Annotated in this window: 53 protein-coding genes and 5 pseudogenes (1 of these 58 only partly in view); 25 read left to right on the top strand and 33 right to left on the bottom strand. The window is 70.1% G+C overall.

Features of this window, described 5'->3' with window-relative positions; all coding sequences use genetic code 11:
* The 4 genes from ACIBZJ_RS28675 to ACIBZJ_RS28690 form a co-directional block, all read right to left on the bottom strand.
* Positions 1 to 829 carry the 5' portion of a replication initiator gene (locus ACIBZJ_RS28675; RefSeq protein WP_395934968.1) on the bottom strand. 575 nt of this gene lie to the left of the window's left edge, so 829 of the gene's 1,404 nt are visible here — the first part of the coding sequence; its start codon is at positions 827 to 829; the stop codon falls past the left edge of the window.
* 96 nt (positions 830 to 925) lie between these two features.
* Positions 926 to 2,185: an FtsK/SpoIIIE domain-containing protein gene (locus ACIBZJ_RS28680; RefSeq protein ID WP_395934969.1), complete on the bottom strand. Its 1,260-nt coding sequence runs from the start codon at positions 2,183 to 2,185 to the stop codon at positions 926 to 928.
* Between the two features lie 115 nt (positions 2,186 to 2,300).
* A complete protein-coding gene (locus ACIBZJ_RS28685) occupies positions 2,301 to 2,567 on the bottom strand; it encodes a hypothetical protein (RefSeq protein WP_395934971.1) in 267 nt (88 codons plus the stop codon).
* A gap of 1,573 nt (positions 2,568 to 4,140) precedes the next feature.
* Positions 4,141 to 5,640: a recombinase family protein gene (locus tag ACIBZJ_RS28690; RefSeq protein WP_395934973.1), complete on the bottom strand. Its 1,500-nt coding sequence runs from the start codon at positions 5,638 to 5,640 to the stop codon at positions 4,141 to 4,143.
* 14 nt (positions 5,641 to 5,654) lie between these two features.
* On the opposite strand from ACIBZJ_RS28690, the pseudogene ACIBZJ_RS28695 reads away from it, so the two are divergent.
* The 4 genes and pseudogenes from ACIBZJ_RS28695 to ACIBZJ_RS28710 form a co-directional block, all read left to right on the top strand.
* Positions 5,655 to 5,792, top strand: a pseudogene (locus ACIBZJ_RS28695) (peptide-methionine (S)-S-oxide reductase MsrA); the annotation flags it as partial.
* A gap of 297 nt (positions 5,793 to 6,089) precedes the next feature.
* Positions 6,090 to 6,401 (top strand): type II toxin-antitoxin system Phd/YefM family antitoxin, encoded by a 312-nt coding sequence (locus ACIBZJ_RS28700; RefSeq protein ID WP_395934975.1) that lies wholly within the window; start codon positions 6,090 to 6,092, stop codon positions 6,399 to 6,401.
* 6 nt (positions 6,402 to 6,407) lie between these two features.
* Complete coding sequence (locus tag ACIBZJ_RS28705; protein ID WP_395934977.1) at positions 6,408 to 6,932, top strand: type II toxin-antitoxin system RelE/ParE family toxin; 525 nt, start codon at positions 6,408 to 6,410, stop codon at positions 6,930 to 6,932.
* A gap of 35 nt (positions 6,933 to 6,967) precedes the next feature.
* Positions 6,968 to 7,105 (top strand): annotated as a pseudogene (locus ACIBZJ_RS28710) (peptide-methionine (S)-S-oxide reductase MsrA); the annotation flags it as partial.
* 56 nt (positions 7,106 to 7,161) lie between these two features.
* Here ACIBZJ_RS28710 and ACIBZJ_RS28715 read toward each other — a convergent pair.
* On the bottom strand, positions 7,162 to 7,593 hold the full coding sequence (locus ACIBZJ_RS28715) for a type II toxin-antitoxin system VapC family toxin (RefSeq protein WP_395934979.1): 432 nt from the start codon (positions 7,591 to 7,593) through the stop codon (positions 7,162 to 7,164).
* Between the two features lie 23 nt (positions 7,594 to 7,616).
* Positions 7,617 to 7,772 (bottom strand): hypothetical protein, encoded by a 156-nt coding sequence (locus ACIBZJ_RS28720; protein ID WP_395934981.1) that lies wholly within the window; start codon positions 7,770 to 7,772, stop codon positions 7,617 to 7,619.
* A gap of 211 nt (positions 7,773 to 7,983) precedes the next feature.
* Between ACIBZJ_RS28720 and ACIBZJ_RS28725 the strand changes: the two are divergent.
* A pseudogene (locus ACIBZJ_RS28725) lies at positions 7,984 to 8,079 on the top strand (peptide-methionine (S)-S-oxide reductase); the annotation flags it as partial.
* Positions 8,080 to 8,175: 96 nt separating this feature from the next.
* Here the strand turns inward: ACIBZJ_RS28725 and ACIBZJ_RS28730 are convergent.
* On the bottom strand, positions 8,176 to 9,078 hold the full coding sequence (locus tag ACIBZJ_RS28730) for an aldo/keto reductase (protein ID WP_395934983.1): 903 nt from the start codon (positions 9,076 to 9,078) through the stop codon (positions 8,176 to 8,178).
* 88 nt (positions 9,079 to 9,166) lie between these two features.
* Here ACIBZJ_RS28730 and ACIBZJ_RS28735 point away from each other — a divergent pair, with 88 nt between their 5' ends.
* Complete coding sequence (locus ACIBZJ_RS28735; RefSeq protein ID WP_395934985.1) at positions 9,167 to 9,868, top strand: TetR/AcrR family transcriptional regulator; 702 nt, start codon at positions 9,167 to 9,169, stop codon at positions 9,866 to 9,868.
* 142 nt (positions 9,869 to 10,010) lie between these two features.
* Here the strand turns inward: ACIBZJ_RS28735 and ACIBZJ_RS28740 are convergent, their stop codons facing one another.
* The 3 genes from ACIBZJ_RS28740 to ACIBZJ_RS28750 all read right to left on the bottom strand — a co-directional run bounded on the left by ACIBZJ_RS28740 (position 10,011) and on the right by ACIBZJ_RS28750 (position 13,117).
* The gene (locus tag ACIBZJ_RS28740; RefSeq protein ID WP_395934987.1) at positions 10,011 to 10,442 is read right to left on the bottom strand and encodes a peptidoglycan-binding protein; all 432 of its coding nucleotides are present in this window, start codon (positions 10,440 to 10,442) and stop codon (positions 10,011 to 10,013) included.
* Positions 10,443 to 10,595: 153 nt separating this feature from the next.
* Entirely contained in the window at positions 10,596 to 11,243 is a 648-nt protein-coding gene (locus tag ACIBZJ_RS28745; protein ID WP_395934990.1) for a response regulator transcription factor, read from the bottom strand.
* On the bottom strand, positions 11,231 to 13,117 hold the full coding sequence (locus ACIBZJ_RS28750; protein WP_395934992.1) for a histidine kinase: 1,887 nt from the start codon (positions 13,115 to 13,117) through the stop codon (positions 11,231 to 11,233). The genes ACIBZJ_RS28745 and ACIBZJ_RS28750 overlap by 13 nt, the downstream gene beginning before the upstream one ends.
* 133 nt (positions 13,118 to 13,250) lie before the next feature.
* On the opposite strand from ACIBZJ_RS28750, the gene ACIBZJ_RS28755 reads away from it, so the two are divergent.
* Positions 13,251 to 13,832, top strand: coding sequence for a hypothetical protein (locus ACIBZJ_RS28755; protein ID WP_395934994.1), 582 nt, complete (start codon positions 13,251 to 13,253; stop codon positions 13,830 to 13,832).
* A gap of 15 nt (positions 13,833 to 13,847) precedes the next feature.
* On the opposite strand, the gene ACIBZJ_RS28760 is transcribed toward ACIBZJ_RS28755, so the two are convergent.
* A complete protein-coding gene (locus ACIBZJ_RS28760; protein WP_395934996.1) occupies positions 13,848 to 14,327 on the bottom strand; it encodes a MarR family winged helix-turn-helix transcriptional regulator in 480 nt (159 codons plus the stop codon).
* 85 nt (positions 14,328 to 14,412) lie between these two features.
* On the opposite strand from ACIBZJ_RS28760, the gene ACIBZJ_RS28765 reads away from it, so the two are divergent.
* Entirely contained in the window at positions 14,413 to 15,528 is a 1,116-nt protein-coding gene (locus ACIBZJ_RS28765; RefSeq protein ID WP_395934998.1) for an NAD(P)/FAD-dependent oxidoreductase, read from the top strand.
* A gap of 50 nt (positions 15,529 to 15,578) precedes the next feature.
* Here ACIBZJ_RS28765 and ACIBZJ_RS28770 read toward each other — a convergent pair whose 3' ends face one another.
* Entirely contained in the window at positions 15,579 to 16,247 is a 669-nt protein-coding gene (locus tag ACIBZJ_RS28770; RefSeq protein ID WP_395935000.1) for an NADPH-dependent F420 reductase, read from the bottom strand.
* On the bottom strand, positions 16,244 to 17,095 hold the full coding sequence (locus ACIBZJ_RS28775) for a helix-turn-helix transcriptional regulator (RefSeq protein ID WP_395935002.1): 852 nt from the start codon (positions 17,093 to 17,095) through the stop codon (positions 16,244 to 16,246). The genes ACIBZJ_RS28770 and ACIBZJ_RS28775 overlap by 4 nt, the downstream gene beginning before the upstream one ends.
* A 150-nt stretch (positions 17,096 to 17,245) precedes the next feature.
* Between ACIBZJ_RS28775 and ACIBZJ_RS28780 the strand changes: the two are divergent.
* A pseudogene (locus ACIBZJ_RS28780) lies at positions 17,246 to 17,383 on the top strand (SDR family NAD(P)-dependent oxidoreductase); the annotation flags it as partial.
* Between the two features lie 65 nt (positions 17,384 to 17,448).
* Positions 17,449 to 18,645: an MFS transporter gene (locus ACIBZJ_RS28785; protein ID WP_395935004.1), complete on the top strand. Its 1,197-nt coding sequence runs from the start codon at positions 17,449 to 17,451 to the stop codon at positions 18,643 to 18,645.
* Between the two features lie 45 nt (positions 18,646 to 18,690).
* Here ACIBZJ_RS28785 and ACIBZJ_RS28790 read toward each other — a convergent pair whose 3' ends face one another.
* Entirely contained in the window at positions 18,691 to 19,557 is an 867-nt protein-coding gene (locus ACIBZJ_RS28790; RefSeq protein WP_395935007.1) for an SDR family NAD(P)-dependent oxidoreductase, read from the bottom strand.
* 51 nt (positions 19,558 to 19,608) lie between these two features.
* On the opposite strand from ACIBZJ_RS28790, the gene ACIBZJ_RS28795 reads away from it, so the two are divergent.
* The 6 genes from ACIBZJ_RS28795 to ACIBZJ_RS28820 all read left to right on the top strand — a co-directional run bounded on the left by ACIBZJ_RS28795 (position 19,609) and on the right by ACIBZJ_RS28820 (position 22,829).
* The gene (locus tag ACIBZJ_RS28795; protein ID WP_395935009.1) at positions 19,609 to 20,196 is read left to right on the top strand and encodes a TetR/AcrR family transcriptional regulator; all 588 of its coding nucleotides are present in this window, start codon (positions 19,609 to 19,611) and stop codon (positions 20,194 to 20,196) included.
* A gap of 63 nt (positions 20,197 to 20,259) precedes the next feature.
* Complete coding sequence (locus tag ACIBZJ_RS28800) at positions 20,260 to 20,676, top strand: hypothetical protein (protein WP_395935012.1); 417 nt, start codon at positions 20,260 to 20,262, stop codon at positions 20,674 to 20,676.
* Positions 20,677 to 20,875: 199 nt separating this feature from the next.
* A complete protein-coding gene (locus ACIBZJ_RS28805) occupies positions 20,876 to 21,658 on the top strand; it encodes an FAD-dependent oxidoreductase (RefSeq protein WP_395935014.1) in 783 nt (260 codons plus the stop codon).
* Complete coding sequence (locus tag ACIBZJ_RS28810; protein ID WP_395935016.1) at positions 21,613 to 21,993, top strand: FAD-dependent oxidoreductase; 381 nt, start codon at positions 21,613 to 21,615, stop codon at positions 21,991 to 21,993. Before ACIBZJ_RS28805 ends, ACIBZJ_RS28810 begins: the two co-directional genes overlap by 46 nt.
* A 76-nt stretch (positions 21,994 to 22,069) precedes the next feature.
* On the top strand, positions 22,070 to 22,408 hold the full coding sequence (locus tag ACIBZJ_RS28815; RefSeq protein WP_395935018.1) for an ArsR/SmtB family transcription factor: 339 nt from the start codon (positions 22,070 to 22,072) through the stop codon (positions 22,406 to 22,408).
* On the top strand, positions 22,401 to 22,829 hold the full coding sequence (locus ACIBZJ_RS28820; RefSeq protein ID WP_395935020.1) for an SRPBCC family protein: 429 nt from the start codon (positions 22,401 to 22,403) through the stop codon (positions 22,827 to 22,829). The genes ACIBZJ_RS28815 and ACIBZJ_RS28820 overlap by 8 nt, the downstream gene beginning before the upstream one ends.
* A 59-nt stretch (positions 22,830 to 22,888) precedes the next feature.
* Here ACIBZJ_RS28820 and ACIBZJ_RS28825 read toward each other — a convergent pair whose 3' ends face one another.
* The gene (locus tag ACIBZJ_RS28825) at positions 22,889 to 23,572 is read right to left on the bottom strand and encodes a hypothetical protein (RefSeq protein WP_395935022.1); all 684 of its coding nucleotides are present in this window, start codon (positions 23,570 to 23,572) and stop codon (positions 22,889 to 22,891) included.
* A gap of 5 nt (positions 23,573 to 23,577) precedes the next feature.
* Positions 23,578 to 24,066 carry a SigE family RNA polymerase sigma factor gene (locus ACIBZJ_RS28830; protein WP_395935024.1) on the bottom strand — a complete coding sequence of 163 codons (489 nt, stop codon included), beginning with the start codon at positions 24,064 to 24,066 and terminating at the stop codon, positions 23,578 to 23,580.
* A gap of 171 nt (positions 24,067 to 24,237) precedes the next feature.
* Here ACIBZJ_RS28830 and sepF point away from each other — a divergent pair, with 171 nt between their 5' ends.
* Positions 24,238 to 24,504, top strand: a complete 267-nt coding sequence (gene sepF / locus ACIBZJ_RS28835; RefSeq protein ID WP_395935026.1) for a cell division protein SepF — start codon at positions 24,238 to 24,240, stop codon at positions 24,502 to 24,504.
* Between the two features lie 104 nt (positions 24,505 to 24,608).
* Positions 24,609 to 25,192: pseudogene (locus ACIBZJ_RS28840) on the top strand (SDR family NAD(P)-dependent oxidoreductase).
* On the opposite strand, the gene ACIBZJ_RS28845 reads toward ACIBZJ_RS28840, so the two are convergent.
* A complete protein-coding gene (locus ACIBZJ_RS28845; protein ID WP_395935028.1) occupies positions 25,189 to 25,908 on the bottom strand; it encodes a TIGR03089 family protein in 720 nt (239 codons plus the stop codon). The pseudogene ACIBZJ_RS28840 and the gene ACIBZJ_RS28845 sit on opposite strands and share 4 nt — an antisense overlap.
* A 9-nt stretch (positions 25,909 to 25,917) precedes the next feature.
* Positions 25,918 to 26,754 carry a LysR family transcriptional regulator gene (locus tag ACIBZJ_RS28850; protein WP_395935030.1) on the bottom strand — a complete coding sequence of 279 codons (837 nt, stop codon included), beginning with the start codon at positions 26,752 to 26,754 and terminating at the stop codon, positions 25,918 to 25,920.
* Between the two features lie 69 nt (positions 26,755 to 26,823).
* Here ACIBZJ_RS28850 and ACIBZJ_RS28855 point away from each other — a divergent pair, with 69 nt between their 5' ends.
* A complete protein-coding gene (locus tag ACIBZJ_RS28855; protein ID WP_395935032.1) occupies positions 26,824 to 27,555 on the top strand; it encodes an SDR family oxidoreductase in 732 nt (243 codons plus the stop codon).
* A gap of 1 nt (position 27,556) precedes the next feature.
* Here ACIBZJ_RS28855 and ACIBZJ_RS28860 read toward each other — a convergent pair whose 3' ends face one another.
* Complete coding sequence (locus ACIBZJ_RS28860) at positions 27,557 to 27,970, bottom strand: MarR family winged helix-turn-helix transcriptional regulator (protein ID WP_395935034.1); 414 nt, start codon at positions 27,968 to 27,970, stop codon at positions 27,557 to 27,559.
* A 51-nt stretch (positions 27,971 to 28,021) separates the two neighbouring features.
* Here ACIBZJ_RS28860 and ACIBZJ_RS28865 point away from each other — a divergent pair, with 51 nt between their 5' ends.
* Positions 28,022 to 28,627, top strand: a complete 606-nt coding sequence (locus ACIBZJ_RS28865; protein ID WP_395935037.1) for a TIGR03086 family metal-binding protein — start codon at positions 28,022 to 28,024, stop codon at positions 28,625 to 28,627.
* On the opposite strand, the gene ACIBZJ_RS28870 is transcribed toward ACIBZJ_RS28865, so the two are convergent.
* Complete coding sequence (locus tag ACIBZJ_RS28870) at positions 28,571 to 29,128, bottom strand: CGNR zinc finger domain-containing protein (RefSeq protein WP_395935039.1); 558 nt, start codon at positions 29,126 to 29,128, stop codon at positions 28,571 to 28,573. The two genes, ACIBZJ_RS28865 and ACIBZJ_RS28870, sit on opposite strands and share 57 nt — an antisense overlap.
* A 118-nt stretch (positions 29,129 to 29,246) precedes the next feature.
* On the bottom strand, positions 29,247 to 30,809 hold the full coding sequence (locus ACIBZJ_RS28875) for a dolichyl-phosphate-mannose--protein mannosyltransferase (protein ID WP_395935570.1): 1,563 nt from the start codon (positions 30,807 to 30,809) through the stop codon (positions 29,247 to 29,249).
* A gap of 158 nt (positions 30,810 to 30,967) precedes the next feature.
* On the opposite strand from ACIBZJ_RS28875, the gene ACIBZJ_RS28880 reads away from it, so the two are divergent.
* Complete coding sequence (locus tag ACIBZJ_RS28880) at positions 30,968 to 31,666, top strand: DUF4142 domain-containing protein (RefSeq protein ID WP_395935041.1); 699 nt, start codon at positions 30,968 to 30,970, stop codon at positions 31,664 to 31,666.
* On the top strand, positions 31,663 to 32,382 hold the full coding sequence (locus tag ACIBZJ_RS28885; RefSeq protein ID WP_395935044.1) for a class F sortase: 720 nt from the start codon (positions 31,663 to 31,665) through the stop codon (positions 32,380 to 32,382). The genes ACIBZJ_RS28880 and ACIBZJ_RS28885 overlap by 4 nt, the downstream gene beginning before the upstream one ends.
* Here ACIBZJ_RS28885 and ACIBZJ_RS28890 read toward each other — a convergent pair.
* From ACIBZJ_RS28890 to ACIBZJ_RS28900, 3 genes are read right to left on the bottom strand one after another with little or no spacing between them, the layout of a single operon-like run.
* Complete coding sequence (locus tag ACIBZJ_RS28890) at positions 32,379 to 33,209, bottom strand: DUF1206 domain-containing protein (RefSeq protein ID WP_395935046.1); 831 nt, start codon at positions 33,207 to 33,209, stop codon at positions 32,379 to 32,381. The two genes, ACIBZJ_RS28885 and ACIBZJ_RS28890, sit on opposite strands and share 4 nt — an antisense overlap.
* Before the next feature lie 28 nt (positions 33,210 to 33,237).
* Positions 33,238 to 34,296: a hemolysin family protein gene (locus ACIBZJ_RS28895; RefSeq protein WP_395935048.1), complete on the bottom strand. Its 1,059-nt coding sequence runs from the start codon at positions 34,294 to 34,296 to the stop codon at positions 33,238 to 33,240.
* A 2-nt stretch (positions 34,297 to 34,298) separates the two neighbouring features.
* A complete protein-coding gene (locus ACIBZJ_RS28900; RefSeq protein ID WP_395935050.1) occupies positions 34,299 to 35,609 on the bottom strand; it encodes a hemolysin family protein in 1,311 nt (436 codons plus the stop codon).
* A 162-nt stretch (positions 35,610 to 35,771) separates the two neighbouring features.
* Between ACIBZJ_RS28900 and ACIBZJ_RS28905 the strand changes: the two genes are divergently transcribed.
* Positions 35,772 to 36,530: a DUF4253 domain-containing protein gene (locus ACIBZJ_RS28905; RefSeq protein WP_395935052.1), complete on the top strand. Its 759-nt coding sequence runs from the start codon at positions 35,772 to 35,774 to the stop codon at positions 36,528 to 36,530.
* A gap of 15 nt (positions 36,531 to 36,545) precedes the next feature.
* Here the strand turns inward: ACIBZJ_RS28905 and ACIBZJ_RS28910 are convergent, their stop codons facing one another.
* The 5 genes from ACIBZJ_RS28910 to ACIBZJ_RS28930 form a co-directional block, all read right to left on the bottom strand.
* Complete coding sequence (locus tag ACIBZJ_RS28910; protein WP_395935054.1) at positions 36,546 to 37,142, bottom strand: cadmium resistance transporter; 597 nt, start codon at positions 37,140 to 37,142, stop codon at positions 36,546 to 36,548.
* Positions 37,143 to 37,185: 43 nt separating this feature from the next.
* On the bottom strand, positions 37,186 to 37,521 hold the full coding sequence (locus ACIBZJ_RS28915; protein WP_395935056.1) for a hypothetical protein: 336 nt from the start codon (positions 37,519 to 37,521) through the stop codon (positions 37,186 to 37,188).
* Between the two features lie 84 nt (positions 37,522 to 37,605).
* Positions 37,606 to 38,910 carry an MGH1-like glycoside hydrolase domain-containing protein gene (locus ACIBZJ_RS28920; protein ID WP_395935572.1) on the bottom strand — a complete coding sequence of 435 codons (1,305 nt, stop codon included), beginning with the start codon at positions 38,908 to 38,910 and terminating at the stop codon, positions 37,606 to 37,608.
* A gap of 532 nt (positions 38,911 to 39,442) precedes the next feature.
* Positions 39,443 to 39,823 (bottom strand): hypothetical protein, encoded by a 381-nt coding sequence (locus tag ACIBZJ_RS28925; RefSeq protein WP_395935058.1) that lies wholly within the window; start codon positions 39,821 to 39,823, stop codon positions 39,443 to 39,445.
* A gap of 29 nt (positions 39,824 to 39,852) precedes the next feature.
* Positions 39,853 to 40,818: a phosphotransferase family protein gene (locus ACIBZJ_RS28930; protein ID WP_395935060.1), complete on the bottom strand. Its 966-nt coding sequence runs from the start codon at positions 40,816 to 40,818 to the stop codon at positions 39,853 to 39,855.
* Positions 40,819 to 40,849: 31 nt separating this feature from the next.
* Between ACIBZJ_RS28930 and ACIBZJ_RS28935 the strand changes: the two genes are divergently transcribed.
* Entirely contained in the window at positions 40,850 to 41,494 is a 645-nt protein-coding gene (locus ACIBZJ_RS28935) for a pentapeptide repeat-containing protein (protein ID WP_395935062.1), read from the top strand.
* 166 nt (positions 41,495 to 41,660) lie between these two features.
* A complete protein-coding gene (locus ACIBZJ_RS28940) occupies positions 41,661 to 42,500 on the top strand; it encodes an RDD family protein (protein WP_395935064.1) in 840 nt (279 codons plus the stop codon).
* Here the strand turns inward: ACIBZJ_RS28940 and efeB are convergent.
* From efeB to ACIBZJ_RS28960, 4 genes are all read right to left on the bottom strand, one after another.
* Positions 42,470 to 43,870 (bottom strand): iron uptake transporter deferrochelatase/peroxidase subunit, encoded by a 1,401-nt coding sequence (gene efeB, locus ACIBZJ_RS28945; RefSeq protein ID WP_395935066.1) that lies wholly within the window; start codon positions 43,868 to 43,870, stop codon positions 42,470 to 42,472. The genes ACIBZJ_RS28940 and efeB overlap by 31 nt on opposite strands.
* Before the next feature lie 60 nt (positions 43,871 to 43,930).
* A complete protein-coding gene (efeO, locus tag ACIBZJ_RS28950; protein WP_395935068.1) occupies positions 43,931 to 45,073 on the bottom strand; it encodes an iron uptake system protein EfeO in 1,143 nt (380 codons plus the stop codon).
* A 62-nt stretch (positions 45,074 to 45,135) separates the two neighbouring features.
* On the bottom strand, positions 45,136 to 45,996 hold the full coding sequence (efeU, locus tag ACIBZJ_RS28955; RefSeq protein WP_395935070.1) for an iron uptake transporter permease EfeU: 861 nt from the start codon (positions 45,994 to 45,996) through the stop codon (positions 45,136 to 45,138).
* A 208-nt stretch (positions 45,997 to 46,204) separates the two neighbouring features.
* Positions 46,205 to 47,461 carry an adenosylhomocysteinase gene (locus ACIBZJ_RS28960; protein WP_395935574.1) on the bottom strand — a complete coding sequence of 419 codons (1,257 nt, stop codon included), beginning with the start codon at positions 47,459 to 47,461 and terminating at the stop codon, positions 46,205 to 46,207.
* Positions 47,462 to 47,573 lie beyond the last annotated feature (112 nt).

A 47,573-nucleotide genomic window follows, 5' to 3' on the forward strand; every position in this document is an offset into this window, starting at 1 on the left:
CTGCGGTGACCCAGTCCGGCGGTGCCAGGTCGGGATCAGTTGCGTCGTCGGCGCGGATGATCGCGTGTAGGTGGATCGCACCGCGGGCTTGGATCTCGGCGACCCGGGTGCAGGCGATCCGCACCGCGTCGGCGACGTCCCGGACGGTCCGTCCCGCGAGCCGGGCGATTTCGCGAGCGAGTTGGATGCGCCAGCGGTGCCAGAGCGCCGTCGCGTGTGCGTTGAAGAGGACGAGGCCGGGCCAGTCGTAGCAGCCGTCACACAGCGGAGCTCCGACGACGGGATCGTCGGCAGGGTGCCGAACCGAGCACCACGCCGGGAGCCCGTGCAGGCAGAGCGGCTTGTCCCGCCGGGGACGGCAGACCGCCGGCCGTCCATCGGGTGAGATGTTCGCGGTGTGGACGGGTCCGAAGCCGGGCGCGGTGAGGGTGACGAACAGCCGCGGGTGCGTCCGCACGGAGGCCGCCCGTCCTTTGCCGCCCGCGAGCCCGGCGTAGATGAGAAACCAGGTGTCCCCGGCGTAGCGACGGGCGCAGGCCGCGCAAAGCACGCCGTGCCGGGAGCCGCACGGCACGAGCAACGTTCCGGTGGTCTCCCGGGTCGAGTACCAGGACGGAACGGCGTCGCCGGACGCCGGATCGACGCGGTATACCGCGCCGGACAGGTGGACCGGCCGGGAGCAGCCGCCCACGGTCCGGAGCTGCCGTTGGAGCTGGCCGAAGTCGCCGGCACCGGCCCAGGCGATGAGCCGAGCGAGCACGTCCGGGGTGAGGCCGGCGGAGTCGAGGAGCGCGGAGAGCGCGTCCTCTGGTGAGTGATCGGTGATCATGGCTGCCCTCCGTAGGTGTGTCCGGTTCGGACGCGGGCGGGCAGCCGGGATTGAGCTACCCGCCCGCGCGGGTTCGACCGGTCGTGTGCTGGCCGGTCATGGGGTGAAGGTGGCGACGGTCCAGGCGATGTCGCGGTCGGAGACGTAGCCGGCCCGGACCCGCCGAGGTGTCGGGTCACCGTCGGTCAGGACGTACGCGATACCGGCGCCACGAGCCTCATCACGCGGGATGAGGTGTGCTGCCGCGCCTCGGTCGGCCGCGCCGTCACCGAGGACCAGGTCGACCTGTGATGGCTCGTCGAGCCGTAGCGCGATCCGGGTAGTGAATAGCTGCCGCAGGGGCACGGTCTCTTTCCGCGGATCTTGCGCCGCGGCCAGGACCGCGACCCCGAGCGCTCGCCCTTGGGTGAGCACCGTGGCCAGTGCGGCGGCGAACCGCTCCTTGAGCTTCCGATCGCTGAGATAGGCGGTCAGGAAGGCCAGCTCATCGATATTCAGCAGCACGAACGGATCACCGCGCCGGGGCGTGTGGGTTCGGGCGTAGCCGGCCAGGCGCCGGGCGCGGTCGGCGACCAGTTGCGCCGCTTGCTCGACCAGCTCGACGATCTCGGCCGGCTCGGCCGCGTATCGGGCGAACAGCCGCCGGCCGGAGGCGAACTCGATCCGTTTCGGGTCGGCGGTCCAGACCTCCGCGACCCCCCAGCGGAGCAACGGGCCGAGTGCCCGGATCACCGACCACTGCACGGAGCCCTTGCCGGCGCCCGTGGCCCCGGCGACCAGGACGTGACGACCGATCAGCCGCTCGGTCCAGGAGAAGCCGTCTTCCCGCCGGCCCAGCACCAGCGCCCGGAGGTCCGGCCGCGGATTCGGTAGCGGCGCCCGGAACGGAACTGCGAGCGGATCGAACCACAGAGCCGTGATCCGCACCCAGCCCCGAGCCGGGGAATCGACCGCGACCCGAGCCACCTGCCAGGACTCGGCCAGCGGCTCAGACGCTCTCGAATAGTCGATGGGAGTCTGACCATCCAGCAGCCGGCCGACCACGACGAAGCCGTTCGGGATCGGTCGCCACCGTCCACCCAGATACTCGATCGCCGCCCCAGCGCCCGTGCCCTGCGGACGGGTCAGCCCCGCACGCCAGGCCAGTTGCGGCCATTGCCAGCGCCGCACCCACACCCAGGCTCGATCGGGGATCACCGCCGCGATCCGATCGCCCTGCCACCGCCAGAGCTGGCCCCACAGCCACGCCCGGAGCCGCCAGACCAGCAGCGCGCACCCGAGCGCGACCAGGAGCAGCAGCGCAGCGTGGGCCGGTTGAGGAATAGCACCAGCCAGGCGATCGACCCGAGCAGCCATGCCCAGGCCTTGAGCAGGAACAGCGCTGCTCGCCACGGCCCGCGTCGAATCAGAATTACCAGCGCGAGAAGAAACATCACCGCTCACCTCCCTCCAGCCGAGGCAGAAGCCCGTGTCAGGCGGTGCCGTTGGAAGGTGAGGCGTGCCGACGCCGGGTCTCCGCATCGACGGGCGCCAGCGAATCGGCCCGGAAGGCGATGCCCCAGTTACCCGAGTCACCGATCCAGGGCCGTCCGGTGAACCGGGCGAGCTGAACGGGGGTCGCCGGAGCGATCCCGTCCGGCCGTCCCGGAACGGTGACGGTGACCAGGCCCGCGGGCTCGTCCGGGTGGAGCAGCGCGATTTGGACCCGGAAGAGCGGCAGCCCGGTTTGTTTGTCCACGACCGGCCGGCCCGCTTGGTCCACCCGCGCCTCAGGGACAGAGAGCGCGAGGAAACCGACCTGAGTGGAATCCAGATGTAGAACGTTCGGAAGACCGTTGACAGCCATAACAACCAGCTCCATCCATGGAGAAAGGCGAGAGGAACAAGACGCGGGTGGGCACCAACAAGACCCGCGTACTTGCGACCGGTCATCCGTAACCAGCCTTTCCTCGGGCCACTTCCGTGCGGCCCGGATTCAGTAAATGGCTCCAGCAAATGCGGCGCAAGTTTTCATTTCAACCCAAATCAAGACAGCGCAACATGGCCAATTCGGCGGCCTCGCAAATGCGACGCATTGGACCCGAAATTGGCACACACTTTCCCTGCCTTGCGTCGAATCCGACACACGGCCCGAAAGTGCTGGACAAAGAATGTTCAAGAATTCTCAAGATCAGCGCCTCTAACCGGCACCCACGCCGACGCGTCACTCACCGCCTCAGGCGGAAACGCATTCGCGACGTCAGCACACACGAAAAAGGCCGCGATCCGGCACCAGACATCCGCCGGACGCGGCCAACCCAAACGCCCCACACCGGGGCGGAAGAACGAGAAGGGCTAGATCGCAGCAGCGAACCCGAAGGCGCCGCGATCCGTACCCGAAGCCCGATAAACGGGCGAGAAGGCACAAGGAGCCACCAAGGACCAAAGAGTGGACAACATATCGGGACGCTCCTCTCGCACTCGACTCGCTCGTCTACTTCGGATCACCAGAGTAGCAACACCAACACAATCTGTGAACCAATCAAGCGCAGCCGTACCACTGATCACGCCGCGCTTGGCGACCCAGGGCAAGCCGAGCAGACCACCGGCGGGGCCGCCATCCTCCGAGGTCGGGCAATTCGATGTGTCGACATGTGGCGGCCCCGCCGCCGGCCTGCTCCCGGAACGGTGGGTCGCCGGGGGTCAGGGGAGGTGGGGCAGGTGGCAACAACGGTCGTGCCAACAGATCGGTCTTGCGATGTGTTCAAACTTTCCTTACATAGATCAAGGGCGGCCTACGGCCGCCGACCGCGCACCCGCGCGGCCGGGGACCCCGGCGCTGACGCGCCACCCCACCGCGCGGGCACGCGGCACCGAGGCCGCGGACTGGACGAACCCCAGCTTCGTATCGTCGTCTAGGCAACGTCTTCAGCGTCGTCCGGCCCGCGAGCCCGGGGCTCTTCTGCGTCTGACTCGCGCAGATCGACGCCGAGCAGCCGACCTACACGTTGCCACTTTTCCTCGGACCAGACAGGAGACGCAGCGGCCTGCCGGCGTCCCCACTCATGCGCATCGTTGTTCGCCATGATGACTTCCTTTCTGCGTTGGACAGAAAGGAAGTTGCGGCAACATGCCGACATGAAATGCCGACAGTCACCCGGGATAAAGAATGAAGTCGAGTCGAGGCCTCGGAAGAGGAGGACTATCAGGAGTCCGCCGAACGGCCGCAGTCAGATAGCGTCGCCTGCCCGGACAACCCGGACTCCCCTAGCAACTTCCAAACTCAGATTACCAGTGCGCACAAGTCGCGAAGGGGTGACGACGGTAGATGTTTATTCGCGCCACACCGGCACTAGAAGGTCGGGATTGAACGGTGCGCGCCCACGGCCGGCCGGAAGGACGATCACGGCGTGCAAGGCCTCACGGATGATCGCGCGTTTCTGCATGACGTCGAGTTCGCCGCTCATCCAGCGCTTCCGAACGTTATCGAGCGCCGCCGAACTACGCCGGACGACGGCGGCATGGCGCGCCTTCTCGTTACGCAGACGCGTGCGCTCCTCCTCCAACGCGCCGACGTTAGCGAAGAAGAACTCATCCGAGAGGCCACCCGCACGCCACTGCCGGCCGAGCGCGTCGAGGCGCCGCTGGACCACCTCCAGGTCCGCTTCACCCGCCCAGGCCTCAACCTCAGCGGCTACCGCCTGCCGCTCTTCCAGTTTCGCCAGCACCGCCTCAGTGACGTACTCGTCGACAAGCGGCCCATGCCGACCGATACCCGCGCAGCCGCCCTGTCCCTTGGGAGGGCAGACATAGATGTAGCGCCCATGGCGCCGATCCATCACCCGGAGATGGGCATTGCAGGGAGTCCCGTCCGGGCGACCCTTGCCACAACGCAGGATGCCGCTCAGCAGGTACCAATGAACGGTCTTGTCGACCGGTAGCGGATCGCCGATGGAGCCGTCGGACCGCACCCGCCGACCCTTGCGAGCATGCATGATCGCGTCCACGGCCAACCAGGTCTCGGTGTCGACGATGGGTTGCCACTGCCCGACGACCGGCTTACCCGCGTCGTCGGCGACCAGTTCGCCGCGCAGCCGTCGCCAGCCGCACAGCCGCGGATTGGCAAGCGTCTTCTTGAGTGCGTCCATCGTCCACGCGTTCCCGCGCGTCGTGAGTACGCCGGCCTCTTGCCACTCGCGTACGAGCGAGTTCAGCGAACGACCCGACGCGAAGTCCCGAGCCGCCTTGGCGAGCAACGGAGCCTCGACCGGGTCGAGCGTCAGTCGGTCCGGCAGCCAGCCGAACGGCCGAGTGCCACCCACCGGCCGACCGTCCTCAGCCCTCGCACGGTGAGAGCGCCGCAGCCGGCGCCGCATCTTGCGAGACTCGATCTTCGAGAAGGCCACGCCGACCAGGCCCATGCCCTCGACTTCCTCGGCGTACAGGTCCTTCGGCCCACGCTCGTCCGCATAGACCCGTCCGTCTTCGGACGTGAGCGCTTCGACGAACCGTTCGTAGTCGCCGGCCCGGCGCGCCAGCCGGTCTTCGTTGAGGAGGACGACACCGCGGACAGCAGCACCGTTCGACAGCCGGCCGAGGCGGAGGATGCGAAGCATCTCCTCGAAGTCTTCACGGACGACGTCCGCCTTGCTCGCGGAGCGGTCGTTGTCGGTCAGCTCTGCCACGATCCGCCAACCGAGCCGCTGAGCGGTCTGCCGGTTGACACGATGTTGATCGCGGACGCCGTGCCCGTCCTTCTCAGTGTCGTCACTGATGCGGGCGTAGGCGACCACCGGAATTCGGTCGTCGTCTGGTGCCTCGACTAATTGCACATTCTCTAGATTACTACCACCAGCAGTACCTTTCGGACGCCAAGAACCCGTACGGGTACTGCAATCACGGCCCGAATGGGCTCAGCTGCCCCATCGGGGTCGGGAACATGCCGGCCCAGACCTCGATCGAGGCTCCGGGCGCCGCGCACTGACGCTCTGACGCACGCTGCACGGTGGTGGGCGGTCCGGTTCCAGCCGGACCGCCCGCTTGACTTATCAGCCACCTGGCCGATCAGGCAGACGTGGACTCCATGTCTGTCGCCGGGTCAGTCCCGAGCACCCAGCCTCGCGCGGTTCGCGTCGCTATCGCCAGGCCTTGGAGAGTCAGCCCGATTCATCTGAATCAATATCCGCTCGCTGAGCGCCGTTCACTGAACCGCGTGATCCTCGAGCGGCAGACGCTGATACCGCCTCCTACAGAGCTATATATTTCTCTGTATAGTTTGGTCATGGCACTGCTCCATGACCCGCATCAGGTATCCGTGACCGAGGCCGCCCAGCGCGGAGTCGCCGGGCTCGTTGCCGAGGCGGAAGCGGGCGCGGACCTCGTCGTGACGCGACGGCATCAACCGGTGGCGGTCCTCGTCAGCTTCCAGCGGCTGGAGCAGATCGACACGGTGATCTCAGATCTACACGACCTGGCACTGGTCCTCGCCCGCTCCGCGACCGATACCGGCCACCGCACGTCAATCGACGACGTGCTCACCGCCTTCGGCCATACCCGCGACTCGCTGGCATCGCTCGAGGACGACGAGCACTGACGACCAATGGCCAGCATCACCTTTACCGACGATGCACTCGACGACCTCCGCCGGATCGGCCCTGATGCCGTCCCAAAGGTGCTCAAGAAGATCCTGCTGCTGGCAGACGACGCCGAAGCCGACTACCCCCTGGGTGGTGACCTGACCGGATTCCGGAAGCTGGTCGTCGGGCGCAACACGTGGCGAGTCGTCTACCGAATCACGGCAGACAAAACGATAGAGATCTGCGAGATCTGGGCGATCGGTGCACGCGCTGATGCGGAGGTGTACCGCGAGGCTACGACTCGACTGCACCGCGCGGCGGAGACGCAGCCTCATCTCGTTGCGTTGGCGCAGGTGATCGACAGACTGGGGAAGCTTGCGGGAGATCTCGTCCAGGAGCAGGCGCCGTCACGGGAGCCCGTACCGGACTGGCTAGCAGAACGCCTGATCCACACGGTTGGGATGGCCCGGGAAGAAGTGGCCGCCGCCGATCTCCAGCAGGCCGTCGACCTCTGGACTGCATATATGTCCCCGCCCCAGGACTCGTGACGACGCTCAGCGAAAATTCACATCGCCGAGACTGCTACCACCAGCAGTACCTGTCGGACGTCAAGAACCCGTATGGGTACTGCAATCACGGCCCGAATGGGCTCTCGTGCCCGATCGGGGTCGGGAACATGCCGGCGCAGACTTCCGTCGAGGTTCCCGGGTCCGCGCACTGACGCAGTAGCACATGCATCACCACGGGCGGTTCGGCGATCAGCCGGGCCGCCCGAGTTCATTCCGGAAGCAGCCGGAGCCGCTGCCCCTTCGGAAGGTGGCGCGGTGTCACCACGCTGAAGTCTCGGCGATCGAGCGCCGCCACTTCTCGAAGGTCCAGCCGCTCGGCGAGCGCTACGACGCAGGCATCCACCACCTGTAAGCGAAGAGACGCATAGGTGCTGAGAAGCTCCGACATTCGTCGGTAGTCGTAGGGCGAGACCTCCACCACGCGCAACTCGTCCTCGGCGATCGCGGCACAGAAATCTGCTGCTAGCCCTTGGCTGCCGCGCCGTCGTGGATCGGCCAACAGGTGACAGATCTCTGTCACCGCGAGGGACGGGACAACTAACCGAGTCCAGTTCTCGACGAGAAACCGAGAGCAGCGCTCGTGATTGTCGTCCGCCCCGTTGAAAGCCGCGACGAGCGGCCCGGTATCGCAGAGAATCACGCCGAGGCTGCTCCGCCAGCCTGCTAATCCTGCGGGAACGACAGATACTTGTCGTGGTTCTGCGCAAGGTCCGCGGGGCCACGCAACGAACCCATCAGCCGGGCGAGGTGCCGAGGCAGGGTCCGCTCGTTCGCAGGCTCTTCGTCGTCTCGCTTCAGCGAGACCGGTTCGTCGGCCATACGTGGAGTGTAAGCGCCCATCATCACTTGCCCAGACCTCGAACACCGGTCTGTCGACAACCCGTCCGCTTGCAGTGCTGCGCTCGCGCCTCCGCATCAATCACGCGACGAGGCTAGATGCACGGGGGCCTGCCTCCCGACGCCAGCGCGTGTACGGCTGAATTCCGCGGTATCAGCGCTGCTACGCCGGGTCACAGGGGCGTGCTGCCACGCCTACGACCATCACCAGCAGTCACCTGTCGGACGCCAAGAACCGTACGGGTACTGCAACCACGGGCCGAATGGGCTGTCGTGCCCGATCGGTGTCGGTGCCCTGCCGGCGCAGGCCGAGGTCGGGCTCCGGGCGCCGCGCACTGACGCGCCAAGTTCGACCACGGGCGGTCCGGACAGGCGGGCAGCTCGTTCACCGGGAACGATGGCCCTCGGTCGCGTGCGAGTCGATCGTCGACTGGTGCGGCTGATCCAGTGTGGCCATCGACTCGTCGACGAGGCGAGACAACTGGGCCACCTTGTCGTCGGTCAACCGCTCGGCAACGGACACCGCGGCGACGTTCGCGCGCAGGTGATCGGGGTTGGACGTACCGGGAATGACGAGCATGGCCGGTGAACGACGCAGCAGCCAGGCGAGTGCGACCTGGGCCGGTGTCGCACCGAGGCGCTCTGCCGGGGCGGTCAGCGCAGCGCAGGCAGTGAGCCGGCCGGCGGCCAGCGGGTAGTACGGCACGAACCAGATGTCCTGGGCCTCGCAGTCGGCGAGGACCTGAACGCCGCTGCGGTCGAGCAGGTTGAAGCGGTTCTGCACGGCCGCGATCGACGTCATCCTCTGCGCCCGGGCCAGCATTTCCGGTGATGCGCCGGAGAGCCCGATGGAACGAATCAGGCCCTGGTCGCGCAGGTCGACGAGCGCACCGAGCGACTCCTCGAGGGGCACTTCGCTGCCGGCTCCAGGCGTGTCTCCTTCGAGCCGGAGGTAAGTCAACCCGCTCGCCTCTACCCGCAGGTCCTCCAGGGCCTCGTAGACCTGCCTGCGGATCGTGTCCGGGTGGTGGGTGAGGATCCACGATTTACCGGGTCCGCGACCGGCACCGACCTTGTTGCCGACGATGACGTCGTCCGGGATCGGGCTCAGCGCTTGTCCGATCAACTGATTCACGGTGCGCGGACCGTACGCGTTCGCGGTGTCGAGGAATGTGACACCCAGCTCGACCGCACGGCGCAGCACCTGCCGCGCCGACTCGGGGTCGGCCGGCGGGCCCCACACGTTCGGGCCCGCGAGCTGCATGGCGCCGTATCCGACTCGATTCATTTCACAGTCCCTTGCGTATCAGTGCAACGACCTTGAACGTAGCAGTGCCACGTCTCAGTGATACACCGGGTCGCGTAGCATCGCCACCGTGAATGACGAGAGGACCCGTACGCGTCGACGGATCGTCGCGATTGCGGCCGAGCTCCTGGAGCAGAACGGCCTTCAGTCGGTCTCGACCCGGTCGGTTGCCGCAGCGGCGGGCGTTCGGGCCGCCTCGCTGTACGGGCTGTTCGGCGATATGGACGGGCTTCTCGATGCCGTAGCCGTCCAGGCTTTTGATCTCTATCTGGCAGAGAAGCAAGAGCTGGCGCCAACCGACGACCCGGTCGACGACGTGCGGCGGGGCTGGGACATGCACGTCGACTTCGGGCTACGGCATCCCGCGCTATACGTGCTGATGTTCGGCACGGGCCGGCCCGGTCGGCGGCCGCCTGCCGCAAATAGGGCGCATCACCAGCTGGTGAGTTTCTTCGATCGGGTCGCTGCCGCGGGCCGACTGCGAGTGCCCTCCGCTACCGCTGCCAGTCTTTCGGTTGCCGCCGGCACTGGCATCACACTCGCACTGATCGCGGCACCTGCCGAGGAGCGCGACTTGGAGCTTTCCGTGAAAATGCGCGAGTCGGTCGTCGCTTCGGTCATCATCGACGCGCTCCCCGGCACGGACCCCGGCCTCGCGTCGCTCGCGGTCGCGCTCGACGCTTCGCTGGGTGCGGCAGTCGGCGAAGACCTGCCCCTCCGCCCCACCGAGACTGCGTTGATGCGCGACTGGCTTCACCAACTCGCGCGCTGATCGCCTGCGGCCGGTCGGGCGCCGAGACGTCACGACGGCCAATAGTCTTGCTGCCGTAGCGGCCAACGCGTTTCCGGCAGCGCGAAACGGGCGGTCCGGCGGTCAGCCGAACCGCCCGTTTGCTCACGCGCGCCGGCGCCGCTCAGCCACCGCGGGGCACACAGGCACCGTCGCTGACCCGCGGGAGTCGGCCGATGGCGTCCTCGGTGTTCGGGCCGTAGACGCCGTCGACTGCCAGGTTCCCGCCGACGGAGTTGATCCACCGCTGGTAACCGATGACAGCGTTCTTGGTGGCCGGGCCGAAGTCGCCGTCGACGCTGAGTGGCGTGCCGGCCTTCCCGTTGCAGTTCAGGACCTGTTGTAAGGCGGTGACCGCCGAGCTGACGCTTCCTTGAGCGAGCCAGCACGAGCTGCTTCCGCCCGAGGAAACGGGGATGATCAGGTAGCCGTAGGCCCCGTACTCCGTTCCGGATCGGGTGCACTGCGGCGTCGCCGCAGCGGCCGGCGAGGCGGTGGCGGCCAGGCCGGCCGCCGCGATGATCGCCACCGCGGCAGTACTGAGCAAGGCGCGCACGCCCCGTGTGGAATTGTGCATTCGAGCCCCCGTACAAGAGTGTCTACGTCCTTCATGGACGCTCGTTCAGTGTGACATTCGGCCCTTTTCGGTGGGGCTCGGTTGACGAGGATGAGCGAGGCTCCGGGCGTCGCGCACTGACGCGGTGATGCCTCAGCGCTCCGGTGAACGGAGCAGCGCGAGCACCGCGAGGACCCGCCGGTGGCCGTCGTCGGAATCCGCCAGCCCGAGCTTGAGCAACACGTGCCGGACATGCCCTTCGACCGTGCGTTCGCTGACGACCAGTCGGCGCGCGATCGCGGGGTTGTTGAGGCCCTCGGCCATCAGTTCCAGCACCTCCCGTTCCCGGGCCGAGAGCGCGGACAGCGGATCGTCCGCGGAGCGTGCCGCCAGCAGCGCGCCGACGACGTACGGATCCAACGCCGACCCGCCGTCGGCCACGCGCTGCGCTGCGGCCAGGAAGTCCTGCACGTCCAGGACGCGGTCCTTGAGGAGGTAGCCGAATCCGCCCAGGCCCACCAGCCTCGTCGCGTGCGTCGTGTCGATGTGCTGCGACAGGACGAGGACCCCGACGTCGGGGTGGGCGTCTTTGAGGTCGCGTGCGGCGCGCGTCCCCTCGTCGGTGAACGTCGGCGGCATCCGGACGTCGACCACGACGAGGTCGGGACGCTCCTCGTCGACGGTTCGCAACAGCGACCCGGCATCGCCGACGGCCGCCACGACGTGGTGGCCCCGGTCTTCGAACAGGCGGACCAGACCCTCGCGGAGCAGCACCTGGTCCTCGGCGATCAGGACGCGCACGGCAACTCGGCGATCACGGTCGTGCCCTGTTCCGGCGGGCTCTCGACGCGCATCCGGCCGCCCTGGGCCGAGATCCGATCGGCCAGGCCGCGCAGCCCGGTGCCTTCGGCCGGACGCGCACCCCCGGTGCCGTCGTCGCTGACGGTCAGCACGAGGTGGCCGTCCTTTCGCTCGGCACGCAACGCGACTCCGGTCGCGCCCGCGTGTTTGACCGTGTTCGCCAGCGCTTCGCAGGCCACGAAGTAGGCGGTCGCCTCGATGTCGGAGGCGTACCGCGCACCGTCGACGTGTACGTCGACGCGGAGGGGCATTCGCTCGGCGAGCTCCCGGAGGGCGATGTCGAGCCCGTCGTCCAGGTACGCGGGCCGGATGCCGTTCGCCAATTCGCGGAGCTCCGAGATCGCGACGCCGAGCTGCTCGACGGCGACGTCGATGGCCGGGCTCCCGCCGAGTTCGAACTGGGCGTGGCGAAGCGTCAGCCCGATGCTGACCAGGCGCTGCTGCGCCCCGTCGTGCAGGTCGCGTTCGAGGCGCCGGCGCTCCTCGTACCCCGCCGCGACGATGCGGGCGCGCGACGCCTCCACCGCGGCGAGCTGGTGCCTGACCTCGGCGCGGAGCCTGGCGATTTCGATGGCCAGACCGGCCCGCGCCACGACTTCGTCGAGCAGCCGGGCCGACCCGCTCATTCCGTCCGCGTGCGCGACCACGGCGAGCGACACGCCGGCACGTTCGACCAGAAGTTCACCGTCGGCCGCCGGGTGCTCCGCGCCGGGCGGGAGGTAGCGCAGTTCCAAATCCGGCCGCGCCATGACATCACGAAGCAGCTGTTCCAGGGCCTCGGGTTCCGCACGGCCCGTTCGAAGAGCGTCCAGAAAAGCATCGACGCGGGCGAGGGCCTCGAAACGGGCTCGCCGGAAACGGCGATCGACCAGGTCTTGCACGCGGCCGCGTAGCGGTCGGAAGGCGACCGCGACCGCGAGCGTCGCACCGGCCGTCGCCCATGAGGAGCCGCGGCCCAGAACGGCGCCGAGGACGAGCACGGTGGCGAGGTAGGCGCCACCCAGCAAGACGGTCAGCACGCCGTAGACGAGCGTGCGATTGATGATCAGGTCGATGTCGAAGAGCCGGTAACGCAGGATCGCGACGCAGATCGCGGCCGGGAGCAGCGGAACCACGAGTGCGATCGCGACCCGCACCAGTGCGCTGTCGTTGTACAGGAACGTGGCGAGCGAGCCGATCACGGCCAGCAGGGCAAGCGCGTAGGCGACCCACTTCAGCTGCTGGTGTTCCACACCGGTCGAACGGCGGAACCGGACGATCACCGAGCCGATGGCGGCCAGCAGGCACCCGAGGAACAGCACCTGGCCGACGAAGTACACCGGTTCCAACCCGTCGATCGCATGGGGGTTGACCCCGGACGCGAAGGCCGGATCCGAAGCGTGGCCGAGGGCCGCGCCCAGCATTTGCAGACCGGTGGCGAGGGATGCCACCCACACGCCGGCGCGGCGGATCCGGCTCAGGTCTCGTCCCGACGGGAACAACAACACGAGTATCGCGGTGCCGCTGATGCCCAGATAGTTCGTCCAGTTCGTCAGCCACTCGCTGGTGGCCGCCGCGGGCCAGGTGGCGTGGTAGCCGTAGCCCTCGGTGAACTCGACGAAGGCAGCAACGAGGCCCATCACGCTCAGCACCCAGCCGGTGGGGTTCGATCGGCGGTAGGTGACGATCAGCGCGCCGGACAGGCCCAGCGCGATGGCGTTCACCGGGTAGAGGAGGACGTCGTACGCCGGTTCGCGGCCCACTGAGATCGGGACCGAAGCCACCGAGACCACGCAGGTGAGCACGAAGCACGCGGCGGCACCGGTTCTTCGCATGCCCGGATCGTGACAGGGCCGCCGGGAGCCGGGCAACCGTGCCAGCACCTGCCTCCGAACGCGTGTCCGCGCGGATGTCCGACGGTCGTGAGCAGCGTCAACGTGGTGGTCCCCGACTCCTGGAGTACTCACCATGACCCGACCTCGTGCCGCCGCCCTGGCTGCACTACTGATCACCGCCGCCGGTGCCCTCTACGCCGCTGTCTCCGCGGTCGCGCGGTGGGAACCCTCGCTGGGCTGGCTGGTGCAGGCGACGATCCACCTCGGAGAGCTGCTGGCGGTCGTCGCGCTCGCGCCGGCCGGAGCGGGTGGCACCAGCCGGGCCGCCCGGATCGGCCTGGGCGCGGCCGGCCTCGGGCAGGCCACGCTCGCGATCGCCGAGGTCGTGTACCCCCACAGCCCTGCGGTCGGCGACGCGTTGTTCGGCGTCGGGCCGCTGCTCACCGGCATCGGCCTGATCGTCGCCGGTGTGGTCGTCGCTCGCCGCTGGGGCGGGCCGGCGTGGCAGCGCGTCGCGCCCCTGGTGCTCGGAATCTACATCTTCGTCGTGATGACGCCCGTGCTGATCGGCTCGGGCGGGCCGCCCGCGCCGGCCGCCGTCTGGGCGATCGCGGGGTGGGACGTGCTGTGGGCGCTGGTCGCCGCGTCGGCTCTGAGCCGGCTCGCACCCGCCGACGCCGGCGGACACCGGGTCGTAGCCGAACTGGGTCCGTAGGTCTCGCGAGAGCGGTCAGGCCGGGCCGCGGTCGTCGTCCTGAGCGTCGAACCGGCCGACCGTCTGCCGGCTCCAGCTCTGGATGGCCGCGGCCTGCTCGGGCGCGAGCGTGTCGAAGAAGGAGCGGCGGATGTTTTCCCCGTGGCTCACGACGGCGCTCCGGGCAACACGAAGGCCCTCGGCGGTCAGCCCGATCCCGACCCTCCGACCGTCGGACGCACCTTCGGTCCGGATCAGAAGTTCGCGTTTCTCCATCCGCGTGAGCAGGTGCGCGACCCGGCTCTTGTCCCACCCGAGCGACTCCGCCAGCTCGCCGACCCGCATCTGGTTGCCGGGCGCACGGTGCAGCGTGATCAGGACGCTGAACTCCGCCTTCGAGATTCCGTGCGCCTGCTGCAAGCCACGGTCCAACTCGTTGACGAGAAGCCGTTGCGCCTGCATCCAGCTGTGCCAGAACTCCCACTCGTCGGGCTCCAGCGCGCGCGACTCCCCCATGGCCGAACCGTATCGCTGGCGAGTTGACGCGTCAACTCGATGAGGCCTAGAGTTGACGCGTCAACTCGCTACGGAGGGAGCAGCCATGGCCCGCACGGTGGTGGTCGTCGGCGGCGGTTACGGCGGTTCGCTGGTCGCCAAGTCCTTGGACGACGTGGCCGACGTCGTCCTCATCGACCCTCGGGAGGCCTTCGTCAACGCCGCCGCGTCCCTCCGGGCCCTCACCCGACCGGATTGGGCACCGAACGCGTTCTTCTCGTTCGAATCGCTGCTCGAACACGGACGGGTGGTTCGCGACAGCGCCGTCTCGGTGGCGCCGGCCGGCGTGACGCTCGCCTCGGGTGAGCAGGTCGACGCCGACTACCTGGTGCTGGCCACTGGCTCCGGCTACGCGTACCCCGCCAAGCCCCGCTCCACGTCGACGAGTATCGCCGCGCAGCTGGACGACCTTCGCGAGACCCACAAGGAGTTGAGCGGCGCCGGCCGGGTGCTGATCGTCGGCGCGGGCCCGGTCGGCCTGGAGCTGGCCGGAGAGATCACGCAGGTGTGGCCGGACAAGCACGTGGTCGTCGTCGACAAGAGCGAGGAACTACTTCCGGGCTTCCTCCCCGAGGTCCGGGCCGGCCTGCGGCACCAGTTGGACGAGCTCGGTATCGACGTGCGGCTGGGCACGGAGTTGACCGCGCTGCCCGCTCCCGAGGCCGGACGGGCCCACAGCTTCGCCGTCACCACGACCGAGGGCGACGAGATCGCGGCGGACATCTGGTTTCACGCGTTCGGCGTCCGCGTCAACACCGGGTACCTCACGGACGGACGTCTCACGCAGCTGACCGCGCAGGCGACGATTCCGGTCACCGGGCGCCTCAACGTCCGGGGCTACGACCACGTCTACGCGCTGGGAGACATCGCCGCACTTCCCGACCCCAAGATGGCGTCTTACGCGATGGCACAAGCCGAGGCCGTGGTGGCGAACGTCAGAGCACAGCTAGCGGGCGATCCGCCCTGCACGGTTTACCTCCCGACGCCCGAGCGACGGATTCTGCTTCCGCTGGGAACGCATGCGGGCGTCGGCCAGCTCCCGACGACAGCTGGTCCGGTCGCGGCCACCCTGGACACGGTTTACGAGCGCAAGGGCGCCGACCTGTTCACGGCGAGGTTCGCCGCACGCTTCGGCAACGTCCGCGGCCCGGACGACCACTGAGGTCGGGGTGCCGCGCAGCACGCCGGACGCGCCGAGGACGAGCCGAGACCTCAGTCTCCGCGTGGCCGCTCCGAGCGCGAACCCGCCCGTTCCAGGTTGAGGACCAGTTCCTCGCGGCTCTGGCCGACGTGGTGGAGGTGCCACATCGGCGTCCCCGGAGTGGAACGCCAGGATTCGCTCAGCGGGCTGTTGTCGACCGTGTCGAAGCCGAACTGGTCGTACAGGCGCGTGACGAGCTCGACGGCTTCGGGGTAGTCGCTCGAGACGGCCAGGGCCTGGCGGTCGGGTGCTCCCGCCGGCCGGCTCAGCCGGAAGAGGCTGGGCGCTTGGACGTGGGTGAACGCCTTCGCGATCTTTGACGTCGGGAGCTGCTCCTGGCGCAGTTCGTGGACCGTCTTCTCCCCCGAGTCGACGATCGGGTAGTGGCCGTCGCGCCAGGCCATGTAGTTGTTCGTGTCCAGCACGACTTTGCCCGCGAGCTCGTCGACGGGCAGGTCGTCCAGTGGGCGGTACGGGAAGGCGACGATCGCGAAGTCGGCGGCTGCGGCAGCCCCGGCGAGGTCGGCGGCTCGCGCCGACGGGCCGAGTTCGTCGACGAGTCCGGTCAGCGTCTCCGGGCCCCGCGAGTTGGCGATGACGACCTGGTACCCGTGTGCGATCGCCGCGCGGGCGAGCTGGCTTCCGACCTCGCCGGCGCCGAGTATGCCGATCGTCGTCACGTGTCGGCTCGCCGGAACTCGTGTGCATCGGCCGCCGACGGGAGATCCGCGGAGGCCAGCAGCGCCAGTTTGTCGGCGTCGCTGGAGCCGGGGTCCGGGTAGTACACGATGAGCATCAGACCCCCGGCGCCGTGGATGCTCAGCCGTTCCCGGTTGAGCGCCAGCTCCCCGACCTGGGGGTGATCGATCACGACCCTCGTCTCGTGCTGCTCGCCCACCTCGTGACGGGCCCAGAGCTGACGGAATCGAGGACTTGCCAGCGCGAGTTCCCCGGTGAGTTCGATGAAGCGGGGATCGTCGATGTCGTTGCCCACGGCCTGCCGGAAACTCGCGACGAAGCACTCCGTGATCTCTGGCCAGGCCGGATAGTGAGCCTGCTCCGTCGCGTCCAGAAAAAGATCTCTGAGCTGATTGCGTCCGACGGTGAGGCCGGGAGAAAGCGCCCTGGCGAGTCGGTTCGAAGCGAGGACATCGAAGTACCGGCCTTCGATGAAGGCGGGCTGAACCAGTGAGTCGAGAAGCTTGAGCGCGCCGGGAGACACGGTCTCCTTGGGCGCCCGGCGGCGGCGCTGCCGGGGACGTTCCGCGACCAGCGTCATCAGGTGCGCCAGGTGATCGTCGTCGAGCTGCAGCACCCGGGCGATCGATTCGAGAACCTGCACGGACGGATTGCGGTCGCGGCCCCGCTCCAACCGCAGGTAGTAGTCGGCGCTGATGCCGGCGAGCATCGCGACCTCCTCGCGGCGCAGCCCCGGCACCCGCCGGACGCCGTCGTCGGGGATGCCCGCCTGCTCCGGTGTCACCAGCTCGCGCCGAGCCCGCAGGTACGCGCCCAAAGCATTGCTCATAGGGCCAGCGTAAAGGCTCTTCGGAGCGGTGCGGAGGGCTCAGCGGGGGTCCTGTCGGACCCCCGGCTCGGCGGGGCTCTGGCGGCCGGAACAGGGCGTGCCTACGTTTCCCCACGGCCCGATCGGGCCGCGCACCTCTGGAGGAAACGCATGACCGTCACCTTGATCACCGGCGCCAGCAAAGGCATCGGCTTCGAGACCGCGAGGCAGCTGGTGGAGCTAGGCCACGACGTGTACCTCGGCGCGCGTGACGCGGAACGCGGCGAGCTCGCCGCATCCGCCATCGGGCGTCTGGCGACCCTCGGTCAGGACGGCCGGACCGGAACGCTCCAGGACGAGAACGGCGAACTGCAGTGGTAGTCGACGCGAACCCGGTCGCCCCGGAATCGACGACGGACCACTCGCCCTCCTGGGCCGGCGTCGTGTCTCTGGGCTTGGGAATCTTCGCCATCGTGATGTCGGAGTTCCTGCCCGCCAGCCTGCTTCCGCGCATCGCCGAGGACCTGCGGGTGTCGGACGGCACGGCCGGCCAGAGCGTCACCGTGACGGCCATCGCCGCCGCGTTCTCGGCGCTGCTCATCTCGGTGGTGCTGCCCCGAGCCGATCGGCGCCGCGTGATGATGGGCCTCACGGTGCTGGCCATCGTCTCCGATCTCGCGGTCGCGCTGGCGCCGAACCTCGCGGTGCTCCTGGGCGCCCGGCTTCTGCTCGGTGTCGCGCTCGGCGGGTTCTGGGCGATGGCCACCGCGGTGGCCGCTCACCTGGTGCCCTCCGACCACCTCGGACGCGCGCTGACCGTCATCAACGCCGGTGTCTCGGTCGCGACGGTCGCGGCCGTCCCGCTCGGATCCTGGCTCGGTGAGGTCTGGGGCTGGCGTGGCGTGTTCCTGCTCGGCGCCGGTGTGGGGTGCGTCGCGCTGGCCGTGCAGGCTGCGACGCTGCCGCACGTCACACCGGCCGTGGCGAGCGGGTCCCGGGCGCTGGGGACGACGCTGCGGTCTCCCGTCGTCCTGCTCGGTCTGTTGGCGGTCCTGCTGATCTTCTGCGGACACTTCAGTGGATTCACGTACATCCGGCCCGCGGTGGAGAGCATGTCCACCATCGACGCCGGCGGGCTCGCCGCCCTGCTGCTCGCGTTCGGCGTCGCCAACTTCCTCGGTACGGCGGTCAGCGGTCCGGTGGCCGACCGTGCGGCGAGGGTGGGTGTGTTCGTGTTCCCGGCCGCGCTGGGTGCGGGGATGCTCCTCATGCACGTGTTCGGCGGCTCGTTCGTCGGCCTGTTCGCCACCGCGGTGCTGTGGGGCTTCGGGTTCGGCGGAGTGCCGACCACGGTGCTGAGCTGGGGCGCCCGGACCGAGCCGGCCCGTCTCGAGCAGATCGGCGGCCTCATCGTGACGGTTTGCAACATCGCCATCGCTCTCGGCGCGATCGTCGGCGGCGTGCTGGTCGACAGCGTCGCGGAGAACGCGTCGCTGGTCGTCGGCGGTGTGGTGGCACTGCTCGGTGCACTGGTGCTCACGGGTCTGCGTCCGCGGACCGAGGTCGGCTGACTTCCGTGGCGGGCGGCCGGCGCGAGCCGGGCCGCCCGCCCGGCGTCAGGCCGGGGACTGCGCCGGGTAGTGAGGGCGGAGGTCGGCGGCGACCATCCGGTCGAGGACGCGGTCGGGCAGCAGGCGGGAGAGCCGGGTGAGTACGGCCGCGTCGCGGCCGATCGTGTAGCGGGTGCGAGGCCTGCGGTCGGTGACGGCCTTCGCGATGATCCTGGCGGCCCGGTCGGCCGGTACGCCCGCCTCGGTGAACGCGGCCGAGTGCGCGATGATCGCCTGCATCAGGTCGCCGTAGCGTTCGTTCTGCTCGTGCGTCATCCGCGCGGCGAGGTGGTTGGCCGTGGTGGCACCCCGCGCGGCCATCTCGGTCTGGACGCCGCCGGGCTCGACCACGACGACGCCGACCCCGTGCGGTGCCAGCTCCCGGCGGAGAGAGTCGCTGACCGCCTCGAGAGCGAACTTGGACCCGGCGTAGGCCCCGTAGGTGGCCATCGCCACCTTTCCGCCGAGCGAACTGATGTTGACGACCCGGCCCTTCGCCCGCAGCAGCGCGGGCAGGAGTGCCTGCGTGACCGCGACGTGGCCGAACAGGTTGACCTCGAACTGGTGCCGCCACTCGTCCAGCGGCAGTGCTTCGACCGGTGCGTTCACCGCGATGCCGGCGTTGTTGACGAGCGCGGTCAGCGGCCTCGGGTCGGCGTCGACGCGGGCGGTCAGCGCGCTGATCTGCGTCGGGTCGGTGATGTCGAGGATCACCGGCTCGAGACGGTCGGCGCGGATCGCGTCCGCGTCCCGCTCCCGGCGGACGCCGGCCAGCACCTGGAACCCGCGGCCGGCCAGCTCGCGGGCGGTGGCCGCGCCCATGCCGGTCGACGCCCCGGTGATGACGATGAGTTTTTCAGATGACGTTGTCACCTCAACCACGTTAGCGGTTGAGATGACGTTGTCAACAGTAAGCTGGAGACCATGGTCACCCGAGTGGAATCAGCCGCCGCCACCCGTCGGGCCCTGCTGGACGCCGCGGGCGAGCTACTCGACGAGGGCGGGCCCGACGCGGTGACGCTGCGGGAGGTGGGAGCCCGCGCCGGAGTCAGCCGCGGTGCCCCGTACCGGCACTTCACCGACAAGGAAAGCTTGCTCACGGCACTGGCGACCCTGGCGTGGGAACGGACCGGCGACCAGGTCCAGGCGTTGCGGACAGCGCCCATCGACGCTGGCGACAAGCTGCGGGCGGCGCTCACCGGCCTGATCGCGGTGGGGCGCAAGCAACCCCACCTGTACCGGCTGATGTTCACCACTCCGTCCGGCGATCCGGCCGCGGTCGTCCGGGCCGCCGGTCGCAGTCAGGACGAGTTCCTCGCGATCGTCGCCGAGCTGGTCGGCGAACAGGACGCCCGGCACTACGGCGCCCTGCTGATGACGAGCGCCCACGGAATCACCGGCATGGAGGTCAGCGGCCACCTGACCAAAGAAAAATGGCAGTCGACCGCCGAGGAATTGGTGGACACCCTGGTGGCCATGGTCGCCCGCGGGCGATTCCCGGGAGGGAATTGAGAGCCGGCGGAGCGGGCCGCAGAGTCGGGACGTCACCACCTCCCCGACTCCACAGAGGATCCGATGTCTCGCACACCGCAAGAGCTCGCCGATTCCTACGCCGCCGTCTGGAACGAACCCGACGCCGACCGGCGCCGGACCGGCGTCCACGACCTGTGGGCCGCCGACGGCCTCCACCTGCTGCAACCCCCGGAGCACCTGCGCAAGGCCGCGCACGACCTGGGCTTCGAGCGCTCGGCCCTGGAAGCGCGCGGGCACGACGCGCTGGAGTTCCGCGTTCGCCGCGCCTACGAGGAATTCGTCGCGCCGGGAACGTTCCGCTTCCGCTCCCGGACCGACGCGGAACGGCTCGAGAACGTCGTGAAGTTCCATTGGGAGATGGTTCGCCAGGGCGACTCCGAGATCGCCGGTGTCGGCCTGGAAATTCTCTTTCTCGACGTCGAAGAGCGCATTGTTCGCGACTATCAATTCGTCGAATAAACAATGCACGGCACCCCGACCGTGCGGATCACCCCGGCGGCTGCACCGCGCGGGCGACCGGCGTACGCGGCCGGGCACGCGCTGCGCCTCACGGTGGCGGAGGCGTGTCGCTGGTCACTGATCCCTTGACCGCCCTGGAACGGCGTTCCACGATGTTCTGGAATGATGTTCCAGCCGGTTGCGAAGGAGGAGATCAGAGATGACCACCCCAGTCACGATCATCGGCGCGGGCCTCGGCGGCCTGACGCTCGCGCGCATCCTGCACCTCCACGACGTCCCCGTGACGATCCACGAGGCGGAGCCCTCCGCCGAGGCCCGGACACAAGGCGGGCAGCTCGACATCCATCCGCACAACGGCCAGCTCGCCCTGGAGGCCGCAGGCCTCACCGCGGAGTTCCACCGGATCATCCACGAGGGCGCGGAGGCGAGCCGGGCGCTCGACCCGAACGGAAACGTGCTGCTCGACCAGCCGGACGACGGCTCCCACGGACGCCCCGAGGTGCTGCGGGGGGATCTGCGCCGGATTCTGATCGAGTCCCTTCCCGCGGAGACGATCCGCTGGGGGAAGAAGCTCTCCGGTGTCACGCCACTGGGCGGCGGGCGCCACGAACTGACGTTCGCGGACGGCGCGGCGGTCGTCACCGACCTCCTGGTCGGCGCCGACGGCGCCTGGTCGAAGGTCCGCCCGTTGGTGTCGGACGCTACGCCCGAGTACGCCGGAGTCACCTACGTCGAGACCTACCTCCACGACGTGGACGTCAGGCACGCGGCCACCGCCGCAGCGGTGGGCGCCGGTGCGATGTACGCGCTCACTCCGGGAAAGGGATCGCCGCACACCGCGAGGCGGGAGACGTCATCCACACGTACGTGCAGCTGGCCCGCCCGTCCGAGTGGGTCTCGGAGATCAACTTCGACGACCCGCGGGCGGCGGCTCGCGTGGCGGCCGAATTCGAGGGGTGGGCACCGGAGCTCACCGCGCTGATCACCGACGCCGAGACCGGGCCCGTTCCGCGGATGATCTACGCGCTGCCCGACGGGCACCGGTGGGATCGCGTCCCCGGAGTGACGCTCGTGGGTGACGCCGCACATCTGATGGCGCCGAACGGTGAGGGCGCGAACCTGGCGATGTTCGACGGCGCCGAGCTGGCGAGGGCGATCGTCGCGCACCCGGACGATCTCGGGGCGGCGCTCGCCGAGTACGAGGAGCCGATGTTCGTGCGTAGCGCGGCGGAGGCGGTGGACACGCACGTGATCCTGGATCTCTGCCTGGGCGAGCGTGCACCGTACGGCCTGATCGAGTTCCTGACGGCGGCGTGATCCCGTCCGGGCACTCGCCGGCTAATAGTTAAGTGATCTCTTTACCTTTGCGTCGTGCGTCGCTATGGTTAAGCACATGGTTAACCATTCGGCCTCGCTCGACCGGGTGTACCAGGCGCTGGCCGACGGCACCCGGCGGGCGATCGTCGAACGGCTCGTTCGCGGGCCGGCCTCGGTGAGCGACCTCGCGCGTCCGTTCGAGATGTCGTTGCCCGGGGTGCTGCAGCACCTGCAGGTGCTGATCGACGCGGGGCTGGTCGCCTCGGAGAAGACCGGGCGGGTGCGGATCTGCCGCATCGAGCCGACCGCCCTCCGTGCCGCGGAGGGGTGGGTCACCCAGCAGCGCACCGGCTGGGAACGGAGCTTCGACCGCCTCGGTGACGTACTCGAGAAGTCTGGAGACAACGATGACTGACCGTTCGGTGATCAACTCGACGTTCACGCTGGAGCGCGCGTACTCCGCGCCGCCCGCCGCGGTGTTCGGCGCCTGGGCCGACGCGACGGCCAAGCGATCTTGGTTCGCGCCGACCGCGGACGAGCACGAGCTCGACTTCCGCGTCGGCGGCCGGGAGACCAACACGTCCGGCGACATGCGGTTCGCGTCGACCTATCACGACATCGTGGACGGCGAGCGGATCGTGTACTCCTCGACGCTGGCCGACCGGGGCGCCACCGTGACCGCCTCGCTCACCACTGTGCAGTTCTTCGCCGACGGCGACGGGACGCGGCTGCTGCTCGTCGAGCAAGACAGCTTCCTCGACGGTCACGAGGACCCCGCTTGGCGGGAACAAGGCACCGCCGGCTGGCTCGACGCGCTGGGCAAAGCCGTCAGCTAGCCGGCGTGGCGGGGCCGGCCCTGGCCGCCCGGCGGCGCGGAGGCCCGCCGTGGCGGCCGTCAGCGGGTCGGGGTGATGCTCTGGGCGACCGTCCTCAGCTCGTCCACGCCCACGGCGGCGTCCGCCTCGATCGCGATCACCACACCGTCGTCGGCCTCGATCACGACGTGGTAGGCGGTCACCTGCGAACCCACCTCTTCGAGGATCCGCGCCCGCCCGACCGTCACGTCGACGGTCTCGACCGGCACCGCGCTCCCGACCTGCCAGGCGACCAACCGCCGGGTGATCTCGGCCCGCTCGGCGGCCGGATCAGCCGGCAACGGACGGCATACCGCAACCGAGATCCACCTCGATCCCCGGCGATCGAGCTGACGGAACGTGACCGTCGCCGACGGGTCGGCCTGACCCTGGCAGTCGGTGCCGGTCGCGGTGAACCCGCAGGCGTAGGAGCTGACCGGTCCGTCGAACCTCGCGCCGTCCGGCACGTGCCCGACGGAGAACCCGTCCACGACCGGCGACACGGCCGGCGCCATCGACACCCGGCTCGTCACGTCCCCGGTATACGCACGGTCGAGGACGAACACGAGCGCCAGCGCGACGACGAACAGCGCCGCTCCCCCGGTCACCACGACCCGGTAGGCCTTGCGCCTGCGCACCCCCCGCTGCACGCCCTCGACCAGGGAGTCGGTCAGCGGGATGTCCCAATCCGCACCGATCAGCAGATCCTCTTCCGACGACGGCATCGGGCTCACCTCTCCTCCGCCAACTGCTGGCGCAATGCCGCCAGCCCCCGCGACACCTGCGACCGCACGGTCTGCGGTGTGCACCCGAGCAGCCGGCCGATCTCGTCGTCGGGCAGGTCGGCGAAGTACCGCAGCGCCACCGCTGCCCGCTGCTTCGGCGGTAACCCGGCCAGCACCTGCCGGATCGCGGAGGCCGAGTCGACCGCGGTCAGTGCCTCGTCCTCCCGGCCGGTCTCCGGTACCGCCGCCACCGGGACGTCCGACGCGCGGCGCCGCTTGTTGAGGAACAGATTGACCATCGTGCGTTGCGCGTACCCGACCGGATTGCCGTCCCGGCGGACCCGGGGCCAAGCCAGCCCGACGCGGATCAGCGCCTCCTGGACGAGGTCTTCGGCGGCCGGCCGATCCAGCGTCAGCACGTGCCCGAATCGCAGCAGGCCCGCGCCGTGCGCCCGGACGTACGCCTCGAAGTCCGAACTCCCGAACGCCTTCACAACCTGACTACACGGCTGAGGGTCCGGATCGTTGCAACGGATCGCCAGGAATTCCGAGAACCGGCGGGCTGCGGTCTGGGAACTGCGCGGTCCGCGGCGGCTCGCGAACCTCGTCGGGCAACACGCCTGACGATCCCCGCATCGCGGTCGGGTGTGGAGGAGAATGTCCGAGTGGTCAAGACGCTGCGTCCGCAGAACTACAACGAGGTCTTCTACGTCGGCGACTGGTACCGGTGCGGCACGCCGGTCGTCATGGATCTGAACGAATTCGGCGAGGACGACGCGACGCCGCTGATCGACTTCGCCACCGGCCTGGTCATCGGGTGCGGCGGCAGCATCGAGCGCATCGCACCCCGCCTCTTCCTCCTGCTCCCGGCCAGCATGGTCGAGGCCTACGAGCAAGACCGCGCCGAGATGCCCGTCCCCGTACTCGACTGACCGGGCCAGCCCGGGATCCCCGAAACCCAGACCCCGGCTGGCCCTCTCACCCCCAGGATCGGCGGGTACTGCCACCTTCGCCGGCTCCGGCCGACCCTGACGGCATGACTTCACGCACGTGGTTCATCACCGGCGTCAACCGCGGCTTCGGACGCGCGATGACCGAACAGCTCCTGCAGCGCGGCGACCGGGTGGCCGGAACCGTCCGCCGGAGCGGATCCGCCGACGATCTGCGGACGAAGTACGGCGACCAGTTCTGGGTGGCGCACCTCGACGTCAGCGACAGCGCAGCGGTGCGCCCGGTGGTCGACCGGGCGTTCGCCGCGCTGGGCCGGATCGACGTGGTCGTCAACAACGCCGGGTACGGGCTGTTCGGCGCGGCCGAGGAGCTGACCGACGAAGAGGTCGTCCACCAGCTGAACACGAACCTGCTGGGTCGATCCAGGTCGTCCGGGCGGCGCTGCCGCATCTACGGGCCCAGGGCGGCGGGCGGATCATCCAGCTCTCGACGTACGGCGGCCTGGCCACGAAGATGGCCACCCGGATCATCGCGAGCGCGTCGCAGGAGCCGGCCCCGCTGCGTCTGGTGCTGGGCAGCGACTCGTACCGGTTCATCACGTCGGCGCTGGCCGAGCGGCTCGCACAGATCACACCCCAGGAAGCCTCGGCCGCGTCTACCGACGCCTAGAGCACGTGGGTGACGCCGTCGGCGGCGATGTGCTGATCGAGGCGGGACCGGTCGAGGTTCGCGCAGACCACCACCGACGCACCGACCGACAGTGCGGTGAGCAGCCAGTGGATCGGCTGCTCGAACGAGTCCGCGTCGACCAGCAGCCGGTCGCCGCCGCGCAGGCCGACCATGTCGGCCACGCCGGCCGCGATGCCGCCGAGCTCCCGGTACGTCACGCCGCCGGCGCCGGCCTCGTCGGTCCAGCGCAGGGGCGCGTACGACGGCAGGTTCGGGCTGTACCGGCCGGCCGCCTCGACGAAATCGACGTCGTCGGAGACCGCCTGCCCCAGACCCAGGACGAACCGGTGGGGAGCCTCGGGCAGGTTCTCGAGAACGCTGCGGCGCCGGGCCGCGCTGACGAACCGGACGTCCATCGGCGCGGCCGGCTCCAGACCGGCCGTCGACCAGCCCTGGTACGAGACCGAGACCCCGGCCGCCCACGCGCCGAGCAGCACGCCTGCGGTCTGCCAGTGCGGCGGGAGCAACACGGCCGCCTGAGCGCCGACCTGGAGCCCGCAGCCCTCGTGCAGCAGGGCCGCGGTGCGGGCGGCCCAGCCGGAGAGCTCGCGCACCGACAGCTCGGTCCGCTCACCGGTCGCGTCGTCGCGGTAGATCAGCACCGGCTGATCGACGGCGGCCGGTAAGACGGCGTCGCGCACTGCGAGGGTGTTCACGCGAGCAACCTAGCGCAGCGACTGACGGTCAGCGGCGATATCCACAGCCGTCCGGACGAACGACGCGAGGGCCTTGGAACGGTGCTGTTCGGGCCAGGCGAGCAGCACCGGGAGCTCGGGAGCGTCCGAGACCGGGACGGCGGTCACGTCCCGCCGGAGGTGGTGCCCGGCCGAGATCGGCGCCAGGTGGACCCACCGTCCGAGCGCGACGAGCTGCGGCAGCTCACCGGGGCGGATCACCGTCCCGTCACCGGTCCACAGCGGCGTCGGCTGCGAGAGCACGTCGGCCATCGTCACGGCGGGACGCCCGGCCAGCGGGTGGTCGGTCGCGACGACCAGGATCTGCCCTTCGCGGAACAGTTCCTCGCAATCGAGGCCGTCCAGGTCCGGGTCCTTCCCGTAGATCAGCGCGACGTCGCCGACGCCCGATCGCAGCAGCCCCGCGTGCTCGCGGTAACCGCAGGTGTAGAGATCGACCGGCACGGCGTCGGGCGCGTTCTCGTACTCGCGCAGGACGTCGGCGAGCATCCCGCCGTCGGCACCCGGCTTCAGCACGAGCACGAGCCGGGGCGGCTGGGCCCCGACCCGGCGGGCCCGGGCCACCGCGGCCCGGGAGGCGTCGAGCAGACGCCGGCCGTCGTCGAACAGGACCTCCCCGGCCGGGGTGAGCAGCACGCCCCGGCTGGTGCGCTCGAACAGCGCCACGCCGACCCGGTGCTCGAGCTGCTTGATCGCCCGGGACAGCGGCGGTTGCGCGATCCCCAGGCGCTGAGCGGCTCGCCCGAAATGACGCTCCTCGGCGACCGCGACGAAGTACGTCAGCTCCCGGATCTCCACCGACTCCATACCCTCACGGTATCGCCGCAGACCGAAGACGGCATGGCCGGCCGTCGAGAAACGCTTCAGCGTGGAGGCATGACGATCGCACTCATCACCGGCGGCAACAAAGGCCTGGGCAAAGCCGTCGGCGAGCAACTGGGCCGGCAAGGGATGACCGTGGTGCTGGGCTCCCGGGACGCCTCCCGGGGAGAAGAAGCCGCGGCCGAGTTGCGAAAGGACGGACTCGATGCCCACACCGTGACGCTCGACGTCACCGACGGGAGCTCGGTCGCCGGCGCCGCCGCCGAGATCGACAAGCGTTTCGGCGTCCTCGACGTGCTGGTCAACAACGCCGGCATCAGCGGGTTCCGCGCCGGGCCGCCGAGCCAGGCCGACCTGGCGATAGTGCGGGAAGTGTTCGATACGAACTTCTTCGGCGTGATCACGGTGACGAACGCGATGCTGCCACTGCTGCGCCGTTCGTCCGCGGCGCGAATCGTGAACGTCAGCAGCCGGGTCGGTTCGCTGACCCGGCACACCGATCTGACCGACTACTTCGCCCGCTCCCCGGCGTCGTCGGCGTACGCACCGTCGAAGACCGCGCTGAACATGCTGACCGTGCAGTACGCGAAGGAGCTGTTCGCCGAGGGGATCCTGGTCAACGCCGCGAACCCGGGCGCGATCGCGACGGATTTCGCGTCCGCCATGGGATTGACGCTGGAGCGGACCGCGGCGGACGGCGCCCGGGTCATCGTGAAGCTCGCGACGTTCGGCCGCGACGGCTCCACCGGAGCCGTCTGGGACGACGACGGACGCGTTCCCTGGTGACCTAGAGCGACGCGAGCAGCGTCTGGAGAGCGGTCACGAACACCGCCCGCTGATCCGCGGTGAGCACCGCCAGGACCCGCTCCTCGGCCGCCTGGATCTCCGCCCGGGCCGCGTCCCGGCGCTCCCGCCCGAGATCGGTGATCGTCAGCACCCGGGCCCGCCGGTCGTCCGGAGCCGGACGCCGCTCGATCAGCCCGGCGGACTGCAACTCGTCCAGGACCGGGATCAGCCGGGTCTTGTCGGCGCCGATCGCCTCGGCCAGCGCCGCCTGCGCGCGCACCGGCTCGTCGGCCAGGCGGGACAGCACGACGTAACCCCACATCGAGAGGTCGTGCGCATCGAGGATCGGCCGCTCGGCCGCGGTCAGCGCCCGCCCGAGCGGCACCAGCATCGCGGCGAGGTCCGGGCGTGGCATGCGGAAAACATACTCGTTGACAAATCATAGGCATGAGTAGATCGTATGCGCATGCCTATCAATTTGGAAACCCTGCGTGACCACGACGCATCCGTGGTGCGGCTCAGCGTCGATCTGGTCGACGGCGTGACGGCCGCCGACCTCGCCCGGCCGACCCCGTGCGCGGGCTGGGACCTCGGCGACCTGCTCGCCCACCTGGCCACGCAGCACCGCGGCTTCGCGGCCGCCGTCGAGGGGCGCGGCGACGACCCTGCCGTGTGGACGGTCACCCCGATCGGGAACGACCCCGCCGCCGAGTACCGTCAGGCCGCCGACCTGGTCCTGAAGGCGTTTTCCGCGGTCGACGACCCCGATCGGCCGTGCTCGCTTCCGGAGATCTCGCCCGACGACTCGCTCCCGGCCGTCGTCACGATCGGGATCCACGCCGTCGACTACCTGATCCACTCGTGGGACGTCGCCGCGAGCCTGGGCCGGCCGTTCCGCCCGGACGAGAACGTGACCGCCGCGCTCCTGCCGCTCGTCCGATCGATTCCGGACGACGAGCGGCGCACCGAGCCGGGCCGCGCGTTCGCTCCCGGGCTCCCGCCCGTCGAGGGCGAGTCACCCGGCGACCGGATCCTGCGCCTGGTGGGACGCTCTCCCGGCTGGCGTCCGTGACGCCCGGTGCCGCCGGACCGCGTCCCGGTTGGCGCACCCCGGTGAGCAGTACCGCTGGCGCCCGGTGCGGCTGAAGTCGGCGAACGGCGTCCGGCACTCGGCCACCAGGCAGCGCCCGAGCCGGTGCATGCCCCGTCCGGTCAGGTGCAGCGCGGTTCCGACGCTGATCAGCGCACGCAACACCCCGGCCAGCGGCAGGTCGGCGGCGCGGTAGTGCACGTGCCAGCCGTCACCCGCGTGGTCGGTGACCCGCGGGTACGCCGAGGCGGCCGCCAGCAACGCGTTCAGCCGCGCGGCCCGATCCGCGGAATCCGCCGCGTCCACGACGCCCAGCCAGGCGTCCACGAACGTACGGACCGCACCCAGGTCGACGTCCCCGGCCGGAATCTCGACCCCAGCCGCCCGGCACCGTGCCACCAGCGCATCGGCGGTCGCCGGTGGATCGACCGCGAGGTCGATCGCGAGACGGACGGGCGCTTCGCCGTAAGGGTTGATGTGCACAAGAGCATTACAGCAGGCTCGGACCCATGAAGCACGCGTGGAAGACGATCTCCAGTCATCCGACCAGTGAGGGCCGGACCTGCTACCAGCGCTGCCCGTGCGGGCGGTGGCGGATCCGTCAGATCCAGGAGTCGAACCACATCCGGGAGTGCCAGGACTCGTACGTCAGCTGCTCGCCGGTGTAGATCGGGTAGAAGTACGCGAACGTCACCGCGACCACCAGCAGATACGCCGCGACCGCGACCGCTCCGACCAACCGGCGGTCGCGGTCGGTCACCGGTTCCATCAATCGGACGCGGTCCGGAACCACCTCGGTCTGCTGCAGCGCGCCCGGGCCGAGCACCATGCCCAGGCCCAGCGTCACCGCCAGCACCAGGAACGGCAGCGCGGGCAGCGTGTAGAAGAAGAACATCGTGCGGGTCGGGTAGAACGTCCACGGCACGATCCCGGCGCCGAGGCTCATCAGCAGGATCGCGCCGGCCCGCCAGTCTCGGCGGGCCAGCCACCGCCACCCGGTCATCACCAGTGCCGGGATGAACGCCCACCAGATCAGCGGGTTGCCCAGCGCGAGCACCTCGGCCGAGCAGTTCTCGGCCCCGCAACCGCCGTCGCTGGAGTAGTAGTACGCGACCGGACGGCCGAGGAACAGCCAGCTCCACGGCGTGGACTGGTAGTCGTGCTTCGCGTGCAGACCGGTGTGGAACTCGTACGCGTGGACGTGGTACTCCCACAGGTTCCCGATCGAGGCCGGCAGCCACGACGGACCCGGCCACGGGTTGCCGTGCCGGTTCCAGCCGTCGTCGGAGAGGAACCAGCCGGTCCAGGTGGAGAGGTAGAGCGCCAGCAGCAGCACGCCACAGAGCACGTACCAGCCGGTCTCGCGGGCGAGCGTGTCGACGAACGGCCGCTTGACGCCCGCGCTGCGACGCGCCTGCACGGCCCACCAGAACGTGATCCCGAACAGCGCGACGATGTACCAGGTCGCGCTCCACTTGACGCCCAGCGCGCAGGCCGCGCTGGCCGCCATCGCGATCCGCCACCAGGGCACCCGGGTGCCGGCACCGCCGCTCAGATCGACGCCGTCGTCGGCCCGGCGCAGCAGCCACGACCGGGTCGAGTCGCGGTCGAGCAGCGCGCAGCCGAACGCCAGCAGCAGGAAGAACATCAGGAAGATGTCGAGCAGCGCGACCCGGCTCATGACGAAATGCAGCCCGTCGAGCGCGAGCAGCAGACCGGCGACGCAGCCGAGCAGAGTCGAGCCGAACATGCGCCGGGCGATCCGGGCCAGCAGCAACACCGAGAGCGCACCGATGAGCGCCGCGGAGATACGCCAGCCGAGTGCGTTGTAGCCGTAGACGTGCTCGCCGAGCGCGATCATCCACTTGCCCAGCGGCGGGTGGACGACGTACCCGGGCCCGTCGCCCTCTTTGTTGAGCTCGACCCCGGCCTGGAGCAGGTCGTGCGCCTCCTTGGCGTAGTAGACCTCGTCGAAGATCTTCGTACCGGGCGTTCCCAGCCCGACCAGCCGCAGTACCAGCGCGAGCAGCGCGACCAGACCGGTCCACAACCACGACCAGGCCTGGTCGGTCGGCAGGCCGGACGCCAACCGGTACCGCAGGGACGGTCGGGCACCCGGCTCCGGGGCGGGCTCCACGGCAGACGGGGACAGCGATTCGGTCACGGCCACCCGCCGATCGTAGAGCGGCCGTACGACCGGGATGCGTATGGACCGAATACGGCGGGTACACCACCCGTACCGAACCGAGCGCAGCGATGTGGTCACTAGGAGGAATCGGGTACGTTCTCCGTGGACAACGGCGGCCCGGAAGGGACGGTGCCATGCGGCGGGAGCTCAGCCCCCCGGTCGGTCGCTTAGCAGCGGCGCTCTCGACGTTTGTCGTGTTGGTCGGCGCGCTGATCGGTGGCACTCCCGCGCAGGCCGCGCCGGTGGCCGGCGTGAACGCCCAGGACCAGTCCTACTTACGGGGCGCGCACCAGGCGAACCTCACCGCGATCGCCGCCGCGCGGATAGCGATTCGGAAGGCCACCGAGAAAGACACCCGTGATCTGGCCAACCGCTGGCTGACCGATCACACGAAGCTCGACAACGATCTGCGCCCGATCGCCAAGAAACTCGGCGTCGACCTGCCCGCGCGGCCCGACTCGACCCAGCAGGCGACGCTCAACCGCTACGAGCAGACGTCCGGCTCCTCGTTCGACGGTCTGTGGGTCACCACCCAGCGGCAGGGTCAGGCCTCCTACCGGCGCTTGATCGAGGCCGAGGTCACCGGCGGCCAGAACGGCGAGGCCAAGACGCAGGCCCGGCAGGCGTCACCGGTGGTGGCGCAGCACGCGTCCCTGCTCGACGACTCGGCGCCCGCCGTCGGCGCGGCTCCCGGGCAGGTCGACAGCGGCCGGGGCATCTCGTCGGGCAACCGGCCGGAGATCGCGGCCACGCTGGCCGCGGTCGGGGTGGCGTTCCTGCTCGGATCAGCCTGGCTCTGGCGCCGCCGCTCCGCCGCGGGGCCGATCGAGTGAGCGGGGGCCTCCCGGCCCGGCGCTTCCTGCTCCCGGACCGCCGGCGATTCCGTCTGCCCCGTCTCGGGGGCCGCTGGCCGGCCTACCTGGGGCTCGCCTGCGGTGTGGTCTGTCTGGCCGCGGCCGCGATCTACGCGATTCTCCCGCCGCCCGCGCCGGATCTGCCGAGCGAGGTCGGCGTGGTGCCCGGCCAGACCGCGGAAGCGCGGCCCGCGCCGTCCCCCCGGAAACCGTCCGGGCCCGCCCTCGTCGTGCCGGCCGCGCCGGACGTCGCCCATCCCAAGCGCCTGGTGATCCCGGTGCTCGGGGTCGAGGCGAGCATCGAGTCGGAGAAACTGGACCCGGTCGGCGGGCTGACGCTGCCCGACAACCCGAAACGGGTCGGTTGGTGGTCGGCGGGCGCCGGGCCCGGCTCCGGCTTCGGGTCGGTCGTCCTGGCCGGCCACGTCGACGATCGGGAGCTCGGCCCCGGGGCGCTCTACAAGATCGGATCGCTCTCGGTGGGTGACCTCATCTGGGTGGACAGCACCGCCGGGAGGCGGGCGTACCGGGTGGCCGCCCGCCGCGTCTACAAAAAAGCCCAGCTCCCCGGTGAGGTCTTCGCCCAGTCGGTGCCGGAGCGGTTGGTTCTCGTCACCTGCACGTCGCCGTACGACCGGAAGACCCAGTCGTACGAGGCGAACGTGGTGGTGTACGCGTCTCCGGCGACCGGTTAGCTCTTGCGGTACCGCGCGTCGAAGAAGCAGTAGACGCCGTAGCAGACGAAACCGAGCGCGACCAGCCAGAGGAGCACCGATCCGTACGGCTGCGAAGCGATCGTCTTCATCGCACCGTCCAGACCGGACGCCTTGTCGGGGTCGTAGCTGACCGCCGCGGTGACGACCAGCACGCCGACTACCGCGTACGCGGCGCCGATGCCCATGTAGCCGACCTGGCCGAGCCGCTCCGCGGCCGACCGGGCCTTGGCGTCGGCGTGGCTCAGGTCGAGGTCCTCGCGGAACTTCTTCTTGAACCCGTGCCAGATCACGAACGCCGCGCCGACGATGATCGCGACCCCGAGCACGCCCACGAGGATCTGGCCGAACGGCTGCTCGAGCAGCTTGCCGGTGAACGTCTGGGTCTTGCTGCCGGACTGCGGCTTGCCCACCGCGAACTTGATCGCGTTGAACGCCAGGAACGCGAACAGCACGCCCTCACCGGCGCTGATCACCCGCTTCTTGAGCCGGCGCTTCCCGGCCGACGCGTGGCCCCAGATCGCCTCGGCGAACTGCCAGATCGCGAGCGCGATGAGCCCGACCGCGATGATCCACAGCAGAGCGGAACCGAACGGCTTCTCGGCCACTTCCTGCAGAGCGCCGTTCTTGTTCGCCTGCTCGCCCGAGTCGCCGGTCGCCACCTGGATCGCGATGAACGCGATCAACAGGTTCACGACGCCGTACGCGACCAGGCCGACGCGGCCGATCCGGGTGATCCAGTCGCTGCGGGCAGCGCGGCGCGCGGTATTGCCTGCTCTGTTGCCAGTTCCGCTCACCGACGCGGTCATGGGGCCTCCTCCGTGGCTGATACACAGATCAGTCGCCGCTGGGGGCCTGCTCCAAACGCTCGGAGACCGGCGGGGTCTCGTTCAACTGTCCGACGAGTTCCTCCAGCAGGTCCTCCAGCGCGACGACGGCCAGCCCCCGCTCGATCCGGACGAGGCCGAGGTGGGCACCGTCCCGGCGCAGCGCTTCGACCGCGTCGGCGAGCGGCGCGTCGGCCGCGATGACGGGCATCGTCCGCACCAGACGCTCCGGCAACGGCTCGTCGAGCTCGTCGCGCGTAGCGTCCAGAAGGTCTTTGGCATGGACGTAGCCGGCGAAACCGCCGGATTCTTCGACCGGGAACCGGGAGTAACCGGACGACGCCACCAGACGTTCGACCTCGCGGACCGTCGCTCCGGACGGCACGGTCTGCAGGTGATCGCCGATGAGTGCGACGTCACCGGCGGTGCGGCCCTCGCTGGAGAGGGTCCGGTTCAGGCGGGTCTCGGCGTCGGTGTCGAGGTAGCCCTCGGCGCGCGACTCCGAGACCAGCTCCGTCACTTCTTCTCCGGTGTAGACCGTCTCGATCTCGTCCCTCGGGGTGATGCCGAACAGCTTGAGGACGCCGTTGGCGGCGGCGTTGAGCGAGACGACGAACGGCTTCGTGATCCGGCACCAGCCGACCATCGGCGGACCGAGGATCAGCGCCGCGCGCACCGGACCGGCGAGCGCGATGTTCTTCGGCACCAGCTCACCGAGGACCAGGTGCAGGTACGAGACGAGCGTCAGCGCCACGACGAACGCGATCGGGTGGACCATTCCTTCGGGGACGCCCACCGCCTCCAGCGGAGACTCGATGAGGTGGGCGACCGCGGGTTCGCCGGCCGCGCCCAGCCCGAGTGAGCACAGAGAGACGCCGAGTTGCGCACCGGCCAGCATCAGCGAGAGGTGCTGGATGCCGTAGAGCGCGGACTTCGCGGACCGCGAGCCGCGGGCCGCCAGCGGTTCGAGCTGGTCGCGACGGGTGGTGACGAGCGCGAACTCGCCGCCGACGAAGAACGCGTTGCCGGCCACCAGAGCGAGCGTGAGAAGGATGAGGCCGATGTCCATGCTCATTCCTTCCGCTCGAGCCGCAGGGTCGCGATGCGGTGGGCGTCCATCTCTTCGACCGTGAGTTCCCAGGTCGCCGGGTCGATCGCGTCGTCGACCGTGACCGAGTCGCCGACCTCGGGGACCTTGCCGGCCCGGTCGAGGAACAGGCCGGCCAGCGTCTCGTACGGGCCACTGGGCACGTTGAAGCAGATCCGGGTCGCGGCCGCGTCGTCGCGCAGCAGGCCGGAGACCCGCCAGAGGTCGTTGCCCAGCTTGAGCACGTTCAGTTCCGGCGGCCGGTCGTGCTCGTCGCGGACCTCGCCGACGAGTTCCTCGATCAGGTCCTCCAGCGTCACCACGCCGGCCAGCCCGCCGTACTCGTCGATGACGCCCGCGAGCTGCAGCGGTTCCTGCCGGATCTGCCCGAGCGCCTCGTCGAGCTCCAGGGTCTCGGGGAGGACCCCGAGCGGCTCGATCACCTCCCGGATCGGTGTCTGCGCCCGCTCCTCGTCCGGGTAGCGGAAAACGGACTTCACGTGGACGACGCCCAGCAGGTTGTCGAGCTGGTCATCGAACACGGGGAAGCGCGAGAAACCGGTGCTCTTGGAGCGTTCGGCCAGATCTTTGATCGTGCTCGTGGCGGGCAGCGCTTCGACCCGCGTCCGCGGGGTGAGGACGTCGGCGACCGTGCGGTCGTCGAAGGCGAGCGAGCGGCGGACCAGCCGGGCGGTGCCGGGCGCGATCGCGCCGCCGGCGGCCGACGTGGCGATGAGCGAGCCCAGCTCCGCGCGGGACCGGCCGGCGCCGAGTTCGTCGGTGGGCTCGATGCCGAACCGGCGCATCACCCAGTTCGCGGAGCCGTTCAACCCCAGGATGATCGGCTTGAACGTGGCGCTGAACGCCCGCATGATCGGCGCGATGACGTGCGCCGTGCGCAGCGGCTCGGCCACGGCCGCGTTCTTCGGTACGAGTTCGCCGAACACGGTCTGGATCGCGGTGGCGAGGATCAGCGCGATCGCGTAGGAGATCGAACTCCGCGCGCCCTCGGGTGCACCGGCCGCCTCCAGTGCGGGCTCGGCCAGTGCGCCGATCGCGGGTTCGGCGAGGAAGCCGAGCACCAGCGACGACACCGTGATGCCGAGCTGGGAGCCGGACAGCTGGAACGAGAGCGTGCGGAGGGCCGCCAGGACCCGGGCGTCCCGGTCGCTGCCGCCGTCGGCCAGGCGCTGGACGCGCGGCCGGTCGACGCTGGTGAGCGAGAACTCGGCCGCGACGAACACCGCGTTCGCGGCCAGGAACAGCAGCGCGGCGACGAGTGCGACCGCGGTCACCGTCGGACGTTTTCGGGGATGACGCTCATGAGTGGAGATGTTGCCGCATCCCGCTCGTCCACACCCCCGACGATGCGGGTCACAGCGTCTCGTGGGTCACGCGGGACAATCTCTGGGTGGCCTTGGCTGCCGACTCGCCGGTGGGCCTGAGAGACTTGCGTGGTGGCCGCTGTCAGTTCGTTCTCCGATCGGGGAGGCAACCCGCAGGACGTCTTCGTCCGGCTCGGCGTCGCGCTCCCCGGACTCGACCTGTTGTTCCACACCGGTACCGGGGTGCCGGTGTGGTCGTACCCGGTCGAGGCCGGCGAGGGTTTCGACCACTGGTTACGGCTGCGCCGCCTGCACGAACGCACCGGTCTGTACCCGTTCCTGGTCGGCCCCGGGGACGAAACGGCAGATTTGGCCTACATGGCCGAGAACGACAGCGACCCCGGCGCCGTGGAGCGCGGACTGGCCATGGACGCCGCCCGCCGGCTAGCCGAGTTGGCGTCGCTGCAGAACACGATGGCGATCGAGGACGTGTTCGCGTCGCCGGAGCTCGACGTCCAGCCGTCGCCGGAGCCCGAGTTCGTCTGGGACAAGCAGGAGACGCTGGTCGCGCTGATCCCCGCGCGGGCGGGCTTCGAGGTGCCGGGGCTGTTGTCGTGGCAGGGCGCGGTGAACTGTGACCTCGACGGCGCCGATCACGTGGCCGTGCTGAGGCGGTGGCACGACTTGTTCGGGGCCCAGCTCGTGACGCTGTCGTTCGACACGCTGGAACTGCTGGTGCCCACGCCGCCGATGGACCCGAGGCAGGCGGCCGAGACGGCGGTGGAGCAGTACGCGTACTGCCCGGACGCCGTCGACCAGGGGGTCGGCTCGTTAGCGGCACTGGCGGCGGGCCAGGTGCGGAGCCCGAGCTGGTACTTCTGGTGGGATTAGCGCGGTCTGACCGGGTCAGAGGCCGAATGCGCCGCCCTCGACGAGGATGAGCAGGCCGATACCGATCAGGACGACCGGCAGCACGACGTGGCCCCAGCGGGACAGTACCGTCGCGATCGCCCGGCGGGTGGCGAAGTAGCGGCCGGCCGCTACCCAGACCGCGACCAGCACCAGGAACACCAGCACGTAGACGCTCGTACCGGCGGCGCCCGCGGTCGCGAAGACCGGGACGTAGACACCGATGTTGTCGCCGCCGTTCGCGAACGTGACCGCCGCGACTTCCAGGCTCGCCGGCCCGTGGTCGGAGGCCGCGCGTTCGTCGGCGCTGTCGTGGCGGTGTCTCCAAGCCCGGACGCCGGCTCGGATTCCCAGCGCGAGCGGGAGCAGACCGAGGTAGGGAATTGCCGCCTCGGGCAGGAACGTCGCGCCGAACGCGGCGGCGCCGGCCACGACCAGGATGGCCAGGAAGCCGAGGTACTGCCCGACCGTGATCCTCCGGGCCGCGCCCTTGTGCCCGGTGCCTCGAGCGAAGAAGAGCGCGAGCACGAGGATGTCGTCGATGTTGGTGACGGCGAACAGGCCGGCGGCCTGGCCGATGATGCCGACGTTCACGACTCGCTTCCCGGGTCACCGACGAGGCCGCGGCGACTTCCGGTCAGGCGCTCACCCGGCGGCGAAGGTTCCACCAGGTCATCAGCGGGTCGAGGGCCGCGAGGACGTTGGGGTACGTACGCGACCAGGGCAGGATCTCGCCCACCGGCAGCACTCGCCACTCGTCCGAATGGAGCCAGGTCAGTTCGCCCACGAGCACCGCGGACGCGCGGGAAGGGCCGCGGTCGCGGTGCGGGCCGTAGAGAAGCCAGCGGTCGTGCGCGATGCGAAGCGTCATCCAGCCGGGCGGGAGGAAGCCGGAAAACGGGTCGATCGGCGGGTTGGCGGAGTCGGGAACGGGGAGTGAGCGGCCGGCGACGTCCATAACCGCTAGACGCACGTCGTCCGTATCCGGCTCGACGGATCTGCAATTCCCATCGACCACTGGTATGGACCGCTCCGCGCGAGGCAGGGCGGGCTTCTCTCAGCGGTCGAGCCAATCCAGGATCACGGCCGCCGTCCACGACTGCTTCCGGCTTCCCAGCGCCTCGCCCGTCACCGGCTCGTAGTACTCCGAGAACGCGCCGTCGCCGACCAGCTTCAGGGTCTCGCCCCGCAGCGTCTCGGCCTCGGCCGCATACCCGTGCCGGGCGTGCGCCCACCCGAACAACCACGAGATCACCGGCCACTGGGGCCCCCGCCAGTACTCCCGCGACTTGAACCCTTCCGAGTCCGGCGAAACGGTCGGTGGCACTTTCGCGACCAGATCGGGGTGACCGGCCCAGCGCGGACCGTGCAACTCGTCCAACAGGGCTCGCTCCGCGTCCGCGGAGAGACCGCCGGAGATCAACGGCGCGAAACCGGCCAAGGTCTGGACGTCGACCCAGGCGTTGGCGCGCCGGTCGAAGTCGCGGGCGAGACCGGTCGACGGGGAGCACGAGGCCGCGACCGCCGCCCGGGAGCGCGCGGCCCAGGCCCGCAGGTCGGCCACCGACGCGGCCGGCGCGCCGAATTCCGCGCCGAGGTCGGCCAGGACGTCGGACGCGACCGCGAACACCGCACTGACGAACACGTCGGCAACCAGGAAGCTGCTCGTCTCGTAGACCTTCGCCGGGTCGTAGGACGCCCGCCGCATCTCCTCGATCAGCCACAGGTACCGGTCGTACTCGACGTCGGTCGGACGCTCGGCGCCGTCGCGGACGAGCTCACGATCCAGGCGGACGTACGACGGCAGGTCGGGGCCGGGGACGACCGCCGAGTAGGGCCCGTCCCAGCGCGGCGAGTTGTCCATGCCGGATTCCCAGCCGTGCACGACACCGATCAGGCCGGTGCCGTCCGGGTCGCGGTACTGCGAGAGCCAGGCGTGCCAGCGGTAGAGCGCATCCCAGGAGTCGCGCACCAGCCGCTCGCCGGCGGCCCGGTCGGCCGCGGAGCCGCGGCGGGCGACCTCGAGGATCCGGCCGACCGCGATCGCGTGCACCGGCGGCTGGCAGATGCCCGAGGTCAGCGGCGCGTCGGGCGCGGACGCGGAGAGCTCGGCGGTCCCCCACCGGCCCGGGCCCGGGAAGTAGCCACCGCGGTCGCCGTAGACGATGTGCGGCAGCATGCCGTCGCCCCACTGGGCGGCGAGCAGCGTGCGGATCTCCTGACCGGCGCGCTCGACGTCGAGGTGCGCGAGGCCGATCGAGATGAAGGCGGCGTCCCAGCTCCACATGTGCGGGTAGAGCGCCGGCGCGGCGGTGACCATCGTGCCGATGTCGTTGCCGCGCAGCACATCGGCCGCGCCCATCGCGAGGTCGGCGACGTCGTAGGAGTGGGCTCGGCGGACGATCCGGGCGGCATCCGCTGCACCGCGGCTGCGGATCTGGTCGATGGTGTCGACTGCGCCGGCCCGGGTGTGGGCAGGCAACAGGGCAGGCTGGGCAGAAGGCCCGGCGGTCATGACGGTCTCCATCGCGACGTCGATCGTTTAAGGGCATCCCGGCCGACCCAGGGCGCGTTCGCGCTCGAGGCACGGGGCAGCGGGCGCCCGTGAAGACGCCGTGACCGGATGTCGGGGGGCTCGTCCGGGGTGAACCGGCTGCGGATGGAGCCACTCCCTTGCGTCGACGCGCAAGCCACTTGGTTGACACGTGGTGTTTGCGGTCGAGCAACAAGAACGTTACAGAGTTCGGGCCGCGCATGGCACGTTGCGGGTGTCCGTCAGCAGGACGGACCGCACCAGCCTTTTTCTGTCGAGGGTTCGTCCGGCTGGTCATCTGTGCTGCCCGTCCGGCTGAGGGTGCGACGCCGGCGGTGCCGGAACGTGTCGGAAATCACTCTCATTCGACCGACCGCACGCCGCGCAGAGGACCGATCCGGCCGCGAACCGGCCCGCTGATCAGAACGCAGACCGTGGTGACGATCGCCAGCACGTGGACGGTGATCCAGATGCGGTGGTCGGTGGCGACCCCGGCGTCCAGTACCTGCTTGACGCAGTAGGCCTCGTAGATGCTGATGATCGTGAGCAGGAGCGCCGGAACCACGTTCGCGCCCCGCCAGATCCGGTAGACGAGAAACATCTGGAGCAGGTAGCAGACCAGCGCGACGACGGACTTGTGGGTGTCCGAGACGTAGAACGCGAGCGAGTCGGCGAGCACGATGAGCAACAGCAACGTGCCGGGGCGCCGAAGCACCTCCGCCGGTGCCGTGTTCGTGGTCATGTCCTCGATATCGGGGCGCAACGGGTAGATCAGAGCATCTCGGGCCCAGCGCAACGCGTTCGCAACCAACGCACCGCGGTCACCGCCTCGGCGAGCTGGAACCGACGCACCTCAGGGGCGTACCAAGGGGGTGGTTCGAGCCCCACCGTCACCAGGAACCCGGCGATCGCGGCCACCGTCGCGGTGATCGTCGCGGGGGCGACGTCCCTGGTCAGCGGATGGTGGCGGACGATCTCGTCGAGGTCGGCGCCGGTGACCGTCGGGAGGAAGAAGAGCAGGTCGAGCCAGGGCGCGCCGACGCTGGACGAGGGCCAGTCGACCAAGTACACCCGGTCGGCGGTGAGCAGGATGTTGTCGGCCCGGAGGTCGCCGTGCAGGAGCGTGTCGCCGTCGGCGGCCACCGACCAGCCGGCTTCGAGGCGGGCGAGGTCGTCCAGATGTTCGATCGCCCAGCGAGCCAGGCCGGCGGGCAGCGCCTCGGCGACACCGTCCGGGTCCAGCGAGCGCCAGCCGGTGAGGTCCGCGGCCCAGTCGGTCACGAACCGGGGTTCGGTCAGTGGGCTGGGCGTCGCGGCGGCGGCGCACTCGGCGAGCGCGGTGAGCACCCGGTCGAGCTCCGCGTGCTCCCACGGCAGCCGGGGTACGCGACCGTCGACGTCCGTGCAGGCCAGGGCGGCCCACCGCCCGTCGTCGTAGAAGCCGAGCAGGCGCGGCGCGGGGACGCCGCCGGGCAGCACGCCGAGCACGCGGGCCTCGTGGCGGAGCTTCTCCACCGCCCCGGCACCGCGATGTGCTCCGGCGGCCTTGAGGAACGCGCGCCGGCCGTCGTCGAGTTCGACCCGGGACGCGAGCCCGGGCGTGAGGCCGAGCGGCGCGCTCCGGGCACTGACCACCCGCGCGCCGAGCGCCGCTTCGATGCCGTTCCGGACGTCGGCGGGGAGCTCGGCCCAGGTCGGCCGGGGACGACTGCGGCTGCCGGGGCCGGTGGCGGTCACCGCGCCATTGTGGCTGTAATACGGTTCGGCTGTGCCTCCCACCGGTACCGTCCCCCGCGCTCCCCAGATCGAGCCCGACGATCTCGAACCCGCCGACAGCATGCTCGACGACGAGATCGACCTCTACCGCAACCGCGTGACCGGCTCGTACGTCGGTGCGGCCGGGCGCGGCGAGATCGCGACCGTGTACGCCGACGGCGCCGACTTCACCGGCACGAAGTTCGATCCGATCGACCTGTCCGACGTCCGGATCGAGCGGTCGGACCTCGCGGGGGCGCGCTGGGAGGGTGCGTCGGCACGGCGGGTCGAGATCAGCGATTCCCGGCTGGTGGGCTTCCGGCTGATCGCGACGTTCGTCGAGGACGTGCTGATCAGCGGGTGCCGCTGGGACGCCGGCGGGCTGTACCTGCGCCGGGGCAAGGGTTCGGTCGTGTTCCGCGACTGCACGTTCTCCGGGACGACGCTGCGCGGGGACCTGTCCGGGGTCGTGTTCGACGGCTGCGACCTGAACGGCGCCGAGTTCAGCGCGGACGCCGCCCGCAAATGCGACCTGCGCACGTCCCGGATGATGGGCGCGCGCGGGCTGACCACTCTCCGGGGCGCGATCATCACGGCTGATCAGGCGCTGTCCATCGCCGATCTCCTCGCCGTGGAGCTGGGATTCACCCTGGGCTAGTTGCAGGCCGGCTGCGGGCTAGCTGCGGGCCGGCTGCGGGCTAGCTGCGGGCCGGCTGCGGGCTAGCTGCGGGCCGGCTGCGGGCTAGCTGCGGGCCGGCTGCGGGCTAGCTGCGGGCCGGCTGCGGGCTAGCTGCGGGCTGGCAGCCCACGGCTAGGCTGACCCCGTGACTCAGGGTGGGCTGGTAATCGGGGAGGCCGTCGAGGTCGAGCTCCCGGTGGCGCGGCTGGCCACTCGCGCCGCCGCGATCGCGATCGACGCCGCCATCCAGGTCGTGCTGCTGTTCGCGCTGAGCATGCTGCTCGGCGCGATCGCGGCCCGGGCCAACGGCGCCGTGGTGGGCACGCTCTCGGTCCTGATGCTCGTGTTCGTGTTCGTGTTCTGCCCGATCGCGTTCGAGACGTTCAGCCGCGGCCGCAGCCCCGGCAAGTTCGCGCTCGGCCTGCGGGTGGTGCGCGACGACGGCGGGCCGATCCGGTTCCGGCACGCGGTCACCCGGGGGCTGATCGGCGTCGCGATCGAATGGCCCGGGCTGCTGCTCCCGCCGCTGACCTGGATCTTCGGGTCGACGTGCATGCTGTTCTCGGCCCGCGGCAAGCGCCTGGGCGATCTGGCCGCCGGAACGATCGTGCTGGTCGAGCGTCTGCCCGACCTGAGCAGGCGGCCGATCGTCATGCCGCCCGAACTGGCCTTCTGGGCCCGTGACCTCGATCTGACCGGCATCGACGACGCGATGGCGATGACGCTCCGGCAGTTCATCACCCGGGCGCCGGGCATGCGGGCCGCGGCCCGGACGTCGCTCGAGCGCCGGCTCTCGGCCGAGGTGTTCCGCAGCACGACGCCGCCGCCCCCGCCGGGTACGCCGCCGCCGGCGTACCTGAAGGCGATCGTCGCCGAACGACGTCGGCGCGAGGCCGACCGCCTCGCCGCCCGCCGGGCGATCGTCGCGCTCGGCGCTCCGGTGCTGCCCGGGGCTCAGGCTTCGAACAGCTTGTCACCCCAGTAGCCGGTCGGGCTCACACCCGGCGGGCACGCGAAGACCGCGCTCCCGACGTGTTTGACGTACTCGTTCATCGCGTCGATCCGGGCCAGGTTCTGCTGGATCGGGATGAACTGCTTCCGCGGGTCCCGCTGGTAGGCCAGGAAGAACAGGCCCGCGTCCAGCCGGCCCAGGCCGTCCGACCCGTCGACGAAGTTGTAGCCGCGCCGCAGCAGGCGCGCGCCGTGGTTGAAGTCCGGGTGCGCCAGCCGGGTGTGCGCGTTGTCGGCGATCACCGGCTCGGATTCCCCGGTCACGGTGTCGAACTCGAACTCGTCGAACTCGCGGTCGTCGGCGTCGTTGCTGGTCTTCGGCGCACCGGTGCCCTTGAACCGGCCGAAGATCGCCTGCTGCTCGTCGAGCGAGGTGCGGTCCCACGTCTCGATGTGCATCCGGATCCGCCGCGAGACCAGGTACGACCCGTTCGCCATCCACGCCGCGCCGTCTCCGGCACCCGCCCACAGCTGCTGCTCGAGCAGCTTCGCGTCCTCGGCCTTCAGGTTCGCGGTGCCGTCCTTGAAACCGAACAGGTTGCGCGGGGTGGCCTGGTCCCGCGACGTCGAGGACGTCCGGCCGAAACCGAGCTGCGACCACCGCACGGCCACCGCGCCGAAGCCGATCCGGGCCAGGTTGCGCACCGCGTGCACCGCGACCTGCGGGTCGTTGGCGCACGCCTGGATCGCGATGTCACCGCCGGACCGCGCCGGATCCAGCGCGTCGGCCGGAAAAGCCGGAAGGTCCACCAGCGCGGGGGGACGCTTGGCCGCCAGGCCGAAACGCTTGTCGAACAGCGACGGACCGAAGCCGATCGTCAGCGTCAGCTGCGAAGCCGGCAGGCCGAGGGCTTCACCGGTGTCTTGCGGAGGCGCCTCGATCGGTCCGTTCACCGCGCCGAGCTCACCGGCGGCTTCGCCCGCCGTCATCCGCTCCGCGGCCTTCGTCCACTCGCGGAGCAGATCGATCAGGTCCGTCCGGCTCTCGGTGGTGACGTCGAAGCTGACGAAGTGCAGCCGGTCTTGGGCCGGGGTGACGATGCCGGCCTGGTGCGTGCCCCGGAACGGGATCGACGCCGCCGTGTCGCTGCCGCCGGACCGGGCCCCGGACCGGGCGTCGGACACGACGTACCCACCGGCCGCCGCGGCTCCGAGCCCGGCCAGACCCACCGCGCCCGCGCCGAGCAACCGCCGCCGGGAGAACCCGCGCCGGGTGCCGCCCGCGTCCGGCGGTGCCGAGGGTGGGGCTGAGGGTGGGGCCACCGTGGGTGGGGCCGCGGCCGGTGAGGCCGCTGACTCGTCGACCTGAGCGGCCGCGCCGCGGTCGTCCCTGGACGGGTCCATACCGCCTCCGTTCCGTCGGAACGGTGCCCCGGACCGTCGGCCCGGGGCACCGTCACATCCTTACTTCTGGGCGACGACGGCCGCGACCTGGCTCAGCGGCTCACTGAGCGCGTCGACCGCGGTCGCGAACTGCTTGATCTCGGCCTGGCTCAGCTCGGTGTAGAGCTTGAACCCGTCGTCGGTCGTCTGCGCGTCGAGCAGCTTCTGCACCGCGGCGAACCGGGTGTCGAGCTCCTTGACCAGCGCGGGGTTCCGGTCTTCGAGAGTGGGGCGCAGCGCGGCGATCGCCGCCTTCGAGCCCTCCACGTTGGCCTGGAAGTCCCAGAGGTCGGTGTGCGAGTACCGGTCTTCCTCGCCGGTGATCTTGCCGGTCGCGACCTCGTCCAGCAGGCCCTTCGCGCCGTTCGCCAGCTCCAGCGGCGACAGCTTGACCGAGTTGGACTTCGTCACGACTTCCTGGACGTCCTTCAGCAGCTGGTCGGCCAGCGCGCCGTCCTTCGACACGTCCCCGGTGGTCCAGAGATCCTTCTCGATCCGGTGGAAACCGGTCCACTCGGTGCCCGGCTCGACGTCGTTCTCGCGGGCGTCCGTGCGCGGGTCGAGGTCTCCGAAGCTCTCGGCGACCGGCTCGATCCGCTCCCAGTACGTCCGCGCGACCGGGAACAGTGCCTTGGCCTTGGCGACGTCGTTGGCCTTGACCGCAGTGACGAACTCGGTCGTCTTGGCGATCAGCGCGGCGGTCTGGCTCTTGACGTACCGCTGGTAGCTGTCGGTCGCCTCGGCCAGCTGCTGGTCGGTGCCGAGCGACTCGGCCGCGCCGGTGACCTTGAGGGCGGTGCGCAGTCCGTCGCCCTTCATGCCGGGCTTGCAGGCGCCCTGGTACGAGCCGGCCGGCAGCTCGACGATCAGCTTGCGGGTCAGACCGGGGCCGATGTTCTCGACCTCGCCCATGATCCGGTCGCCCTCGGCGTAGACGTAGAACTCGGTCACCTTGGAGCCGGTGTTCTTGATCTCGAACGTGCTCGTGCCGGCGTCCAGCTCGGTGTCGCCGAGCTTGCAGGACGTATCGGTGGCCGCGACCGAGACCGGGCCGCCCTTCGCGTCGCTCTTGCTGTCGTCGGACGAGCCGCATCCGGCCGCGCCGAGCAGCGTGACGCCCGCCAGCGCCAGCGCGAGCACGGTGGTTGGTCTGGTTATCCGCATGGTGGGGGTTGTCTCCTCGTTTACTCGGCCATCGCCGGCCGGGGTGGGGGTTGCGGGGAGCGTCAGGAGGTGGTCGCCGGCTCGGGCGTCGGCTTCGTCGCCTCGGGCTGCTTGCTGCTGGGCCAGAGGAAGAACGTCAGCACCGGAACGACGTACGCGACCCAGGCGATCGCCTGCAGGACCGTCGTCTGCGGCTGGAAGTTGAAGATGCCCTTGAGCAGGGTCCCGTACCAGGAGTCCGGCGGGATCTGCGCGCTGACGTCGAACGCCAGCGTGTTCAGGCCGGGCAGGACCTCGGCTTCCTGCAGGTCGTGGAATCCGTAGGCGAAGATGCCCGCGGCGACGACGACCAGCAGCGCACCGGTCCAGGTGAAGAACGTGCCGAGGTTGATCCGGACCGCGCCCTGGTAGAGCGCGAACGCGAGCACGACCGCGATCGCGATGCCGACCACGAAGCCGAGCAGCGGCCCGGCCTCGCTGTTGGCCTGCTGGGCGGCGCTGAAGAAGAACAGCGTGGTCTCCAGGCCCTCGCGCGCGACCGCGAGGAAAGCCATGAACGCGACGGCGCCCGCGCCCATCGTCAGCGCGGCTTCGAGCTTCAGGGTCAGCTCGGTCTTCATCGAGCGGGCCGTCCGGCGCATCCAGAAGATCATCCAGGTCACCAGGCCGACCGCGACGATCGAGAGGAAGCCGCCTGCCAGTTCCTGCTGCTTGAACGTGTCGAGGCCGGTGACGACGTAAGTGAGCAGCGCACCGAACAACACCGACAGCGCCACGGCTGCCGCGACGCCGGCCCAGACCAGCGGAAGGCGGTTCCGGCGGTCGGTCTTCACCAGATAGGCGACGAGGATGCTGACGACCAGCGCCGCCTCGAGTCCTTCCCGGAGCCCGATCAGCAAGTTCGGGAAGAAGTAGTCCAGCATCCGCTGCCCCTCCACGTCGACGCTTGCCCAGGTCTGAGCCCGCCCCGGATCGCACGGCCGGGGCTGCGGTCGTCGACTGTGCGGTGAAATCGGCAACGCGGAACGCCGCCGAGGCCACCAAGGCAAGCCTTACCAATGCACGGTAAGCCTTAGCTGGGTGGCTTCGTCAACCGGGTACGCCCTACTGGTGTCGTACGCAACCGAAGTGTCAGCTGGACCAGCTGGTCAGGTAAGCGAGCTGGGTCTCGTTGAGGACGTCCAGGTTGACGTCGAGAGCAGCCAATTTGAGGCGGGCTATCTCGCGGTCGATGCCCGGGGGCACCTCGAGGACGGCGGCCGGGAGCGAGCCCGGCTGGTTGTGCAGCAGCCACTCGGCCGACAGCGCCTGGATGCCGAACGCGACATCCATCACCGCCGCGGGGTGACCTTCGGCACCGGCCAGGTTGGCCACTCGCCCCTCGGCGACCAGCAACAGCCGCCGCCCGTCTTCCTGCACGTACTCGTCCACGTGCGGACGCACCTCGAGGTGCCGGTCGACCGCGTTCGCCGCCAGCCAGGCCACATCGATCTCCAGGTCGAAGTGACCCGCGTTCGCGAGCACCGCGCCGTCTTTCATCAACGCGAAATGCTCGGCCCGGATGACGTCACGGTTACCGGTCACCGTGATGAAGACGTCACCCACCGGCGCCGCCTCGGCCATCGTCATCACCGCGTAGCCGGACAGCGTGGCGTCCAGGGCCCGGGCCGGGTCGACCTCGGTGACGATGACCCGGGCGCCGAGCCCGGTCAGCCGCGCGGCGACGCCCTGGCCGCCGTAGCCGAACCCCGCGACCACCACCTTCGCTCCGGCCAGCAGCGTGTTCGTGCTGCGCAGCAGGGCGTCGATCGTGGACTGCCCGGTGCCGATCCGGTTGTCGACGAGGTTCTTCGTCGGGGTGTCGGTGACCGCGACGACCGGGTATCGCAATCCGCCCGCGGACGCCATCGCCCGCAGCCGGACGACGCCGCTGGTCGTCTCTTCGCAACCGCCCCGGAGGCCGGCGATCAGGTCTTGGTAGTCGGTGTGCAGCGCGGTCGCCAGGTCGCAGGCGTCGTCGAGGACCAGGTCGGGCGGGCGGGCCAGTACGGCGTCCAGGTGCTCGCGGTAGGTGACGACGTCGGAGCGGTGCCGGGCGAAGACGCTCACGCCGAACTCCGACACCAGCGCGGCCGCGGTGTCGTCCTGGGTGGAGAGCGGGTTCGACGCGCAGAGCCGGATCTCGGCCCCACCGGCCTGCAGCGTGCGGACCAGGTTCGCGGTCTCGGCGGTGATGTTCAGGCAGGCGGCGATGCGGACGCCCTCGAACGGGCGCTGCGCGGTGAACCGGTCACGGATCGCCCGGAGCACCGGCATCGACCGGTCGGCCCACTCGATCCGGTTGTGGCCGTGCGCGGCCAGCCCGAGGTCGGCGACGTCGTGCTGCATTCTCGGTGCGCTCACTGAGCAACCGCCTCGTCGGACCGCCGGGAATCGGCCGCGGACGAGACCTGACTCGGAGGTGCGGGGGGCACGGCCGGCGCCGGAAGGCCCTCGTCGG

Source organism: Cryptosporangium sp. NPDC051539 (assembly GCF_044454545.1).
Lineage (GTDB): Bacteria > Actinomycetota > Actinomycetes > Mycobacteriales > Cryptosporangiaceae > Cryptosporangium.

Bases quoted from the DNA above. Each gene is read 5' to 3' on its own strand.
- ACIBZJ_RS28760 (WP_395934996.1), bottom strand. From the start codon at position 14,327: ATGGGGGAGTCGCGCGCGCTGGAGCCCGACGAGTGGGAGTTCTGGCAC.
- ACIBZJ_RS28730 (WP_395934983.1), bottom strand. From the start codon at position 9,078: ATGAATCGAGTCGGATACGGCGCCATGCAGCTCGCGGGCCCGAACGTG.
- ACIBZJ_RS28680 (WP_395934969.1), bottom strand. From the start codon at position 2,185: ATGGCTGCTCGGGTCGATCGCCTGGCTGGTGCTATTCCTCAACCGGCC.
- ACIBZJ_RS28805 (WP_395935014.1), top strand. From the start codon at position 20,876: ATGACCACCCCAGTCACGATCATCGGCGCGGGCCTCGGCGGCCTGACG.
- ACIBZJ_RS28925 (WP_395935058.1), bottom strand. From the start codon at position 39,823: ATGACCACGAACACGGCACCGGCGGAGGTGCTTCGGCGCCCCGGCACG.
- ACIBZJ_RS28855 (WP_395935032.1), top strand. From the start codon at position 26,824: ATGACGATCGCACTCATCACCGGCGGCAACAAAGGCCTGGGCAAAGCC.
- ACIBZJ_RS28820 (WP_395935020.1), top strand. From the start codon at position 22,401: ATGACTGACCGTTCGGTGATCAACTCGACGTTCACGCTGGAGCGCGCG.
- ACIBZJ_RS28755 (WP_395934994.1), top strand. From the start codon at position 13,251: ATGACCCGACCTCGTGCCGCCGCCCTGGCTGCACTACTGATCACCGCC.
- ACIBZJ_RS28920 (WP_395935572.1), bottom strand. From the start codon at position 38,910: ATGGGCGCGGCCGATGTGCTGCGCGGCAACGACATCGGCACGATGGTC.
- ACIBZJ_RS28700 (WP_395934975.1), top strand. From the start codon at position 6,090: ATGGCACTGCTCCATGACCCGCATCAGGTATCCGTGACCGAGGCCGCC.
- ACIBZJ_RS28720 (WP_395934981.1), bottom strand. From the start codon at position 7,772: ATGGCCGACGAACCGGTCTCGCTGAAGCGAGACGACGAAGAGCCTGCG.
- efeO (WP_395935068.1), bottom strand. From the start codon at position 45,073: ATGCGGATAACCAGACCAACCACCGTGCTCGCGCTGGCGCTGGCGGGC.
- ACIBZJ_RS28750 (WP_395934992.1), bottom strand. From the start codon at position 13,117: ATGCGAAGAACCGGTGCCGCCGCGTGCTTCGTGCTCACCTGCGTGGTC.
- efeB (WP_395935066.1), bottom strand. From the start codon at position 43,870: ATGGACCCGTCCAGGGACGACCGCGGCGCGGCCGCTCAGGTCGACGAG.
- ACIBZJ_RS28765 (WP_395934998.1), top strand. From the start codon at position 14,413: ATGGCCCGCACGGTGGTGGTCGTCGGCGGCGGTTACGGCGGTTCGCTG.
- efeU (WP_395935070.1), bottom strand. From the start codon at position 45,996: ATGCTGGACTACTTCTTCCCGAACTTGCTGATCGGGCTCCGGGAAGGA.
- ACIBZJ_RS28815 (WP_395935018.1), top strand. From the start codon at position 22,070: ATGGTTAACCATTCGGCCTCGCTCGACCGGGTGTACCAGGCGCTGGCC.
- ACIBZJ_RS28860 (WP_395935034.1), bottom strand. From the start codon at position 27,970: ATGCCACGCCCGGACCTCGCCGCGATGCTGGTGCCGCTCGGGCGGGCG.
- ACIBZJ_RS28960 (WP_395935574.1), bottom strand. From the start codon at position 47,461: ATGCAGCACGACGTCGCCGACCTCGGGCTGGCCGCGCACGGCCACAAC.
- ACIBZJ_RS28865 (WP_395935037.1), top strand. From the start codon at position 28,022: ATGCCTATCAATTTGGAAACCCTGCGTGACCACGACGCATCCGTGGTG.
- ACIBZJ_RS28895 (WP_395935048.1), bottom strand. From the start codon at position 34,296: ATGGACATCGGCCTCATCCTTCTCACGCTCGCTCTGGTGGCCGGCAAC.
- ACIBZJ_RS28890 (WP_395935046.1), bottom strand. From the start codon at position 33,209: ATGACCGCGTCGGTGAGCGGAACTGGCAACAGAGCAGGCAATACCGCG.
- ACIBZJ_RS28825 (WP_395935022.1), bottom strand. From the start codon at position 23,572: ATGCCGTCGTCGGAAGAGGATCTGCTGATCGGTGCGGATTGGGACATC.
- ACIBZJ_RS28705 (WP_395934977.1), top strand. From the start codon at position 6,408: ATGGCCAGCATCACCTTTACCGACGATGCACTCGACGACCTCCGCCGG.
- ACIBZJ_RS28775 (WP_395935002.1), bottom strand. From the start codon at position 17,095: ATGAGCAATGCTTTGGGCGCGTACCTGCGGGCTCGGCGCGAGCTGGTG.
- ACIBZJ_RS28880 (WP_395935041.1), top strand. From the start codon at position 30,968: ATGCGGCGGGAGCTCAGCCCCCCGGTCGGTCGCTTAGCAGCGGCGCTC.
- ACIBZJ_RS28850 (WP_395935030.1), bottom strand. From the start codon at position 26,754: ATGGAGTCGGTGGAGATCCGGGAGCTGACGTACTTCGTCGCGGTCGCC.
- ACIBZJ_RS28795 (WP_395935009.1), top strand. From the start codon at position 19,609: ATGGTCACCCGAGTGGAATCAGCCGCCGCCACCCGTCGGGCCCTGCTG.
- ACIBZJ_RS28800 (WP_395935012.1), top strand. From the start codon at position 20,260: ATGTCTCGCACACCGCAAGAGCTCGCCGATTCCTACGCCGCCGTCTGG.